This window comes from Paenibacillus sp. sgz302148 (assembly GCF_056120465.1).
In genome coordinates this window covers 1-57,671 of record NZ_JBVYOJ010000024.1, presented here as the reverse complement: position 1 = coordinate 57,671, position 57,671 = coordinate 1, and the positions used below count along the sequence as shown (strand labels likewise).

Annotated in this window: 48 protein-coding genes, 3 pseudogenes and 1 other annotated feature (1 of these 52 running past the window's edge); of the genes and pseudogenes, 5 read left to right on the top strand and 46 right to left on the bottom strand. The window is 46.7% G+C overall.

Features of this window, described 5'->3' with window-relative positions; genetic code table 11:
- Positions 1 to 295, top strand: the 3' portion of a protein-coding gene (locus tag AC0LWM_RS27700; protein WP_474678269.1) for a DoxX family protein. It extends 77 nt beyond the left edge of the window; the window shows 295 of its 372 coding nt (coding positions 78–372); its start codon lies off the left edge, out of view; its stop codon occupies positions 293 to 295.
- 224 nt (positions 296 to 519) lie between these two features.
- Here AC0LWM_RS27700 and AC0LWM_RS27695 read toward each other — a convergent pair whose 3' ends face one another.
- The 5 genes from AC0LWM_RS27695 to AC0LWM_RS27675 all read right to left on the bottom strand — a co-directional run bounded on the left by AC0LWM_RS27695 (position 520) and on the right by AC0LWM_RS27675 (position 5,727).
- A complete protein-coding gene (locus tag AC0LWM_RS27695; RefSeq protein ID WP_474678268.1) occupies positions 520 to 1,335 on the bottom strand; it encodes a DUF5666 domain-containing protein in 816 nt (271 codons plus the stop codon).
- Positions 1,332 to 1,814 (bottom strand): RNA polymerase sigma factor, encoded by a 483-nt coding sequence (locus tag AC0LWM_RS27690; protein ID WP_474678267.1) that lies wholly within the window; start codon positions 1,812 to 1,814, stop codon positions 1,332 to 1,334. The genes AC0LWM_RS27695 and AC0LWM_RS27690 overlap by 4 nt, the downstream gene beginning before the upstream one ends.
- Positions 1,815 to 1,997: 183 nt before the next feature.
- Complete coding sequence (locus AC0LWM_RS27685) at positions 1,998 to 2,147, bottom strand: hypothetical protein (protein WP_474678299.1); 150 nt, start codon at positions 2,145 to 2,147, stop codon at positions 1,998 to 2,000.
- 311 nt (positions 2,148 to 2,458) lie between these two features.
- Positions 2,459 to 5,437 carry an NPCBM/NEW2 domain-containing protein gene (locus tag AC0LWM_RS27680; protein ID WP_474678266.1) on the bottom strand — a complete coding sequence of 993 codons (2,979 nt, stop codon included), beginning with the start codon at positions 5,435 to 5,437 and terminating at the stop codon, positions 2,459 to 2,461.
- A 125-nt stretch (positions 5,438 to 5,562) separates the two neighbouring features.
- Positions 5,563 to 5,727 (bottom strand): hypothetical protein, encoded by a 165-nt coding sequence (locus AC0LWM_RS27675; protein WP_474678265.1) that lies wholly within the window; start codon positions 5,725 to 5,727, stop codon positions 5,563 to 5,565.
- A gap of 274 nt (positions 5,728 to 6,001) precedes the next feature.
- On the opposite strand from AC0LWM_RS27675, the gene AC0LWM_RS27670 reads away from it, so the two are divergent.
- On the top strand, positions 6,002 to 6,211 hold the full coding sequence (locus tag AC0LWM_RS27670; RefSeq protein WP_474678264.1) for a hypothetical protein: 210 nt from the start codon (positions 6,002 to 6,004) through the stop codon (positions 6,209 to 6,211).
- A 327-nt stretch (positions 6,212 to 6,538) separates the two neighbouring features.
- Here AC0LWM_RS27670 and AC0LWM_RS27665 read toward each other — a convergent pair whose 3' ends face one another.
- From AC0LWM_RS27665 to AC0LWM_RS27650, 4 genes and pseudogenes are all read right to left on the bottom strand, one after another.
- Positions 6,539 to 6,937 (bottom strand): VOC family protein, encoded by a 399-nt coding sequence (locus tag AC0LWM_RS27665; protein WP_474678263.1) that lies wholly within the window; start codon positions 6,935 to 6,937, stop codon positions 6,539 to 6,541.
- 682 nt (positions 6,938 to 7,619) lie between these two features.
- Positions 7,620 to 8,648: an NADH:flavin oxidoreductase/NADH oxidase gene (locus AC0LWM_RS27660; RefSeq protein WP_474678298.1), complete on the bottom strand. Its 1,029-nt coding sequence runs from the start codon at positions 8,646 to 8,648 to the stop codon at positions 7,620 to 7,622.
- A 79-nt stretch (positions 8,649 to 8,727) separates the two neighbouring features.
- On the bottom strand, positions 8,728 to 9,165 hold the full coding sequence (locus AC0LWM_RS27655) for a MarR family winged helix-turn-helix transcriptional regulator (protein ID WP_474678262.1): 438 nt from the start codon (positions 9,163 to 9,165) through the stop codon (positions 8,728 to 8,730).
- Between the two features lie 259 nt (positions 9,166 to 9,424).
- Positions 9,425 to 9,811: pseudogene (locus AC0LWM_RS27650) on the bottom strand (sigma factor); the annotation flags it as partial.
- 197 nt (positions 9,812 to 10,008) lie between these two features.
- Between AC0LWM_RS27650 and AC0LWM_RS27645 the strand changes: the two are divergent.
- Positions 10,009 to 10,650, top strand: a complete 642-nt coding sequence (locus tag AC0LWM_RS27645; protein ID WP_474678261.1) for an NAD(P)H-dependent oxidoreductase — start codon at positions 10,009 to 10,011, stop codon at positions 10,648 to 10,650.
- Between the two features lie 172 nt (positions 10,651 to 10,822).
- On the opposite strand, the gene AC0LWM_RS27640 is transcribed toward AC0LWM_RS27645, so the two are convergent.
- From AC0LWM_RS27640 to AC0LWM_RS27625, 4 genes are all read right to left on the bottom strand, one after another.
- Positions 10,823 to 12,115, bottom strand: a complete 1,293-nt coding sequence (locus tag AC0LWM_RS27640; RefSeq protein ID WP_474678260.1) for a VOC family protein — start codon at positions 12,113 to 12,115, stop codon at positions 10,823 to 10,825.
- A 443-nt stretch (positions 12,116 to 12,558) separates the two neighbouring features.
- Positions 12,559 to 13,614 (bottom strand): serine hydrolase domain-containing protein, encoded by a 1,056-nt coding sequence (locus AC0LWM_RS27635; protein ID WP_474678259.1) that lies wholly within the window; start codon positions 13,612 to 13,614, stop codon positions 12,559 to 12,561.
- 550 nt (positions 13,615 to 14,164) lie between these two features.
- Positions 14,165 to 15,757, bottom strand: coding sequence for a hypothetical protein (locus tag AC0LWM_RS27630; protein ID WP_474678258.1), 1,593 nt, complete (start codon positions 15,755 to 15,757; stop codon positions 14,165 to 14,167).
- On the bottom strand, positions 15,714 to 16,301 hold the full coding sequence (locus AC0LWM_RS27625; protein WP_474678257.1) for a sigma-70 family RNA polymerase sigma factor: 588 nt from the start codon (positions 16,299 to 16,301) through the stop codon (positions 15,714 to 15,716). Before AC0LWM_RS27625 ends, AC0LWM_RS27630 begins: the two co-directional genes overlap by 44 nt.
- Positions 16,302 to 17,597: 1,296 nt before the next feature.
- Here AC0LWM_RS27625 and AC0LWM_RS27620 point away from each other — a divergent pair.
- On the top strand, positions 17,598 to 18,518 hold the full coding sequence (locus tag AC0LWM_RS27620) for an aminoglycoside phosphotransferase family protein (protein ID WP_474678256.1): 921 nt from the start codon (positions 17,598 to 17,600) through the stop codon (positions 18,516 to 18,518).
- A gap of 46 nt (positions 18,519 to 18,564) precedes the next feature.
- On the opposite strand, the gene AC0LWM_RS27615 is transcribed toward AC0LWM_RS27620, so the two are convergent.
- The 23 genes from AC0LWM_RS27615 to AC0LWM_RS27505 form a co-directional block, all read right to left on the bottom strand.
- Complete coding sequence (locus AC0LWM_RS27615; RefSeq protein ID WP_474678255.1) at positions 18,565 to 18,879, bottom strand: hypothetical protein; 315 nt, start codon at positions 18,877 to 18,879, stop codon at positions 18,565 to 18,567.
- 134 nt (positions 18,880 to 19,013) lie between these two features.
- On the bottom strand, positions 19,014 to 19,478 hold the full coding sequence (locus AC0LWM_RS27610) for a hypothetical protein (protein ID WP_474678254.1): 465 nt from the start codon (positions 19,476 to 19,478) through the stop codon (positions 19,014 to 19,016).
- Between the two features lie 287 nt (positions 19,479 to 19,765).
- A complete protein-coding gene (locus AC0LWM_RS27605; RefSeq protein WP_474678253.1) occupies positions 19,766 to 22,045 on the bottom strand; it encodes a glycoside hydrolase family 3 C-terminal domain-containing protein in 2,280 nt (759 codons plus the stop codon).
- A 24-nt stretch (positions 22,046 to 22,069) separates the two neighbouring features.
- Entirely contained in the window at positions 22,070 to 22,957 is an 888-nt protein-coding gene (locus AC0LWM_RS27600; RefSeq protein ID WP_474678252.1) for a carbohydrate ABC transporter permease, read from the bottom strand.
- A 24-nt stretch (positions 22,958 to 22,981) separates the two neighbouring features.
- A complete protein-coding gene (locus tag AC0LWM_RS27595; protein ID WP_474678251.1) occupies positions 22,982 to 23,914 on the bottom strand; it encodes an ABC transporter permease in 933 nt (310 codons plus the stop codon).
- A 1-nt stretch (position 23,915) separates the two neighbouring features.
- Complete coding sequence (locus AC0LWM_RS27590) at positions 23,916 to 26,570, bottom strand: glycosylhydrolase-like jelly roll fold domain-containing protein (protein WP_474678250.1); 2,655 nt, start codon at positions 26,568 to 26,570, stop codon at positions 23,916 to 23,918.
- Entirely contained in the window at positions 26,567 to 28,105 is a 1,539-nt protein-coding gene (locus AC0LWM_RS27585; RefSeq protein WP_474678249.1) for an ABC transporter substrate-binding protein, read from the bottom strand. Before AC0LWM_RS27585 ends, AC0LWM_RS27590 begins: the two co-directional genes overlap by 4 nt.
- Positions 28,106 to 28,190: 85 nt before the next feature.
- The gene (locus tag AC0LWM_RS27580) at positions 28,191 to 29,816 is read right to left on the bottom strand and encodes a response regulator transcription factor (RefSeq protein ID WP_474678248.1); all 1,626 of its coding nucleotides are present in this window, start codon (positions 29,814 to 29,816) and stop codon (positions 28,191 to 28,193) included.
- A complete protein-coding gene (locus tag AC0LWM_RS27575) occupies positions 29,791 to 31,581 on the bottom strand; it encodes a sensor histidine kinase (RefSeq protein ID WP_474678247.1) in 1,791 nt (596 codons plus the stop codon). The genes AC0LWM_RS27580 and AC0LWM_RS27575 overlap by 26 nt, the downstream gene beginning before the upstream one ends.
- Complete coding sequence (locus AC0LWM_RS27570; RefSeq protein ID WP_474678246.1) at positions 31,578 to 32,204, bottom strand: TetR/AcrR family transcriptional regulator; 627 nt, start codon at positions 32,202 to 32,204, stop codon at positions 31,578 to 31,580. The genes AC0LWM_RS27575 and AC0LWM_RS27570 overlap by 4 nt, the downstream gene beginning before the upstream one ends.
- A gap of 18 nt (positions 32,205 to 32,222) precedes the next feature.
- The gene (locus AC0LWM_RS27565; protein ID WP_474678245.1) at positions 32,223 to 33,425 is read right to left on the bottom strand and encodes a pectin acetylesterase-family hydrolase; all 1,203 of its coding nucleotides are present in this window, start codon (positions 33,423 to 33,425) and stop codon (positions 32,223 to 32,225) included.
- A complete protein-coding gene (locus AC0LWM_RS27560; RefSeq protein ID WP_474678244.1) occupies positions 33,412 to 34,359 on the bottom strand; it encodes an alpha/beta hydrolase in 948 nt (315 codons plus the stop codon). The genes AC0LWM_RS27565 and AC0LWM_RS27560 overlap by 14 nt, the downstream gene beginning before the upstream one ends.
- A gap of 156 nt (positions 34,360 to 34,515) precedes the next feature.
- Positions 34,516 to 35,445: a GNAT family N-acetyltransferase gene (locus AC0LWM_RS27555; RefSeq protein WP_474678243.1), complete on the bottom strand. Its 930-nt coding sequence runs from the start codon at positions 35,443 to 35,445 to the stop codon at positions 34,516 to 34,518.
- Between the two features lie 59 nt (positions 35,446 to 35,504).
- On the bottom strand, positions 35,505 to 36,107 hold the full coding sequence (locus tag AC0LWM_RS27550) for a class I SAM-dependent methyltransferase (RefSeq protein ID WP_474678242.1): 603 nt from the start codon (positions 36,105 to 36,107) through the stop codon (positions 35,505 to 35,507).
- Between the two features lie 245 nt (positions 36,108 to 36,352).
- Positions 36,353 to 37,759 carry a VOC family protein gene (locus tag AC0LWM_RS27545; RefSeq protein WP_474678241.1) on the bottom strand — a complete coding sequence of 469 codons (1,407 nt, stop codon included), beginning with the start codon at positions 37,757 to 37,759 and terminating at the stop codon, positions 36,353 to 36,355.
- Between the two features lie 27 nt (positions 37,760 to 37,786).
- Complete coding sequence (locus tag AC0LWM_RS27540) at positions 37,787 to 38,437, bottom strand: VOC family protein (RefSeq protein ID WP_474678240.1); 651 nt, start codon at positions 38,435 to 38,437, stop codon at positions 37,787 to 37,789.
- Positions 38,438 to 38,480: 43 nt separating this feature from the next.
- On the bottom strand, positions 38,481 to 39,578 hold the full coding sequence (locus tag AC0LWM_RS27535; RefSeq protein WP_474678239.1) for a VOC family protein: 1,098 nt from the start codon (positions 39,576 to 39,578) through the stop codon (positions 38,481 to 38,483).
- 103 nt (positions 39,579 to 39,681) lie between these two features.
- A complete protein-coding gene (gene lysS / locus AC0LWM_RS27530) occupies positions 39,682 to 41,142 on the bottom strand; it encodes a lysine--tRNA ligase (RefSeq protein WP_474678238.1) in 1,461 nt (486 codons plus the stop codon).
- Between the two features lie 67 nt (positions 41,143 to 41,209).
- Positions 41,210 to 41,480 (bottom strand) — a binding site (T-box leader).
- Between the two features lie 43 nt (positions 41,481 to 41,523).
- Entirely contained in the window at positions 41,524 to 41,967 is a 444-nt protein-coding gene (locus AC0LWM_RS27525; RefSeq protein WP_474678237.1) for a cell wall hydrolase, read from the bottom strand.
- 64 nt (positions 41,968 to 42,031) lie between these two features.
- Positions 42,032 to 42,976, bottom strand: a complete 945-nt coding sequence (locus AC0LWM_RS27520; RefSeq protein ID WP_474678236.1) for a phosphotransferase family protein — start codon at positions 42,974 to 42,976, stop codon at positions 42,032 to 42,034.
- Between the two features lie 268 nt (positions 42,977 to 43,244).
- Positions 43,245 to 44,210: a GNAT family N-acetyltransferase gene (locus tag AC0LWM_RS27515; protein ID WP_474678235.1), complete on the bottom strand. Its 966-nt coding sequence runs from the start codon at positions 44,208 to 44,210 to the stop codon at positions 43,245 to 43,247.
- A 578-nt stretch (positions 44,211 to 44,788) separates the two neighbouring features.
- Complete coding sequence (locus AC0LWM_RS27510) at positions 44,789 to 45,181, bottom strand: VOC family protein (protein WP_474678234.1); 393 nt, start codon at positions 45,179 to 45,181, stop codon at positions 44,789 to 44,791.
- A 14-nt stretch (positions 45,182 to 45,195) separates the two neighbouring features.
- Entirely contained in the window at positions 45,196 to 45,621 is a 426-nt protein-coding gene (locus AC0LWM_RS27505) for a VOC family protein (RefSeq protein ID WP_474678233.1), read from the bottom strand.
- Between the two features lie 378 nt (positions 45,622 to 45,999).
- Here AC0LWM_RS27505 and AC0LWM_RS27500 point away from each other — a divergent pair.
- Positions 46,000 to 46,626, top strand: a pseudogene (locus AC0LWM_RS27500) (transposase); the annotation flags it as partial.
- A gap of 462 nt (positions 46,627 to 47,088) precedes the next feature.
- On the opposite strand, the gene AC0LWM_RS27495 reads toward AC0LWM_RS27500, so the two are convergent.
- The 10 genes and pseudogenes from AC0LWM_RS27495 to AC0LWM_RS27450 form a co-directional block, all read right to left on the bottom strand.
- Positions 47,089 to 47,844, bottom strand: coding sequence for a basic secretory protein-like protein (locus tag AC0LWM_RS27495; protein ID WP_474678232.1), 756 nt, complete (start codon positions 47,842 to 47,844; stop codon positions 47,089 to 47,091).
- Positions 47,845 to 48,183: 339 nt separating this feature from the next.
- Positions 48,184 to 49,068 (bottom strand): carbohydrate ABC transporter permease, encoded by an 885-nt coding sequence (locus tag AC0LWM_RS27490; protein WP_474678231.1) that lies wholly within the window; start codon positions 49,066 to 49,068, stop codon positions 48,184 to 48,186.
- Between the two features lie 21 nt (positions 49,069 to 49,089).
- Positions 49,090 to 49,989: an ABC transporter permease gene (locus AC0LWM_RS27485; RefSeq protein WP_474678230.1), complete on the bottom strand. Its 900-nt coding sequence runs from the start codon at positions 49,987 to 49,989 to the stop codon at positions 49,090 to 49,092.
- 77 nt (positions 49,990 to 50,066) lie between these two features.
- Positions 50,067 to 51,767: an extracellular solute-binding protein gene (locus tag AC0LWM_RS27480; protein WP_474678229.1), complete on the bottom strand. Its 1,701-nt coding sequence runs from the start codon at positions 51,765 to 51,767 to the stop codon at positions 50,067 to 50,069.
- Positions 51,768 to 51,877: 110 nt separating this feature from the next.
- Positions 51,878 to 53,512, bottom strand: a complete 1,635-nt coding sequence (locus AC0LWM_RS27475) for a response regulator transcription factor (protein ID WP_474678228.1) — start codon at positions 53,510 to 53,512, stop codon at positions 51,878 to 51,880.
- The gene (locus AC0LWM_RS27470) at positions 53,490 to 55,253 is read right to left on the bottom strand and encodes a sensor histidine kinase (protein ID WP_474678227.1); all 1,764 of its coding nucleotides are present in this window, start codon (positions 55,251 to 55,253) and stop codon (positions 53,490 to 53,492) included. Before AC0LWM_RS27470 ends, AC0LWM_RS27475 begins: the two co-directional genes overlap by 23 nt.
- A gap of 343 nt (positions 55,254 to 55,596) precedes the next feature.
- Positions 55,597 to 55,674 (bottom strand): annotated as a pseudogene (locus AC0LWM_RS27465) (hypothetical protein); the annotation flags it as partial.
- 171 nt (positions 55,675 to 55,845) lie between these two features.
- The gene (locus AC0LWM_RS27460) at positions 55,846 to 56,016 is read right to left on the bottom strand and encodes a GNAT family N-acetyltransferase (RefSeq protein ID WP_474678226.1); all 171 of its coding nucleotides are present in this window, start codon (positions 56,014 to 56,016) and stop codon (positions 55,846 to 55,848) included.
- 420 nt (positions 56,017 to 56,436) lie between these two features.
- Positions 56,437 to 56,886 carry a VOC family protein gene (locus AC0LWM_RS27455; protein WP_474678225.1) on the bottom strand — a complete coding sequence of 150 codons (450 nt, stop codon included), beginning with the start codon at positions 56,884 to 56,886 and terminating at the stop codon, positions 56,437 to 56,439.
- Positions 56,887 to 56,965: 79 nt separating this feature from the next.
- Entirely contained in the window at positions 56,966 to 57,523 is a 558-nt protein-coding gene (locus tag AC0LWM_RS27450) for a nucleoside/nucleotide kinase family protein (protein ID WP_474678224.1), read from the bottom strand.
- Between the last annotated feature and the right edge of the window lie 148 nt (positions 57,524 to 57,671).

The following is a 57,671-nucleotide window of genomic DNA, read 5'->3' as shown; positions in this document are numbered from 1 at the left end:
GGGTGTGCAGGTGATGGTAGAAGTCTTCAACAAGCTCGGTTATCCTGTATGGTTTCGTATCGTAATTGGGGTCTTGGAAATTTCCGGATCGATTACGATGCTTATTCGGTCTTCTTCGCGTTACGGCGCGATATTATTGGCGTTGATTATGATCGGTGCAATGATATCATCGCTTGTGAAAGGGGCAGCTGAAGATGCGATCGTTCCAGTTATTATGTTTTTTCTACTCGTATGGATCGCAGTAGTCAGGGGACCTGCTCCAATGCGGTCAGATAAGCATCGGGCTCTCGATTAAAGCGTCTGCTCTAGTCCTTCGTACAAACGAGAATCCCACTCCGCTTTACGGGTAGAGCCGACTTAAACGTATGTCGGCTCTACCCCAATGCGTTCTACCAGAAAACCGGACTCCTTTATGGAAAGAGGAGTCCGGTTTTTCGATGTTATATTTATCGCTTAGCGTACGATTATTCCGTTTTGTGAGGTGACCCCTCCCTCAAAGGAGAGAGCGCCCTGATTAGCTTATTGCTGCGGTACCATGTTGTTGTAGATGTTCGTCGCGTTGACCTTGCCCTTGCTGACGTCATCGGTCGTGAAGCCGGATACGATATTGCCGACCTTGAACTCCTTCTGCAGCAGCTCCTCCGAGGGCGCGGCGGCCGTCGGTCCGTCGATGCCCATCTTCGTCTCCGGCGTCACTGTGACCCACAGATCGCCGACCTTGAAGCTCTTGCCGTCTGCGCTCACTTCGGAGATGACGCCGTCGATGTTGACGGCAGCCTTGCCTTTAATCGCGGGTTTCGATTCGCTGTCTTTCTCCGGCGCGATAAGGTTGTAGATCACGTCGGCCGTCACCTTGCCGGTGCTGACGTCCTGGGAGGTGTAGCCGGACACGATGTCGCCGGCTTGGAAGTTCTTCTGCAGGAGCTCTTCGGAAGGCTTCGCCGCCGTCGGCTCGCCGCTGCCCAGCTTTGTTTGATCCGTGACGTCTACCCATAGATCGCCTACCTTGAAGCTCTTGCCGTCCGCGCTCACCTCGGAGATGACGCCGCTGATATTGACCGCCGCCTTGCCCATGATCGGTGGCTTCGCCGTTGCGGTAGCCGGAGGCTGGGACGAAGGCTTCGTCGCCGGAGAGTTATGATTCAACGCGAGAATGCCCGCACCAAGCACCGCGCACGCCGCGATGCCGGCCGTCCACCCCATTACTTTTCTCTTCTTCGCCAATTCCATGTTCATCCGCTCCTTATGATTCATCAATTTCTTATAGGTTGCTTCTTGGAAATCCTCGCTGGTCTTCAAATGGGACATCGCGGACTTATAAACAGACTTCTTCATCCTCCCATGCCTCCAATCTTCTCCTTAAGGTGCGTGCGCCCTCTCGCAAGCCATGTCCCAACCGTGGCGGGTTTGGCCTCAAGGATCGTCGCGATCTCCTGGATGGAATAGCCTTCGTAATAATGCAGATGGATCGGAATCCGATATTTCTTGTCCAAGGCTAGCACGGCCTGCAGAACGTCGCTTTCTTCCTTGGGGAGGTAGCTCAGGTCTTCGGGAACCGGGTTGCGGCTTCGGAACCACCCGGCCTTCAGCATATTTTTGCTTTTATTTATGGTCGTTCGAATTAGCCATGCTTTTTCGTGTTCGCCGTTTTCGAATACGGGGTGCTTCTGCAAATAAGCGAGGAAGACATCCTGCGCTACTTCTTCCGCGTCCGCCGTGTTCTTCAAGTAAGCGAAGGCGATCTTGATCAAGCTTTGCGAGTAACGATCCAAGGCCCGTCGCACAGATTCATTGAGCTCAAATGAATTGTACACCTCAGCACCTCCTTTCACTTTCAATACAATCGGGCGCTCGATTATTTTTCATTGGGTTCGAATATTTTTTTAGAAAATAAACTCTGCTTGACTCTAGACGAGTCGAGACCCGTAAAGGAATGCAGCCTTCCAGCAGTAAAAAAATCCCGCCTCTTAAAGAGACGGGATGCCCGCGGGTTCACGCTATTCCGATTCCGATCGCTCTGGCCAAGTCCGGGTGCTAACCCTCCTGCTCAACCAGCATTCAGGACGTAATGGGCAAAAAACATCAACGACACCATCACAATTATCATCTATCTCGTTTCCACAAATTTCAGGTTGAGGGACGTTCAATGATTTCAAATCAAAGTATATCCCATCCTATTCCGATAAAGGCGTTCTGTCGGGAATGAGATCATGTTCTTGTCACCTGACAGTTACAATCAATCGTTTGAAAAGTTTCAATCCCCTAAAAAAAGTCGACCATTCTGGCCGACTTTTTCTAGGGGATAATATACGCTCGCTTACCAGGTTTCCCTGCCAAATCTAGGGAACTGAACTGTCTTTCTTGTTCTCTTTGCAATCGAATGTTGCGGACACTTTGGTTATTTCGCTTTCTTTTCTTTCACATGCCACGCGAACTCAACGATTTGAATCAAGTATAGTCACTTGTTGTTAGCAATAAATTGGGCGTCCGCCCAATCGGCGTGATCATTGGCAATTCCATCGCCGGCATCGGTAACGACTAACTTTAATTGTTTCCTTCCACTAACATCAACATCAATAAACTTGGCCGGAGTGTTTCTTCTCATCGTCCCGCTGTCAAACAATTTTTCACCATCGGCCCATACTTGAAAGCCTACGGATCCGACATCGTTCATGTTTTTTTCCTGGTCAAGGCCTACGTAGCATTGAAAACGATCATACCCTTTCCCGGCAATGTCGTAAATAATTTCTGAATGAGCATGCGTTCCAATTCCTTTATCATAAGTGACAACGCCCGAATCACTATATAATTTAATCGGGTTCCCTTCGACACTGGCATCTCGATGAATCGTTCCCCAGCCAGTCGTCGCATAAATCCACGGAAGGTCGCTTAAATACAATTGAGGAGTGATGTTAAAATGAAACTTATACGTTTTCGTCACGGATCCATCTGCCGAGGTGACGGTAATCACGGTAGTACCCGGAAGTTGTTCAGCCGGTGAAATATCTACCTTGACATCGTTATTGGCCGGAATGACTTCCACCGTGGGTACATCCGATATCGTGCCTTCCAAAAATGTCATGTAGTAATCTTTTGTTACCTGATCAAAACTTGAGAAGGATTCCCCGTTGATCTTGATGTCATCTACTAACACCTCTTTCAACAGCTTAGCTCCAGCCCAATCAGCATGAGTCGCACTATTGCCGACGCCAGCGTCCATTACTTCCAACATAAGAACATCGACATCGGAAACATCAACATTGAAATGCTGGACATCCGCGTTATCTTTTATTACACCGCTATCATAGAGCTTATTCCCGTCTCCCCACACTCTAAAGACGACAGAGGCCCCCTGAGTTTCACCGTCTAGTCCAATATCAGAGATAAACCTTGAAAAGTTTTTACCGATATAAAATGAAACTTTAGAGTAAGCATGGACACCCAATCCTTTTTCATACCCTTTACCGTTCAGAGTGATCATATTGCCATCTCCTTGAACGTTCCCGCCGACACTTGTATCCCTTTCAGCCGGACCCCAGCCGTTTGAAACGTTGCCGAAAAATTGCATGTCGCTGAGAAATGCATCTTCCGTCGGAGGGGCCGACGGGACTTGCACGGAAAATCCTGAGAGTACATGCCCCTGAATTCCCCCACCAGAACCGAACATGGCGTCCGCTGCAAGTTGAGTCCAGCCAGCCCCAGCGTCTTGAGGCGCCGTCACCTTCCAACTCACCTTAACGGAATTGTTTTTCCCTTCCGGTGGAATGGTTTTAAATTTGGTGTCCGAGCCGGGGATTACTGTCCATCCTTCCGGTACATTTAGATTGAGATCCAGGTTATGGACAGCCACTCTTCCATTATTGGTCATCGTTGTTACGATCGTTTTGGTTTCACCTGGGGCAATTAAAGAAGGACCGTCAAACGATATACTAACAGCGGCAGGCACCTCGTTCGGTGTTCCCGGTGCAACACGATAGGTGACCGCCTGAAATGGTTCAACATCGGAGACGATTTTGCTGGCATAACTCATTTTTTGGCCAGTCCAATATTCTTCAGCCAAATAAACCGAAGCATGTTTGAAACCTAATTTTTCCGGTTCAGCACTGATTGTTGTCGCTGCAGCAGTCCGGTTGACCAATGTAATCATTTTGCTTCCGTCAGACAACGATTTTACCCAAATTTCTTTGCCATCATTGTCGATAATACGCTTAAATCCGTCAGTTGAAACCTCATTTCCCGTTCCCGGACTGATGCGATACATCATAATCCCGTGAGACGGAACGGAAGCACTGATTTTATCTGTGGTCGTTGTCGTTTCATGTGCCCAGAGATCCCGAACCGTATAGGTTTTCTTGTCGACAGAGGCTGGTATTCCCAATTGACTAAGACTTATCTCTATATTTGATGCATGATCGTTTGAGTTGAAGAACAACACGGCTTTGTCCCCATTGGCCATCGGTTTCAACAATACTAAATTACCGTCGTTTTGCTGCTTGATGGGGCGTCCCTGTATTCCGATTGGATCCTGATTCACCGCAATCACTTCACGATTGGCGTAAATATCTAAAATTTCTTGGGGGGCATTCAGTAAATCGGTACCCGCGAGCAATGGCGAAGCCATGATGGACCAAAGACCAAATTCGGCACGATATTCTGTTAGACTCATGCCCCCGTTACCGATTTCCAACATATCGGCATCATTCCAATAGCCCGGACCGGCATACGGATACAGTTCAACATTCTTAAGGAAAACGACTAACATTCTTAGATACGAATCACTAATATCACCGTTTGTCCGCCACTGATGGCCCACATGCTTGCCCCATTCCCACGGATTATCGCTTCCTCCAACGCTCATACTGAAAACAATGTCCCGTCCTGTATCCGCAAGCGCATCGCGCATCTTCTCATAGCGTTCCTGTATCGGTCGACCCTGAGGGTCGCCACAATTATCATACTTTAAATAGTCGATTCCCCACTCGGCAAAACTTTGGGCATCTTGCTTTTCATAATTGAGACTCCCCGGGTACCATGCACAAGTCGTGGTACCTGCGCTTGCATAAATGCCAACTTTCAGACCGAGAGAATGAACATAATCGGCGACTTCCTTTATCCCGTTTGGAAACTTTTCCGGATCGGGAATCAAATTGCCGTTTTCATCGCGATGATCAAGCATCCAACAATCATCCATGTTGACGTATTGATAGCCCGCTTCTTTCATCCCGGAATCAACAATCTTTTTAGCCGTTTTCTTCACGAGATCGGCATTAACGTTACAATGAAAGGCGTTCCAACCATTCCATCCCATCGGAGGCGTTTCCGCAAGCCCATTGTCAAGCGCATAGGCTTGCGAATAATTGAACCCTAACAAACCAATGACCAGCGTAAACAAAAACGAAAGCGTTACCAACGACTTTTGAAACCAAGGGTTGTTCATTGAACATATCATCCTTTCTTTTATTTAATTCTTGCGTCAGGGCAGGAACAAGGTTCAACTAGATTTTAGAGTACGTTCAATGAACCTCGATGATCGTGGGAGAATACCGCGAGCGAGTTGATTATCTATGTAGGATGAAAATCTACATCAACTACAAATAAATAAATCGGTTGTCCCTCAACATCAACTGTTAATTGTAGTTCTGCGTTGTAACTTGGAATCATATCATGTGTTGCTTTTGGCTTATGAATGTGTTCGTCCATTAAGCCAAGTCCAAAAGGCTTTGACATAAGTTAACACCCCCTTCCGTTACCTTTAGAGCGTGCATGCTCATAGAGTCCGTCAATATCGGAAGTTCGAAAGCATACTACTGGCGATCTGAAGCTCGAAGGTCCATTATCCGATGCTATGACACATATCGCCAGCTTGCGCTGATAAGAAGAATGGCTGTTTTATAGCAAATATTTAAACTCAGGATAATGCACTTTGATTTACGATATTGTAAGAACGCTTTGCAGGCGGGCTCCTTTTTGCTCCAATGAGAACTAAGAAAGGATGACTGGAGTGAGAATAAAATATAGAGTGGCATCTATGCTTGATGAAGAGGAATTGTTTGAATTAGCTGCAAAACTTGCGACAAGTTTTAAACTTAATAAAGGGAATTTTTCGAGAACTTATCAGGAAATCTTGAGTAATACAAATGCAGATTTACATATTGTAGAAACGTCATGTGAAAATGAAAAGCGTGCTAATGATTTTTTTCTTTTGTATTAGTATAATCTTCTTCAGAAAAAATTACTTTTGTTTTTGTACAAAGATTATGACAAATTGTCCATTTATATTAAATCCACTTTACGGGAGTCTGCGCCCAGAATTTTCTTAAGCTTCCACAAAAATAATGCTGTCCCTCTCGCCGTTCAAGTCACGATAGAGCAATTCAGGTCAATCGTAAGTTGTTATGGATGAATGCGCTCCATTATCTTGCCTTTTAAACAACGAATTGGAGCAGGTCGCCGCGGCTCCTGCTCCAATCATAATTATTACACTATCGTTGTCCGTTACCTTAACGAATTTGCCGTTTACATTCGGGTGTATCCGACTTCAGTTTTTGGTAACATATCCTTCCCATGCATGAAATCGGTTCCCTTCAAGATCATAAAACTCAAACGTTCGTCCGCAAGAGGAGTTTTCTCCCATAATCTCTCCAACTTGGACACCGGCGTTGTTCAAAATGTTAAAAAAACCTTCAAAATCCTCAACTTCAAGTGTAATGACATTATGAGGGTTCTCCTTGTAGTCTTCTCCCGGATACCAGTAACTGCCCGGCTTTTCCCCTTCTGGTGAAAAGAGAGTGATTACTTGATGGGGTGTCAGCCGCAAAGCCGCGATACCTGTGATTGAACCTATGAGTTCACACCCCAAGTACGTTTCATACCATTTCACGGCTTTTTCGAGATCCACGATAGGGATTCCGAGATCCAATCCTTTTACACGATTCATCCTGTTAACCTACCTTTCGCAAATTAGATAGACAATACCATAATAAGAACGTGAATCCTTCGATTTACTTTCATGATATAGATGCCATTGAAGAATGCAAACCTGACTTCTTGTAAAATAAAAGTAATAAATAAGTTAAATAAAACTATTCCGGCCGGATTCACATTGGCAAGTTGGCTGATCCTCCGCGTCCCCCTTCTGCCATCAGCCTAAGGAGCAAGAGTTCATGTTCCCTGCTATCAATTCATTTAACAGTAAGCCTGGGTGTTGATGAAGCCCCGTTATATTAATCGTTGCCCCAACCTCTAATTTACTCTATTTTGAAATATATGTATATGTCTCATCATTTCTGATATTTTATGGTGTGCGTCCTGCTTTATATCTGAATCCTTCATGATAAAGATGGAATTTATATAATAAAATAGGTCTTGTTTTCAAGAAGGTAAGACATGGATTGCATTTCACCGAAAGAAGCGGCGTTTACAGTCCTTTTTCTCAAACCTCGAATTTCTTCATAACAGGAATGCTGTACGTTAGCGGAACAAAGCGCGACGCTCGCGCTCTAATCGACACGCGACCTGCGACGGCGATTTTCGCAAAAACCACCCGTTTGACGCGCAGTAAGAAGACGATTACGCTATCGCCATCGGGAGCGTCAGACAGGTGGTTATTTTGTTTCAAACTATTTACGAGGGAAGCCTACAACATATTGCCTCGGTACCGCGTTCTCCAGCCCAAGCTGTATGGAAGCTTCTAAAGCCCAATACGGATTGCGCAGCATGCCCCTGCCGACCGCAACTAGATCGGCTTCTTCATTGACGACAACGTCATTCGCATCTGACGGCGCATCAAGTCGTCCAACAGCGATGACGGGAACGGTTAACGCTTCTTTCACACGCTGAGCAAGCGGTACCTGGTACTTCGGATGCTGTCCGATCGGGCCGGTAGCGGTAACTCCTTCGCCGCCCGAACTGACATGGAACATGTCTACTCCCGCATCACGATATGCTTTGGCCATTTGAATGGCTTCCTCTATGCCATATCCGCCCTCGACGTATTCCTTGGCAGAAATACGCATGATAAGCGGCATGCCTTCCGGCATCTCGCTCTTCACTGCCGCAATGACTTCCCGACCGAAGCGGGTTAAATCATTTCCATATTCGTCCGTCCGTCGGTTGGTAAGCGGCGAATGGAATTGATGAATCAAGTAGCCATGCGCGCCATGCAGCTCGATGGTATCGAAACCGGCTTGGACAGCACGGCGCGCGGACGCCCGGAATTTCTCCACCATCTGCTTCACTTCATCCGTAGTCAACGCACGAGGTACTTTATATTGCTCGCTGAAACGAATCGCAGAAGGCGCGACAGGCACTTCGGCATCCTCCGCTTTGCGGCCTGCATGAGCGATTTGAATGCCTACTTTCGCGCCATGAGTGTGGGCAGACTGCACGATGCGGCGCAGCGGTTCGATCTGTTCGTCAGCCCATAAGCCTAAACAATAGTCGGAAATTCTGCCATCCGGCTCAACGTTAGTCATCTCTACAATAAGCAGGCCGGCACCGCCAACCGCACGGCTTACATAGTGGGTATAGTGCCAATCTGTCGCGACCCCGTCCTTCGCCATTGCGGAATATTGGCACATAGGGGGCATGACGACACGGTTTTTAAGCTCCAAATTTTTCAACTGAAAATCGGTAAAAAGATGAGTCATCATTTACAACCTCCACTCGGTCCTATCTCAAAATTAATGTATGCACATGCATGTATCTTAATCCGATAGAGCTCCCTTGTCAAGCGTCTCGGAACTTCTCGTTAAGACACTTCAGGAAATCGTGCACGCGCTCTTCCAGCAGCTCATTGTGGAGCAAATCTTGAACGGTCTGTAGCGCTCGTTCCACCTTATCCTGACCGTATTCCGTCAGGCTAGTATACACTCCTCTACGGTCGGCTTCACAATTGTATCTTCTCATCGCCCCGCAGCCTTTGGCTTCAAATCGGCTTACAAGTCTAGACAACGCGCTTTGGCTCAATCCAACCATGCTCTCCAACTCCTGAAGTCTAAGTTTTTTCTCGGGAGCCGCATATAAGAAGTACAGCATATAAAACTCCTTTAGCGACAGCGCATGGTTCTCGGTTAATGCGGCTTCCAGCCTGCCTGCGATGGTGTGGTGCAATTGTGTTAAATGAAGCCAGCTTGCCAATAGATCATCGTTATGTTGATTAGCCATTCCCTATCACCTGCATTGTTCATTGTTCTTTTGTATCGTATTATAACATTTTGATTAGGAAAAGTTCCATGACGATTCAAGCGGCTAAAGTTTAATATATTCTTCATCAGTTACGGGTTCTAACCAATCTGTTTGACCTGGTGGTATGCGTCACCGATAAAGTATTGTTCACCTTTTTGACCCAACGGAAAGACCTTGCTATTGCTTAAGTGTTCGTTCTTCATTTAAAGAGGCACACCAGTGTTGACGTGCCCCAAAGCAGCACGAACGTGATGCGTTCTGTAGGATTCAGATTGTCGAGCACGACAAGTAATGCGAGACCGACAGATTCCGCCAGCAACGCTTCTAGTTCGGGGTCGCTTTTATCCTCGTGGCTTACGAGCGTCTCGGGCAAGTGCGCTTCCATCGAATCCTCGCGTCTTGATTTTCGTGACCGCAACATATCGAGGCACACCCTCGAGACTACCTTTGTCAACCATCCTCCAATATTCACGACACTGCTCGTATCCGATCGGCTTAGACGCAGCCAAGACTCTTGTACCGCATCCTCCGCCTCGCTCAATGATCCAAGCATGCGGTAAGCTACTGCTTGCAAGTGATTCCGGTGCGCTTCGAATTGCTCAGCCAACCGTACCTGTTCGTCCATCCTTCAAATTCCTTCATAAATAAAATGTCCTCTATAAATACTGACGAATGAAATCGGGCCGATGTGACAAAACGCCGAGCGTTCGTTTGTTTTTTATTAATCCGGCAGACCAGTCACATTCCTGTGTGTTCGACCCGTCACTGTAGTAAGGGCCAATCATCGGCTACTCGATACGAAAAATGGAGGAGTGTTTCATTATGGCAACTTTATTATACATCACAGCAAATCCGAACGATCATGAAAGATCTTATAGCCTGGCAGTAGGAATAGAATTCGTACAGGCTTACCGCTCCGCAAATCCGTATGATGAAGTGGTTCATCTCGATCTGTTTAAAATGGACATTCCGCAACTTGACGAAGATGTATTTTGCGGTTGGGGAAAACTGGGGGCAGGTACTGCTTTTGAAGATTTGACATACGAAGAGAAGGCAAAGGTAAGCCGTCTCGGCGAACTGGTAGATCAGTTTGTTGCCGCAGATAAATATGTGTTTGTGAATCCGGTATGGAATTATTCGTATCCGCCCATTATGAAAGCTTACATTGATTCCATCTGCGTAGCGGGTAAAACGTTTCGATATGTTCCGGATAAAGGACGGGTCGGCTTACTGGGCGATAAAAAAGCGGTTCACATTCAAGCAAGCGGAAGCGTATTGTCTCCGGGTTCGGCCGATGGAGAGCTTGAAATGGGGCATCGCCACCTGGATGCCATTATGGAGTTTTTTGGCGTCCCCAGCTTTCAAGGCATCTTTGTTGAAGGGATGGCCGCGGCTCCCGACCAAGCGCTACTGATAAAAGAAAAAGCGATCCGGCAGGCGCGCGAGATCGCCATGAGCTTCTGACGGCTCCGCGAAAAAACCTGCTATGCTTAGGGATAGCCTCACCAAATCGGAATAGCTAAACGTGCGTTACCGGCTAACGCAAGTGCGAAGACCGCCACTCCGGCGGTCTTTACGCTTTTATTGGCATCGGGAAGCCGCAATGAACGAGCAATATAGGTTTCGACTGTGAAGATTAACACGCCCAAATATTTAAACGATTACCGTCGGGATCATACAGGTGCATTGCCTGCCAACCGTTTCCTGTAATAGCGGAGTGACGAATATTATGCTCTTGAAGATACTGATGTTCATCCACTATGTCCTTACAATTAAAGTAGGGGCTAGCCGTGCCGTTTCGTGGTTGATTATCAGTTAGGGTGGTTGTATGCTCTAGCAGCAGGCTGCCTTCCAAGAGAGCGTAGCATTGTCCCGGATCAATTTCTTCCGTCTGCAATCCAAGGTGTGTTCGGTACCAATCGATTGCAGAGTGCAAATCCGTAACACCTACTCTCCAACGATCGTACCCAATGACTCTGCATTCCCGCGGCTCGTTTTGTATATCGGAAGTTGCGATCAACATGTAGCGGGTTCCCTCAATGGCTTCTACGAAAAAGCTTTCGCGCCCGTCAACGCTTGGTGAAATTTCGCTTACAGCTATTCCGTTTTCAACAAAATAATTGTAGGCATTACGTATATCCGATGTTGTAAATCGAAAATAAACTTCTGTTTGCGGTCTATTCCAATCGGCAAAGAAGTGTTTAAGTGGTTCATTGGATACAAAAGATTTTAAATGGACAAGCCCACCACCCGGGAACTCAAGAGAAGTCATTTTTTCCGATAACGATTCCGGATCCTGGTTACCTGTGTAGGTATCCCATTTTTTAATTAATCCAAAATGATTGCAATACCAATCTACAGCGGCTTCGTGATTTTCATATTGAATATAGATAAATCCACCGTCCCAACGATAACGAGGCGGGGCATCGATTGGAATCCCCTTATCCGTGATAACCCCAGATACCTCAACGGATGAGAGGGTAACGACCGATCCCCATGCTGGACCGATGCCGATGTGACCCGCTAAGTCTCCATAGTCCCCTTCGACTGCGTATCGTTCTTCATCATTGACAGAAATCGACATACGCTTCCTATCAACTACCCAGGTAATAACTACCCACTCCTCTGCTGGAATCCTGCCGATTTGAGGAATTCCGTAGTCTTCTCCGCTTTGCGGATCCGACAATCGAAGTTCGTCCGGATTGTTGGACCAACTTAAAATAAATCCTCCACGGGCAAATCGAAATCTCAGTTCGTTAGAGTTCGTTTTTGCTCTCACCGTTAGTTTGAACGGTACTTTGTACATATCAGGAGTAACAACAAATCCGCCATCGGTGCGATCGGTCATTTGTAAACCCTCAGTGACGATCTTCACTTGGCAAGAAACTGCTTTCATTTCATTCAAGTTTACTGTTTGTGCGATGTTCAATCTCATCACCTCTTTTTTAGTATTAAGAATACAAGCTGTGTATGGCACTACTTCTTCTTATACATCGCAAGAAGTTCCTCGGACATTTGAAGTAACTTTCCCCACCATGCATACATCGGTTTTAGATTACCGACAAAAAGACTATCCTCTTCAAATATGAACTTCTTCAAATGTTCCTTCATTTGAATGACTGTCTCGCTTGATTCAACTATCCAAGAGGATTCTGCGATTTGAATCGAGCTTGGGTACTCCATTATTGCATTTTTGCCATTTCGGTTCACCCTCCACACACAGTGGTAATATTGATTATTCGTGGTTCAAATAACAAATCCTGCAATTAATTCTTGGTGAGTTGCGCATAACTGCTCGTTAGATGAACAAAGAGTGGGGCAATTGCCGCGGCAAGCTGCTCCACTCTCGTTCCCGTTAGTTAATATCATGGTTCATTTAAGCATTAGATCAAGTATAGGAAAGGATACACTACCCAGCGAGACGAAGTCACAATTGGTCATCACAGAAATAGCAATTTTTTCATCGGGAAGCAGGAACAGATTGCTCAGAAAGCCGGTATCCCACCCTGAATGTGAGATGATACGTGAACCCTTATATTCTCCCAGAAACCAGCCCAGACCAATCTGCCCAGTTTCTTGCCCGTAGCCGGTTTTTGCATGAGGCTTCCACATTTCATCATAGCTGCTGGACTGCAACAATTCATAGCCATTCCCTGCAATTCCTTGGTTTAGATGGCTCAGCAGATATTGGCACATATCTTTAACATTGGTATATAGTGTGGAACTGGGTGCGTGTGCCCTGTTATAAGGAAAAACATCACTGATATAGCCGCCAGTCCCATCGGAAGTCCTTAGTACATGAGGTGCGGCAAGATGAGGTTCGACCTCCAGTTTCAAAAATGAACTGGATTGCATTCCTATCGGCTCAAGAATATAGCTTTTCATATACAGCTCGAAGCTCATTCCGCTAACTTTTGCGATCAAGTCTCCCAAAATCTCGTAGCCTATATTGCTGTATGCAAATTTAATACCAGGCTCACTTAGAAGCTTGTGACGATGGATACTTTTTACGTATCTTTCAAGACTTTGCTCGTCGTATTCGGGTCGGTCCCATGCATAATCTTCCTCATCTGGCATGCCAGAAGTATGGTTCAAGAGCTGCCTAATCGTGATATATTGATACCGCTCGTCCTCCATCTTAAAGTAAGAAAGATATTTTATGATCGGTGAGTCCAGATCTACTTTTCCACGCTCAACCAATTGCATAATGGCTGTAACAACGAATGTTTTTGAGACGGAGGCTTGGTGAAACAAAGTGCTACTAACAACAGGATCACCCGTCGATAAATTTGCTGTTCCATATTCTCCAGTAAAGAAAATATGATTGTCTTTCACTATTCCGACGGCTAGTGCCGGAAACTGTCCATTTTCAACAAAATCGGTTAACATTGCGTGCAACGGACTCTCAGTTTTCTGATATTTGTACATTTTGTCCTCCCAATTATCAGACATCAGCATTCCACACTTAACCATACCATTTCCTAGGTTCACATAAAATGGATAAATTAATTTAAACTAAATCAAACCCAAACAGTAACTTTTGCTGACGTAAAGACATGCCGCGCTGCGGCTTAGCACCGAACTCTATTTCGCAATCTACCCGTTTGATAAGCGAGGCTGTCGAGAATACACTCAACTTTGTGTTGCAGTTTATTAAGCTCTTGTCTCCGTTAGTGAATTCGATTACATCTTTTTCTTCCATCCTCGAATTTTAATGTAGTAATACGTTGGGACTACTGCACCAACTAACACTAAAACTGAAAAAAGATATTTCATATGTCATCCCTCACTCTTTTCCGGATTTGAATGATATACGCAAGTTATAGGTATTAGTTTCCATGCGTATTAGGTTGGTTCACGGTCTTACAGAATTATCCTCCCCATTTTACTGAAGAACCCTGTTCGTTGAAAAAAAAAAGTGGAGCAGCTACCACCGCGGCAAGCTACTCCATCTGGTTATTATAATTTGACGGAATACTTAGTTCTTCGGAAATAGAAAGGACCAGCCGGATTCTTTGTAATATTTATCTACAACAGTTCGAATTAATGTCACCTTGGCAGGCAACGTGTCCACACCGTCGAAGATCAAATACGAGGGGGAGTACGTTGAATCTGGACCGAAGGAACCATAAAATTGGCCCGGATATTCATTCCCATTCTGATCCTTTAATACATACTGATCATTCATAAACATATTGGCTAAAGTTGCCTTAATGCCGATCAGCAAAGACATTTTAGCTAATTTCTTCGAGTAATTGGGGTTATGGCCTATTTCCATACTTAGTATATGAATTTGATCGCCTTGACTGTGAAAGACGGCAGCCTCCTTCTTTAGTGAGACAGAATCAAGGACAATCTGATCCTGGCTCTTCTCTGGAATGGAAAATCCGTCAAATACAAACCGTATCGTATCCTTTCCGTATGGCAGTTGGTCAAAATAATAGTAATAGTGAACCGCATCTTTGTCGACCTTTTGTAACACAGCCAGGGGTCCTCGATACGGAAGAATCTCTTTGCTGCCGTTGCCTCGGTAAAGCACCCTTCCTTGAGAGTCTTCTAGATGGAACATGAGCGATTGCTGCTGGGCCATCGACTCCGGGTAACGAAGTCTCGCCGCATCATTTAACTTAGTAACCAGCTCGAGACGGACGGAGCTTGGCGTACGGACGATCTGTTTGGCAGTAATCTGAAGTCCTACCGATGTGTTTGTCTGCTCGTTCATCGGGCCGACAAACGTTCGGTTCTGAGAAGCTTTAATATTGAGAGGAAACCGAAAACTCCAATCACCTTGGACGAAAGGAACTCGGTCTCCGTCTCCCAAACGAGGAATAGTTCCTTCAACGATGATCTGCTCATTTGGAATATCTCCGGTAATAAAGAAATGCATAACATCAAATCTCTCATGCTCACTCGAATCATACGATAGCATCCCGATTTTTCCTACTTCATGGCCTTTTTCATTCAATACTTTGATATTGTTCGGATCGAACATGGATTTTAGCCCCTGCTTATGCCCTTTAGAATCGGTAATGAGAACTGGAATAACTACGCGGTTGGAATCTGCAACGGCTTCACTAATAATCAATGTATAGCCTTTGTCTTCTACGCGGATCCCTGGATGCTGGACTAATCCCCATTCCTTCGCCTGCAGAACTCCTGAATCTGGCCATACGGACCCAGACTTAAAGAACATGGAGCGTATAAAATCTGCAACGGACGGTTGTACAAAAACCGCTAGTGAACCTATTACCAAGAGAAGTAGAACCGCTGCGCGCAAGAAAAAAATATTATGTATACTATGGCGGCCTTTACGCCTTCGCCTTACAAGAACTACCTTGTTGTTCGAAGGGGGCTCTATGTCTATATGCTCAAGTGAAGACATGACCTGATCTGTAAAATTATCGGGTAGCGCCTCGTTAAACCGCATAGTCCTCCATATGGCTCTCTCTTCAAGGCATACATCAAACAGTTCCCGGCAGACTGCGCAGTCTTCCAAGTGTTCTTTATGCTTCTTATCCGATTCATAGTCAATAATAAGTTCTTCGATCTGGACACGGTCTAAACATTTCATGGGGAAACCCCTCCTTGTTTCCAAGTTTTTTGTAAATGGATTTCTTGGCTCTATGGAGACAATTTTTAACCCGCATCGTAGACATCTCGGTAATATCCGCAATTTCTTCATAGCTCAGTTCCTGGACATAACGCAGAAGAAGGACCAACCGATAATCCATAGGAATCAGTTCCAGCAGCGAGCGGAGCTCATGATTGGTTTCTTTGCGAAGGTAAAGCGATTCTGGCGTCTCTCTTTCCTGTCCTTCCGGCTGTTCGTGAGAGAGAAGCACGCTTTTCCTCTTTACATGGTCCTTGAAGGTGTGTACAGCAATTACGTAGAGCCAGGAAGCAAAGGATCTGTCCCGGTTGTGGGAAGCAAGCTTACGGTATGCCTTGATAAATGTTTCCTGCGTGAGATCCTGGGCATCTTGATGAATGGCTCCCATGCCGCGGAGAATGCCGTAGATGTTGTCTTTGTATTTGTCTACCAGCATGGCGAAGGCCTCTTTACGGCCGAGAAGGACTTCCTCCACCAGATCTTGGTCTTGCCTTGGCGTAGTCATACTCACGCCCCTTCCTGCATTTTTTAATGTGATATGTATAAGACGAGGGGTTCTTCAAGTTCTTCTCACTAATGGTTTACTAAAAAATCAGCAGCAGCCAAGGACAAGAAAATAAAGTCCTAGACTACCGCTGTTTTATTAAGCTAACGTTCCCAGTCACTTCAACGGAAAGCGGTGCCCCTACCCCACTGTAGACAGTATCTGTAGCAAAGTTCCGCAGTCTCAGTTCGATCCGTGGCTTCTTAGTCACTCATCAAATGTCCGGAATAAGAACGGTTCTCCGTTCATATATGCTCTTAATATGGACTGAGCATACGACTGCTCTTCGATCAGACCTTCCGTCTCCAACTCGTTAGAACACCATATGGTACAGGATTGAATTCCAATTAACATCATAGTTTTGTAAAGCATATAGCGCTGCATGTTTCGTTTGCTTAAGCGTAAGTCGGCGATTGATATCTGTTTCCATCTTAAAACCACTGTTCATGTCGTTCCCCTTACTATCACTGGTTTTTCGTGGCGAGCTGCACTACTGTCTTTATCGGTCCGTTAACTCGATTCGTCATCCCATTAATTAATCTCAGCAGATAATTTTACAGCATCGATTCGATTTCCAGCTGGATCAAAATGTATGAATCGCAAATATCCATCGGGGTCCGTGTGAAATTCAAGTTGTTCGTCAATGTGCGCGGTAATACATAGTCAGTTGATCTAAAGCCTCGGTCAAGAGATCTGCTTGCGATGGAGCTATATTTCCTTCCGCAGTACTGTATATTCCCGCATACTTTTCAAGTAAATTTGGCGCTATATCTAACGGCTGTATAGCTCCGGGCTGGGCCCTCTTCTCCCATCACGATCTTGGCTAAACATTGGCTGATTATGTCTACGNTACTTTTCAAGTAAATTTGGCGCTATATCTAACGGCTGTATAGCTCCGGGCTGGGCCCTCTTCTCCCATCACGATCTTGGCTAAACATTGGCTGATTATGTCTACGGGCGTGAGGTTGATATTGCTCAGCACGATAATAGCGATTTCCTCATCGATATAACGATTAAACTCCACATAAAACCCATTCATCGTTCCATTATGCCAGACACGTTTTCTTGGCTTGTCATTAATGGATTGCTCCGTTACAACCCAGCCATAACTCCCGACAGGTGAGCTCATGCTTCCGAATAGTTGATCGCGCACCCTAAGTTTTTTATAAGCGTTTTATCTTTTGATATGGCCAAGGTAAATTGTTATGATTTATGTACGATTACGAACCATCTACTTTTGAAGAAGGGGAAAACGAAATGATTGAAATTACTACTGAGGCGGTACGTCAATTAATCAACAGCCAATTTCCCGAGTGGAAGGACTTAGAGATCGTACCCGTAGAAAAAAGTGGACACGATAACCGAACCTATCGGCTGGGAGCCGAGATGACGGTTCGTCTACCGAGTCATGAACGTTACGCCTCGGCGGTTGAGAAAGAACTGACCTGGCTCCCTATTTTCAAGCCTCTTCTGTCCTTGCCCATTCCGGTACCCGTTGCACATGGCGAACCAACGAACGAATATCCCCTTCCATGGTCCGTCAACCGTTGGATTGAAGGCGATACCGTCACGCATGCCAACGTACTCGATTTAAACGGGTTTGCCAAAGACCTTGCGAACTTTCTGAATGAACTAGAAGCAATCGATGCAAGCCACGGCATACCATCAGGTATACAAAACTTTCATCGCGGGGGAAACTTGGCGGTTTACGATCAAGATACAAGGTCCGTCATTGACAAGCTATCCGGCCAATATGATCAAAAGCTCTTAACGGAAATATGGGAGCTTGCCCTTGCAACGAGATATCAATCGGCGCCGTTATGGCTACATGGTGACGTGGCAGTAGGCAATCTGCTTGTGCAAAATGGGCGACTGTGCGGAGTCATTGATTTCGGAACGATGGGCGTTGGTGATCCCTCAAGCGATCTTGTGATGGCATGGAATTTTTTTGATGATGTAAGTCGCGATATATTCCTGAGCAGCATGAACTTTGACCAGGATACTGTTAATCGCGCACGCGGTTGGGCTTTGTGGAAAGCACTCATCACCTACACTTGGAATGAACCAAGTTCGGAAGCCTCGAATTGGGGAAAGCATGTAATCGATGTCATTATTCGAGATTACAAATCGCTAGCGACAGGACAACCCGTTCAGCAAATGAAAAAGGAGCCGCAGTAGCAAGCTCCTCAACTATCGTTTCTAAATAAGAATTAGAACAACCTCTTTACACTGCTTCCGGGAATTCCTCCAACAGCCCTTTGGCTTGTTCCATATGCTTTTCATGCACCTTCAGCTTGATCACCGTTCCCGCCCCGTTCGGAAATACATCGGCGGGTTGCACAATGCCTGCTTCTACAACGCCACTTGAATCAGTTACCAGCTTACATTTCACGTTGTTCGACTTCAGATGCTCATATTTCACCTGCAGCAGTTCAGCGTTCGGACCTGTGGCCGTCAGCAAAGTTTTCCACCTTTTGCTTCTCACAGCCAGCCAAACACCCAGCAGAACGACAACCAACAGAATAATACTCAATTCCATGTAAAACACCACCTTAGGCAATGATTTGCATTCAGGATTCGATGTCTCTTTTTATTGAATCTTATTCGGGTTACGGTATAATTTTCGGCAACCGTTGCTTGACATATACCAGGCACTTTTCAAAAAGTAAACGCTTACTGAATGGGGTCGGGAATTTGATTGGCTTCACGCAACTCTTGATTTGTTTTCATAGCCGCCATCTCTTTACCTAGCTTTATCATTTCCTCCATATTCGGTGCCATGCCGCCAGTTTGACGTGGCTGAAATGTATCGTTTTGATGTTGTTTTTCCCACTCGTCGTTTAGATAAGCGTTGACTTCATTTAATTTGCATTCCGCTGCCCCAATAACCTCGGGAGGAATCGAACCCTTATCTTCAAAAAATGCATCGGCAACCTTGACGGAGCAAGTGAAGGTATCGTGGTCTTGAACTGGAATCATTAAACGGTACGACCTTCTTGTAGAAGTGTCGTCAAATCTGGCACGATACACAAAATGTTGGTTAAAGCTAATCTTGCGGAACCCTTGGAACATCATCACATTTTGAATCGCAGAAAAGGGCAACTTGATTACAGACGTCGTATTGGATTGAATCTTCATCTTATTACCTCCTTTAGGATTCTATTTTGTGCCTGGTGTTTACCAGTTTAAAGTAAATTGTTTATCATCTCAACCTACATATACCCGTTTGAAAGGCCGTAATTCTTGAAAAAGAGATTAATTTTCTGAATATTCTATCTTTTATTCAAAATTCCTTTCGGATGCTGGCAATAATTGCTCTAAAAAGGGAGCGAGGCATAGGGAATGAACTGGAACTCCCCTGTCTCGCTCTCTTTAAGGCTTTCGCAGAACAAGCGAATGGACAGCGAATAATTCATCTGCGTCCGCTAACTGTTCTCCCGCGCCCCTATCGTATTCGCATGGTGCAAAAGCCCCTCCAGCATTTCGTCGGTGAACGCCCCTTTGCTGAAAGCGACTAGCGATCGAAGCGGCATTTCTCGGATAAATACGGCCATCATCTCCGAACTGATCTCGTCTTGGGAATCGGACAGTCCTTGCGTAAATTGGCGAATGATAGGCTCAACCCGAGGATCGGCGATCAAATCCGACAAAGACGACTGGCGGTCGTATTGCCTTACGATCGAAGTTGTCGAACGGAGGGTAACCGTCCCTTCCAGCAAAATATGCCGAGAGGACTGGCCGACCAGAATATCGAACTCGCCCGTTTCCGCGTACCAATCTTTAAGCTCCGGATCATAATAAGCGAACGCCCTCTTATCCAACGTAAAGACGACTTCTTGGGCTTCCCCGGCATGAAGCTCGACTTTCGCGAATGCCTTCAGTTCCTTCTCCGGCCGAACCAATCGGCTCACCTTGTCCTTTACATACAATTGAACCGTTTCCTTGCCTGTTCGATCGCCGGTATTCCGAACCCTAAGACGCACGGTGAGCGTTTCTTGATCGCTGATATCTTTTTTATCGAGAACCAAATCGCTGTATTCGAACGACGTATAGCTTAAGCCGAAGCCGAACGGATAAAGCGGCTCGATATTGCGGCTATCATAATAGCGGTAGCCGATGAAGAGCCCTTCGCGATATTCGCAGCGATCGCCCTCGCCCGGAAAAGCGAGGTAAGCCGGCGTGCTTGGCAGATCGACCGGGAACGTTTCCGCAAGCTTGCCGCACGGATTCGCATCTCCGAACAGAATGTCCGCAAGCGCGCCTCCAAAGGCTTGGCCGCCCAAGTAAGCTTCAACGATTCCGCCCGCATGCTTCGCCCAAGGCATCTCCACGGGGGAGCCATTGCACAAAACGACAATGACCCGCTCCTGAACTTGCGCTACGGCGCGGATAATCTCGACTTGGTTAAATGGAATCCGCAGATTCTGCCGATCATACGCCTCCGATTCGCAGCGCTCGGGGAGCCCGACGATAACGATAGCCGCTTCGGCTTCCGCCGCTGCCGCTTTCGCCTCCTCTTCCCACGCCTTGTTGATTGCCTCGCTGTCCAGATCGTAGCCTTGCGCGTAGACAAGCTCTGTGCCTTCCCCCAGCTTGGCGGCAATTGCGGCTTCAACATCGTCCACTTGCGTCGGCTTCATATGCGAGCTTCCACCGCCTTGAATTTTCGGCGAACGGACCATTGCTCCTATAAGCGCGATCTTCCGCTGAGCCTTGGACAACGGAAGCAGGCCCGCCTCGTTCTTAAGGAGCACCATGCTTTCCGCTGCGGCCTTCCGGGCAAGATGATGATGGCGCTCATAATCGCAATCGATCGGCTGCCCGGAACGCTTCGCAGAGAGAACGGCTAAATGCAGCACCCGTTCGACGGCACGGTCCAGCGCTTCTTCGGTCAATGCCCCGCTTTGCACCGCCTGGATAATGTTTGCAGGACCGTAACCTACGCTCGAAGGCATCTCCAAATCAAGCCCGGTCCGAATTCCTTCCGGCAGCACGTTCACCGCTCCCCAATCGGAGACGACCGCGCCTTCAAACCCCCATTCCTGCTTCAGAATTTGATTCAACAAATGCGGATGCTCCGAGCAATAAGCTCCATTGACCCGATTGTAGGCGCTCATGATCGTCCACGGCTGACTGCCCTTGACGGCAATCTCGAAGGCGTTCAAGTATAACTCCCGCAGCGCTCTCTCTTCGACGATAGCATCGGTCGTCATCCGCCGCTCTTCCCTATTGTTGCAAGCATAATGCTTCAACGAGGTGCCGACGTTCTGGCTCTGAACGCCGTTAATGTAAGCTTTGGCCATCTCCCCCGACAAGTAGGGGTCCTCCGAGAAATATTCGAAGTTCCTCCCGTTCAGCGGAGAGCGCTTCAGGTTCACGCCAGGCCCGAGCAAAATATCCACTCCCGCCGCATGGCACTCCTTCCCGAGCGCAACGCCGATCTCCGTCAGCAGTTCCCGGTCCCAGGAGGACGCCATCGCGGACGCCGATGGAAAGCAGGTGGCCGGAGCGCTGCCACTCACATTGAAGATGACTTCAAATTCGTCAAGCTTCCTTAACCCGTGGGGGCCGTCCATCATGACGATGGACGGGATGCCCAGTCTTTCCAGCGCGTTCGTTCTCCAATAATCTTTGCCCGAGCACAAGCTCGCCTTCTCCTCCAAGGTCATGAGGGAAAGCCATTCCTTTACTTTTGCAAGCTTCATCCGTCTGTTCCTCCTCGCTTCGGCCTATCCTTTTACCGCGCCGATCGTTATGCCTTTAATGAGATATTTTTGAAAGAAAGGATACATGGCGATAATCGGCAGAACGCCGACTACGGCGATCGCCATCTTCACGGTCGTGCTGGGCAAATTCGCCCCGGCCTCGCCGAATTGCGCGCTGAACTTGCTTTCCGACAGAAACTGAATGTCCGTCAGCATTCGATTCAGAATGTTCTGAATACTGAATAGCTTGGAATCCGTCACGTAGATCATGCCGTTAAACCAGTCGTTCCAGTAGATGATCGTCTGAATCAGGCCTACGGTGGCCACGATCGGCATCGACAGCGGCAAAATGATTCTCCAGAAAATTTTGAATTCTCCGGCTCCGTCGATTTGCGCCGATTCGATTAAGGCCGGAGGGATCGTCGTCATGAAAAAGGTCCGCATCAGCAGCACGTTAAAGCCGTTCATCAGCAATCCGGGCACGATAAGCGCCAGAATCGTATTTTTAATATCGAATAATTGCACATAGATCAAATAAGTCGGGGTCAACCCGCCATTGAACAGCAAGGTGAAAAAAACGAAAAATGCAATTCCCCCGCGCCATGGAACGCCTTGTCTGGACATCGGGTAAGCGAGCATCGCGGTCATGAGCAAACTCGCCGCCGTGCCGACAATCGTTACAAACACCGTTACGCCGTATGCTCGCACGAGTTGATCGGAATGATTCCATAAGTAACGGTAAGCATCCAACCCCAGTTGATCGGGAAAAAAGGTGTAGCCCTGCCGCAGGATCGAGCTTTCATCCGATACGGATGAGACGACGAGCAGCAGGAAGGGCAGCACGCAGGCCGCCGCTAGGGCAAGCATCGGAAGATGAAGCCAAATCTGCTTTCCCCTGTTGATCGTATTCATGCTTTTCCACTCCAGTCCCAGACCTTAGAACAAGGCGCTGTCCTTGTTGAATTTGCGCACCGCGTAGTTCGATAGAAGCACCAACACGAAGCCGACGATGGACTGGTACAGCCCTGCGGCGGAAGACATCCCGATATCTCCGAGATTCATAAGCGCCCGGTACACGTAGGTGTCGATGACCTGAGTCGTATCGTTAAGCGCTCCCGAGCCTAGCGGAACTTGATAGAACAGGCCGAAATCCGAATAGAAAATTTTGCCGATCGCGAGCAAGGTCATCATAATGATGATCGGGGACAGCAGAGGCAGCGTAATGCCGCGGATTTGCTGCCATTTGGAAGCACCGTCCAGCTTGGCCGCCTCGTAATATTCCGGATCGATCCCGATAATCGCCGCCAAGTAAATGACGCACAGGAAGCCGGCCCCCTTCCACATGCTGATGATCGTCAGGATGAACGGCCAATACTGTGATTCGCTGTACCATGAAATCTCCTCGATCCCGAGAAACGGAAGCACGGTCTTGTTGATGAAGCCGGTATCCATGCTCAGCAAAGAGTAGGCCAAATAGCTGACGATAACCATCGAGATGAGATGAGGCAGCAACAGCACGCTCTGATAAAATCTCGACATGAATCGGCTGCGAATTTCATTAAGCGCAATCGCGATGCCGACGGCAAAGACCGTATTCAGAATTATAAAAGAAAAATTATAAAGGATCGTGTTTCTTGTGATGATGTAGGCATCCTGCGTCTTGAACAAATATTCAAAGTTTCGAAGGCCGACCCAATCGCTGCCGAGCAGTCCCTTCGCAAAATTGTAATCCTTGAAGGCGATTAGCAGCCCGAACATCGGCAAGTAGTTGTTGATTAGCAAATAGGCCAAGCCCGGTGCCATCATGAGCAGCAGAACGCCGTATTTGCGTATGCCGCTCTTCCGGCGGAGCCGATAGGTTTGTTCCATATTACTCCCCGCTTCCCACGCTTATCGTTGACCTAAGGAGATTAACTGGGCCGAGCAGACCGGAGGGCTCCTGCTGAACAAACTTGGAAAACCAATCCTGCTGATCCTTGGCGAGCGTATTCGTTACCTCGACAGTTAACTCGTTCGCCCCCTGCTGCCATAACTCCGAAATATCCCACACATAAGGAGCACACAACCGGACTCCGGCTTCCCGTCCGTTTACCCAAACCTGCGCGGTCTCGTATACCCGGCCCAAATCAAGCCAGACCGAGCCGGCAGCTTCTTCGTCCTGCACCTGGCATTCGTACTTCATCGTGCCGGAAAATCTCGGCAGCAAATCGCGAGAGCTTATGTTCCGCAAGCTCGTCAATGTCCCCCACGGCTTGAACTCCGGGTAGTCCTGTGCCGAGGCCAACGAAACATGCCACTCCGCCGGCTCGATCAGACGGCTTGTCGATTCCGACGTTGGCGCCGCCTTCCCCGGACCCATCGGATAATGCGCCTCGTCGCCGGCCGGGATGCGCAGCAAGACGGCCGATTCATAAGCGCTGAGCGTGAGATCATGAGCATAATTCCGTCCTTCTCCGATCCGTTCCAACGTATTGCCGAAGGCGTCGTAGCGCAGCCATGCTCCCTCGCCCGGAAGAGTGACGCGAGTGTTCAACGTCTCTTCGGGATGCTCGTTGAACAACATCACGATTTCCAGACGGTCATGACGATACTGGTACGCTCGAAGATAAGGCTGTCTTTCGCTTGCCTCCATCTCGTACATGCCCCATTCTCGCAACGTATCGGCAAGCCGATGATGAGGTACAACCGCTACCTTGGCCTGGTCTTCCAATCTCTTCAACGGCTCCGCATAGGGCACGGCTTGACTTGCCCGTTTTGGCAGCGAGTCGACAAAGACGACCTGCAAGCCTGATTCTGCCAATTCGGACAGCTTCTCGATCAATTCAATCGGCAACGCTTCCGCGTAAGGAACGATTAAGCAGCGATACCGTTCTTCGTGAACGGCAAGCTCATTTCGAATAACGCTTGAACGGAGCAACATATCCGCCGGCAGAACGTCGCAATCGATTTGCCGCTGCATGAGCTGCTTGACGGGCTCTTGGAACAGCATGGATTGCCCGGACCATTCCGCTTCCGCGTGATACAATACCCCCGCAGTCGCCACGTGCTGTCCGCCGTTCAATAAATGGCAAAGCCGGTTTGTATAGGCATTGAGCAGCCCGTAATGTCTGAACTGCGGATTATATCCCCTCGCATAGAAATGCGGAGGACAGTCCCAATCGGGAAATTCCTTCTGGGAAAAAGCATGGGGAACGAAATGGTTGACGCCTCTGACCAGCATATGATCGGTCAGCCATTTCATCAGCTTCAAGCCTTCCGCCCAGCCGTAAGCTCCGAAAATCTCGCAAAACGTCCGCCCCTGCTTCCGAGGATCGATATGTCCGAGCGATGCCGCCAGCTTGGTCATTCCATAGTGGAAAAAGACGCTGTCCGTCTCGCCGCCCATCCAGGAAAAGGACATTTCATCGAAGCCGGGCACGATCTGCCACAGCACAACGTCAAGGCCCGACATATCTTGGCCCTCCAGCGCGCGGAAGAAGTGTCCGGCCCCGCAGCCAAGTCTGGCGTGGACGTTGTTGTCCTCCATCAGGTGACCGATGTAGGCGACGCCGCGCTCTTGGCACCAACGTCCGATTCGGCCGCTAAAATGTTCCGCATACAGCTTGCTGACGACATTCATATAGGCATAACGGAGGGCAAACGTATGCGGGCCGCCTTCGTGCCACAGCAAGGGGAGATGCCCGCGAAGATTCGGACCGTATTCCGCCTCGAGCAGATCAAGGAGATCGTCTCTCCACGGCAAAGCCATCTTGGCGTCGCCCAGCCCCGATGCGTAATCATAGGAAGATTTGCTGTTGTAGAAGCCCGGCTCGTCGGAGAAAAAGCCCGCGAACGCTGCGCCGAAATCATCCTTATAGCGTGCATAATAAGCTTCATAAATCGTATCGATCAAAATTTGCGTCGATTCCGGAACGATAGGGTTCAAATAATCTTTCCTGCGCTCGTCCCCCCCTTCGCGAGTGACGACGAACAAACAAATCGTCCAAAAGCCTTCAGGCACGGGCCAATACAGCACGCCATCCTGTACGGAGGCTTCAAGGTCGATAGGAAGGAATTCGCCGTCCAGCCTTCCCGTGGCCGGATCGCGTCTGGCGGCAGCGGCACCAATAGGCCTAGCTCCATCCAGAAAGGACCAAGGGCGCAGCAGGAAGGAGGCTTCGGGATCCGGGCCTCTCGCATCGATTCGCCGCTCCGATAGAAACTGCCGCTGATGCTCCGGCGGCGCTTCCTTCACCTTGCCTGCGGCATGGCCGGTCGGAAAGTGATCGTCGTCGAACACCCAAATCTGCATGCCGTGAGTCCGTGCCTCGTCCATAATGATGTCCATGTCTCTCCACCACGCCGGACCCAGCATGTCGGGATGGGGCCTGGACTCGACGCATACCGCTCTTATCCCCGCTTCCCTGATGCGCGCAAGCTCCTCGCGGATGACAGCTTCCTCTTCTCCGCGCTGCCAGAGGAACGGGAGAATATAGTTCCGTTCCTCGCCGCTGAGCAATTCCTGCAATTGGCTATTGCCGCTCATCGTTCGCCCCCGCCTTTAGCCCATGCATCCAATTGGCGCTGCTTCTCCGCAATAACTTTATCCAGACCGGCGGATTTCAGCTTTTGATTAAATTCAGGAAGCACTTTATCCGGGTCGACGGAGCCGGTCTCGAGCACGAGGTAGTATTGCGCGATGACGTTGGAGACTGCGGCGATTTCCGTTTTCACGGACTCGGTGTCCATTGTAAAGCCCATCGCTTTCGACTTGACCGCTTGTTCGTTGAACTCCTTCATTTTTTGCCAAATATTAGGGTCTTCCCCCTCAAACACATAAGCGAGAAATTGATTGCCGAACAGCCAGCTCATATTCAAGTTATAGCCGTTCGTCAGCATCGTTACGCCTTCCGGGTACTTGATCACATGGTCGGACACTTTGACATAATGCTTGCCTTCAATGCCCCAGTCCAGCAAATTGACGAGCTCCGCGTCTCCGTACATCAAGTCCAGAAACTTCATCGATGCTTCCGGATCGTCCGCATTCCTCGGAATGCCCCACATAATGTTCAACACATGATCCGTCATCGATACCGGAGCCGATAGCTCTGCGCTCACCATCTCCTTGCCGATCGAGCGGGATTCCTGCGCATCAAAGCCAGGCTTCAGCTTCGAGAGGTAGCCGAAGGCTCGATCCGCCTTCATTAATTCGAGCTGGCTCGCCTTGTTCGTAGAAGCATCCTTCAGCAAGTAACCCGCCTCATACCAGCTTCTCATCCGTTTCAAAAGCGCGGCATACTCCGGCGACTCATAGCTGTTGACAAGCTGCAAGCCGTTGTCGTAGCCAGGGAGAACGCCCATTCCGTTGCCTAACCCGTCGTTCCAGCCATAGCTCGTTAGGAAAGAAAACCCCGCACCGCTTGGAATTAATGGCGTTATCCCCGGTTCTTTGTCTTTAATGATCTTAAGCGCGGCTTCTACGTCGTCCAACGATTTGATTTTGCTTGCATCGATGCCGTGCTTGTCTGCAAGGTCTTTACGCATCGTGAAACCGTTGGCCGTCGCCAAATCTCTTACCGGCGTTATGCCGTAGATTTGGCCGCCCACCTTGCTTGCGTTCAAATATACGGGATCAAGCGCCTTGCGAATATGGCTCCCATGCTTGTCGAGCAGTTCGTCGAGCGGAAGCAATTGTCCTCGGGATACTTGGGAGCTAAACCCGAACGGCGAGCCGACAACGATGAGATCCAGCTTCTCGTTGCTCGTCATCATCAGATTGACCTGCTGGGCGTATGCTCCGTAATTGATCGGCATCAAATTGACGGACACATTGATTTTGGCTGTTGTGATTTTGTTGATTTCAGCTTCTACCGCCTTCAGATCGGGCGGCGTTCCCGTTACGCTCAGAAAGGCGACGTTCAGCTCGCTGGTTTTCTGCGGCTTACCGCCGCCTGAAGGAGCTTCCGTCCCGGAAGTGTTCCCCGGCTTCGCCGATTCGGCTGAGCCTCCATTGGAACCGCATGCCGACAACAACAGCAATACGATTACTAAACTTGCGGACAACCATACCTTCTTGCTCATAGTATTTTCCCCCTGGCCTCGTCATTTGGCTTTCACTTGCCATTGTATCCGGAGACCGCCGCTTTCTTCTGCTTCAGTTTCGACTTTAGCCTGACGTGATTTCGACTTTGTCACTCGCGCCTCCGCGCTCGCTTTGCCGATATTCTACCGGGGTCAAACCCGTCTGCTGCTTGAACAGTTTGGCGAAATGGGAGAAGTTCGCATAACCGCTGGCCATCGATACGGCGCTTACTGGAAGCTCCGAATGGGTGAGCAACTGCTTGGCCAGCTTTATTCTTTCGCGCATAATAAACTCCGGAATCGTGCAGCCGAGCTCCTTCTTGAATAAGCGCGTCAAATAATCCGGATGCAAATAAACGTGGCTGGCCGCCGCCTCCCTGGACAGGTTCTGATCCAGATTGGACAATATGTAACGGGTTGCGCGTTCGACCACATCTCCCGTGGAAGACGCCCCCGCATACCCCGCCGCTTTCGCAATGATATGCGCAAGCCAGCGATCCAGATCCGCCAAGGATCGCGATGCCGCTTCCGATAACCGCAAGCTGTCCCCGTCGCAAAACATAAGATGCGCTTGGACTCCTTGCTGCTGCAGCACCGCGTGCGTCATTTGCAGGAAATTCTCTTTGAATGCGAGCAAATATCGGCTGTCGATGTCCGACCGATTCCTCAGCTTGCCAATAAACGCTGCCGCTTCCTCCAGCAGCCTCTCCTTAACGCCCTGCCGGAGCAATGCCGCCCACCCGCTCATATCGGGCAAAGCAATTGAAGCATCGACGGAACGATTCTCCGCGGCAAGGCCGACATAACCGACTCCGTTCACGTTGTTCCGATCCAATCTCTGCAATCTGTGCAGCATCGATAAAACCTCGTGTCCGGGTATGGCGTGCCCCCCGTAACAAGTTAACTCGCAATAGAGGTTTGTTTTGCAAAATTCGACCAATCGACGGCACATGATGGCGAGTTCGCTCTCTCCTATGCGCTGATCCGGGGAAACAGACATCATGAGCAGCCAAGCCTCGCTGCCAACCGACACGAATACGCTCCCCGGCCTAAGCCTTCCGATCAGTTCTTTGCCTGCATTTTTCAGCGCGTATTCCAACAGCTTCCTGTCTCTAACCCGAAAATCCTGATGCCAATGTCGAACGACCATCAAAATCGGGAGCACTTCGGCATCCCTGCAAAATGAAATTTGCCGGGCGGCCGCTTCGCGAAGAAAATCTTCACGATTCGCCGGAATCGCCTCGCTCAGCAGATCCATCCAAAATCGCTCAAGGTTCAAGATCTGCTGATGCGACCACCACAACTTATTTCGTTGCGCCTCCATTCGCTCTTGCTCCCGATTCGCAATTTGCGCCGCTTTATGGATCGCCGTTTCCAGTTCCTCCTTGGACAGCGGCTTGAGCAAATAATCGGAGCAGCCAAGACGTACGGCTTCCTGCGCGAACCGAAAATCGGCGTGACAGGTCATCAGAACCGGCACCGTCCCCAGCTTGTTCTGCCTCATCCACTCCAGCAGCTCCAGCCCGGTCCTCTGCGGCATTTCAATATCGCAAAGAAGCACATGAATGTCATGTGCCTGAAAAGCCTGCTCTGCGGCAGAAGAACTATAAGCGACATAAACGTTGGCAACGTCCAGCCCCGCCCAATCCACCATACGCTTAACCGCTTCCACAAAATGAATCTCGTCATCGACGATTAACACGTTCAGCATCGTTGTCGTCCTCTCCCTTGGGGAACGGCTTCATCGGCAGACGAATCTCAACCCTTGCTCCTCCTGAATCCCGGTCCCGGTTGGCTAACTTCAATTCGGCATGTCCTTCATACAGCAGCTCCAGCCTGCGCCGCGCATTCCATAAGCCATGCCTGCTTCCGTCCTTGCGCTCCAAGCTCCTCCCCTCTGCCAGGCTTTCCAGCACCTCTTGAGGGAAACCGCTCCCTGTATCTTCCACAACGAGAAGCAAGCGGGGCTCGCTTCCGTCCGATTCCAGCTTTCCTCTAAGGGTAAGACGGAACGGCTCTTCCAATGAAAAGGCGTGCTTAACGGCATTCTCCACGAACGTTTGAATCACGAGCGAGGGAACGGCCAGCTCTAACAAATATGACGGAACCTCGATCTCGCTGCTCAGTTGGCCTGGAAACCGCAGCTCTTGAATTCGAATGTAATTCCGCGTATGCATAAGCTCATCTCCAAGGGAGACGAATGAAGCGCCGCTGCGAAATATGTACCGGAAATAGTCCGCCAGACAGCGGGACATTTCCTGAATCAGCTTAAAATCGCCAACGGTAGCAAGGCTGTGCATAATGTTCAGGGAGTTCAAATAAAAGTGGGGGTTGATCGTCGTTTGAAGCTGTCTCAGCTCCGCTTGTTGCTTGCTTAATTGTTCCTCGTAAACATGGATTTTAAGCTCTCTAATCTGGGAGAGCATGTAGTTTAAGTGGTCGTTCACAACGCGAAACTCTTCCGGCGAGGAGCTGGATTCGGGAATTCCTTGCATATGGCCTTCCCCGATTCGCTTCATCGCGGCGAGAAGCCTTCGAATCGGCAGCAAAATCGTACGGCGAAGCAGCAGCAAGCTCAGCGGCAGCAGCACGATCGAGCCGACCGAAACAACGATGTTCCATTCCCGGAGATTAAACAGGCCCTTTAAGATTTTTTGTTCCGGTATAAGCGCTACGAGGCGGAAGTCCCCCTGCTTCGATAACGCCCCCACGGTTAAATAACGCTCTGGCTTCCCGGATAAGCTGTAGCCTCCCTCGGCGAAGCTAAGATCGATTTCATTCTCGCGAATGAATGCGGTATGCATCATCGGCTTTCCTTCTGTCGTGGCGAACAAGGAGAGGCCGCTTTCCCCCAAGTCGATCAGCTTAAGCGGAACAAGCAGGCTGTCCGCCTTCACCCAAGCGCCGACGTAGGTGTTTCGTTCGGCTTGAAGCAGACGCACAATATAGTAGCTGCCATCGATCTCGCGAACGATCCAATTTCTTGCCTCATGCGGAGATTTCATGGAAGATAAGCTTAGCAATCGGACGATTTCTTCTCCTACCGCAACTCGCTCGGAGTAAGTCGGCCGCAAGCTAAACGATTCAATAAGACTGTTGTCGATCGCCGAATAAATAAAAATTTCGTCCATCGTTCCGTAGCGGGTGATTTCGTTCGTAAGCTGCTTAGAGAGCTGCACCTTTAACAGAGCCGCCTGCTCCTCGGACTGCCGCTTATCCAACAACGGCAAATTCGGGTCGGAAACGATCATGCCGATGAGGAAGCTGTCGATCTCTTCCAAAATGCCGTCGATTTGATTCATATAAAGCGAAATGTAGGTTTGATTGCTCTCGGCTACCTGCGTTCGGACGACTTGCGCGGCGTAATATTGGTTGAAATTAAGCAGGGCGATCAGCGGCACGAGAATCGCGGCTACGCCTGCCACCAGTTTGAAGCGAATCGTGTGCCTTAACCCGCGACGGCGGCTCCCAATCATTGCCCATCCCACAAGCGGAGCAGAAATTCCTTATAACGAATGTTCTGCTCGATTTCCTCCGCTTTCGTCGCATCTTGATTCTGGCGAGAAATTAACACGGACTTCTGCAAATAAATGAAGTAAAGATGCGTCACCATCCGCGTGCGCTCGATCCAAACGAGCTTTTGCCCCGTTTCCTCCGTTTGCAAATCCAGCGAAAACGCGCTTATGGATAGATGGGTTTCCTCGTTGATCAGTTCCTTGAATGCCGGCAGCTCCGCCGGATTTTTGCCCATGCTGGCAAAATATACGCTGAAGAGCGAATCGTAATACAGCAAATCCGGGTGGTGCTCTCTCAGAAACAAATATTTATTCAGAATGGCCTCTATCGAAGCGCGAGGCGATTGGAAGTCGAATTCGAGAAGCAGTCTCCCGAACATTTTTTTGAGATTGTCCACGTACACCTCGGTCGCGAGCTGCTCCTTGTCTTTGAAGTGATGGTACAACGTCCGTCTGGACGTACCCGAACGGGCAGCGACGAGAACGAGGTCCGCGCCTTCGATCCCCTTCTCGCAAAACGTTGTAAGCGCAGCCTCCTTGATCATTTCCCTCGTAAGCTGAAGCTGCTTCTCTCTAAGCTTCATTGTGCGATCCCCCCTGTTCTAGACTTGCATGTTAGCTTTCTCTGCATCCGCCGGTTCGGCTTCCTTGAATTGAAGAAAGCGGGAGCCCAGCGAGACGCGCTTGTTCTTGTGTATGATCCCGTCGAGCCACGTTATTAATTTCGTGCCTTCTTCCTTCGCCTCATAGAAGGCTTTCATCGGCAGCAGAGTATGCGGAGTCGTATGCGTTGTCGAATCGTATTCATGGTCGGTGAGAAAATAATAAAAATTAGGCAATTGTTCGTCAAGCCGACGGGTGGACGCCCGGAATTGACGACTCCATTCCTCCAAGCTTTGCCTATCGATCTCGTCCCCTTTGCCGTTCAGCCTATTCTGAAAAGAAGTCAGCACTTTATCGTAGACGGTGCAGGCATGAAGCAGAACCGAATGAGCAGGCATGGCCGTGCCGTTATGGCGGAATGCGGCTCCAATCATATCCGCTTCAATCGGATAAGAGAACGTCCGCTGAAATTCGGCCTTCCAATTGTTGTCCACAATGGTCGGCCACTGATCCGTAGCGAGAAAAGAACTGTCCGAGAGATGATAGATTTCGGCACCGGCGTAATGATTCGCGATTTCGCTCGCCCAGAAGGCGGAACCGAAGCCCCCGGCGCTGGAGCCTGCAATGAGCAGCTTATCCGGCGTTTCGAAATTCCGGTAAATCCACTGTAACGCTTCCTCTACGTTATTTCTACCGTTATGCCTGACCGTTCGGGATTTTGAGCCGTTGTCGCTCTCATAACGGGCTGTCGTATGGCCGACATGAAAATCGCCGGTCGCATAAGGAATAAACACGACGTTCCATGCCGCGAACGGATTATCTGGACGTTGGTCGAAAATTCCCCGATGCATGCTAAGGATATAAAAAGGAATTCGCGCGAAGTAATAGCCGAATTGTCCATGCTTGAGATAAGAGCGCAGCGACAAAGGGATATGCGCCGTCTCGCCATCCCAGCAGGCACCGCCTCCGCAAAAATAAACCATCAAATTGCGGCTTGTGCCTTTGCGGGTGTACAAAAAATAGTTCGAGCCGTCGGTTGCCGTTGTTTTTGGGCCCAGCTTCACTTTATTCCACTTGCCTGGCTTCGTTTGCTCAAAGCTGGTTTTGCTGCTCGGTCTCTTGAGAACTTTGCGGTAAAAGTACACGATGGAAAGCAAAACGGCGACAATGGAATAAAAAAGAACGCGCTTAATCGTTTTCATTGGTCGATTCCCTCTCCTTAAGATTTTGGGTGCGGACTTGCTTCCAGCCTTTATTGCGATGGATCTCGGGGCTCTTACCCGCAAAGGCGGCAGCGGCTTGCCCGTCCTCTGCCAACCGATAACGCAGCCACGCGGTCAGATAGCCTCTATGCATGCCTCCGTTCCCCATGCTTTCCAGGTGGTCTGCACATTTCGTCATCGCCATGGCTGCCGCTTGCCCCGGACGAACCGCATGATAGGCTTTCGAATTGGAAGCTGTCGGAGAAATCATGAAATCATGCGTACCGGCCATGAAAAACAAGTCGGCAGACTGGCTCTCGATTTCATACACATCCTTCGCATCGCACCATTTCAGAGCCGGCAGAGCAATCGTAACAACCGTCTGAAGCGGCTTCTCCAAATACTTGCCCGCATTCAGAACCCCGGTCGCGCCTTGAGATTGACCAACCGCGCCAATCTGATCCGTCCGGATCTTGCCGTAGAACAGACTTGATGGATTGTCATTCTCACGCAACACATAAAGGGCGGTGTCCGCAATCTCCTTGCCGGTTCCCGTATTGCGGCAATAATTGCCGACAACCGCAAACCCCCAAGTGGCCAGATGAGCCAGCAAATCTCCATAATTCTCCGGCTGAGCATCCGAGCCGTTGCCCCATATGACAACCGGACAGGCATCCATCCGATCTTCCGGGTAATCGATCCGATATAGCGGGCGTCCCTGTTCGTCATGAATGACAACGCTGGCGCTTCGGTAAGGCCCCGATTCGCGATACAACCGCTCCAGCGGCTCCGGTCGATAGCGGTATAACCGCTCGCGTAATTTAAGTACATACATAAGTAGCACAAATATAGGCATGACCACCCACTTTATCCATGGGCGTGCTGCCGGCTGTTCCGAGGTCGTCATACGGTTCTGCAATCCTTTCTCATTCATTTTATGTTACACCTAGTTCATTTATTGCACACCGTGTGTAATTAATTATAATTTTGTAAGCCCCTTTCTGTCAACGCTATATTGGAGCGATTGGGGTTCTAAAACGAATCGTTCCCCATTAACACAACAAGGCTGCCGTATGGCAGCCTTGTTGTGTTAGCTGGTGCTGTCAGGAGAACCCTTGCACCATACAAACATATTTCCGAGTTCTTGAAAGCCGACCCTTGTGTAAACGCGCATTGCGTCATCTGGTTCAGGATCAAGCGTCCACATTCCTCCGTGATTGATGTAGAGTTTGCTGACACCGGCTTCTTTCAAGCGGCGCATGCACTCGTACAACAGGTTAGTCGCCAACCCGCGTCTTCGATGTGTCGGAGCCGTTCCGAATGGCTCGATAATCGCAATGTTGTTCGCGCTGTCAAGCCAAATATTTGCAAAGCCGACGACTTGATTCGCCTCGTCCACTATAACCAAGTCCAAATCCTTACGGTATGTTGGGCAGGACATCAAACGGCGGTAAATCTCCATATCCGGCGCAGTCAACCCGGCTGAACCGGTCATGATAATGACCTTTTGCTCTAAATCAGCAGTCTCAATCGGACGAACCTTGAACCCCTCTGGAAAACGAGGCTCTTGGTTTGCAGTTTCCAAATCCATTACCCCGGAATACATGTACCATGTATGCTGCTCGTATCCTCTGGCCTTCAATGTATCTACTCGGCGCTGATCCTCGATATAACCCCAAATATAAACTTCTTTTCCGCTCCGATCTTCAAGCGACGGACCGTAATAGTGTTTTTCCGCCCAGGCGAATATTTCATCTTCCAGGTGAACGTATTCAGGCCCTGTAAAGCAATAAAGAATTCGATAATGCCCTGGCCAAATAGCGCCGACTGTAGTCCCGTTTTCGAGTTCGCAAACCATCAGATTTCGAAGGAACTTTTCACCGCCGAAGGCGCGGTTGTAATCGAAATCCCCTAGACTTGGGTAAAACCGGCGGTTCGGGTCGGTAAACTTATGAGTGATCACGCCGCGGAGCGCAATGTAATCTCTTTCATCCCTGTATGGCCGAAAATAAACCGTCATTGCTTTTTATACTCCTCTTCTCACAGTTGCCGCGGCATACTGCTCCTCTCGTGTTACCGTTAGAAAGATCTTTTCTTATTGATCGCTTCTATGACCAGAAAAATGCCCTTGTAATATTGGTGTAATGATGTGACTTTAAAACCAGCCATGTTTACTAATTGAAGCGTATTGCGGTTTAAATGACACCCATCGCATATTCGCTTCCAAAAAGGCGTGAGCCATTCCTGCAGTTGACCAAGAATACGATGCTCAATTTTCACATGCTCAAACAATAGAATTTGTCCGTCGGGTTTACAGACACGACGGATCTCTTCCAGAGCTTTAGTTGGATTAGGGATAGTACAAAGGACCAATGTACATACTACAGTATCAAAAAAATCATCTGGAAGGGGAAGCTCTTCCGCTCCCGCAAGTATGATTTCAATTGGTACTTGAGCATTATGGGCTCTTGGTAAAGATAATTCCCTCATGCGTGGCTCAGGTTCAACGGCGGTTACTTTTTTGGCATGTTCATAATAGGGAAAGTTAAACCCTGTACCCGATCCAATTTCTAAAACTTCTCCTACCGCTTTTTCAATCAGTTTTTTTCGAATTTTACCGAATTTTCTTCGTTCAAGAGGGCTCATCAAAATATCATAGACTTTTGGAAACCAATTTCCCATAATATCCATCCTCGAATTGAGTAATTTACCACTGTCCACGCAAGTTTTTAATTCTCGGATCCTTCATAGCGCCCCCCCAAATGTGTACGATTTTCTCATAATCATAGCATTAATGGGGTCAATGTTTGGGTAATTTTCTAGTATTGATAATATATCCTTATTCAATTGCATGCGTCCGAATCAGTAAAGGGTAATACCCCGGTACCTCATAACAAGAGCCGACTACAATGCAGTCGGCTCTTGTCTTATTCTATTAGTTCTATTGCATGCTCCGGATGTTCTTGATTAAACTGTTCCACAGCCAATTTAAGCTCCCTAACCGCATCTGGATCAATCTTGCTCAAATACCAAGGTACGGATGCCTCATCATAAATAATTTGAACTTGTCGAAAAATTTCATGGCGGCCTTCTAATGCTTTTGTAAAATACGTATCAATTTCAAACATAAAAAAAGGAATCTGCAGCACAATTCGGTCTTTCCAATTCGGGCTATTCTTAAAATAGGGCCTCCCGTATATTTTTAAGATTCCCTCAGCGCGTTCGCTGGGGGGAATAAATACTTCTCTACCATCAACTACGTGCTCCATAGCGGCGGGCTCAATAGGGTCGGTCGGACACCAATCACGCGTTATGATTTCAAATGGATGCTGAGGGTGTTCCAAACTAAATCGATGCAGGGTTGATAAAAGAGATTCCAACCCTTCAGGATCAAGTTTTTGTAATACGTTATACCCCGGAATCACGATGCGCCGATGGTTCAAATCTCTTGTCACCCTCGACAAAAACGTATCAATATCTTCTCCTTCTATTTTATATTGTTGTTTCCAATCACCACTGTCACAATTGAAATCCTTACCTACCATCGTCTGATGTTCCCAAATATCCAGCATATTGCCGTCTGGATCATATAGCTGGAACTGTCGCCCGCATCCGCCTCTGTCACTTATAATCTCAACCTTCTGTCCCTGCTCCTTCATTCGTTTATGCATCTCACCAAGATCATCTACAGCAACATTGATAATTGAATATAAAGTAGAAGGCCTGTCACCCATGACTACATTTTTATGAAAGTTTGACGTCTGTCCTGGAATTAGCGATCTATAGAAGCAAATTTCTTCTCCATTCCTCGTCACCGGCCATCCTGAATCATTCAATTCCAAACCGAGAAGCTCCGAATACCATTTGCGTGTTGCTTCCGGATCGCTTGCCGGGAAAAATAGCGCAGATGCTTTGAATAATGCCGGAACATCGTCACGTAACGGCTGGGGTTCAGTATCCGCATGCTGCCGTACCTGAAACTTATTCCCTTGCGGATCGGTAAATACAAACGTGATTCCCTCATGATCCGAATGCATCGGCTCCAAGGGGACGCCTGCATTGGACAAACGTTCATACAATGCTTCAATACAATCCGTTTCAAATCGTACAGCAAACATTTCATAAGGTTTACCCGGATTGTATCCATCCGTCATGAAATTACAAGTAGTCCCTTTTTCTTTCGTTTGTTCCCAAAATATACTACACTCTCGTGTCCCAGGTGAATTGAAATGCTCTATATACCAGTTTGCCAATGCTGGCGGATCATCCGCTGGAAGATAAAGACATAGAAAATTGTTGAATGCAGATGTGGTGGTTTTCAATATTTTACTCATACAAATCATCCTCTACTTTTCTATTTACTAAAGACCAATGATAGATATTGATTCTGGATGTTTTGAGTTGAATTCTTGTAAAGTATCGATAACCTCCTGTAGACCCTCTGGATCCTCTTCCCTCAATTTTTTTGCATCGAGGAAGTTGATTTTTTTTGATGAGCCGCGAGAATTTGAAGATACTTTCGACAAGAATGCACTTATACTTCCTTCAAAATAACAGTTACCAAAGACAAGTTTATCCTGTTGTCTTGTAACCACGGTTTGCATTTCCCATGCAACATGTTTGTTCCCTTCTGGATCATAAAAATAAAACTCCAGCCCGCAGCCTCCGTTGTCTCGAATCTCTTCAACCTCGGCCCCACTCTGTTTCAAAGAGCTACGCAACTTTTCAATGTCTTCAACCTGGAACATTAAAATTGGCATGTAAAAATTGGGGTCTTCGCCAACTTTGTATTTCATTCTGGTTTCATCTTTAGTTTCACAGAACATGAGGTCTGTCCCATTTTCAAGAGTAAGCCACGGCCCATCGTTTCCGTATAATTGAAATTGATCGCGATACCAATCCATTGTCCTATCTGGATCGGCGCACGGAATATAAATACAAGACGCCGATTTCAACAATTTTTTGGGTGTAGTCGTGATTGAATTCTCAATTAACTCTTTAACTTGTTCCATAGTGGTTACAACTCCTTCGAATGTGTTTGTTTCTTTTCAATAATTAGCTTAACTTAATAAATTCCTTGTCTTTCCGGTACATCATATGAAATGCTTTTTCCGGGTATTGCTGGCCAAACTCCCTTAATGTATTGAGCAGTTGCTCCAAACCTTCAGGATCTGTCTCCAATATTTCTTCATAGTTAAAAATATTAAATGTTTTAATCGTACGATGAACATCACTTCTGATGATCTCCAAAAATTCATCAATATGCACATTAAAGGCAAAATTAGAGAATCTAAATCTCTCCTTCCAATCTGCACTGTCTAGATGCTCCTTTATCTGTTCACAGACGGTCTGGAACTCCCATATCTCAAGCTTATTACCGTCCGGACCAGCGAGCAGAAAATATCTGCCACACCCTCCTCTGTCGAAAATGTATGGTTGAACATCCTGGTTCGTATCGACCATCCTCTTGTGAAGCTCCTCCAGACCGAAACGTATGGCCATATTCACGATAGAAACATTAGTGATCAGATCCGACGTTCCTGATGCCGGCCCAACAAAATTAATAGTTTTACCTTTTTCAAACGGACGAAGGAAATAAAACTCGACCCCAGATTCTGTCACTGGCTGACCGGATTCCCCGATTTTTACGCCGAGCACATCGGCATACCATCGCTTTGCGGCCTCCGGATCGCTGGCCGGGAAAAAGAAAGCAGAGACTCTGATCAGCGGACGAATTCCAGCACGAAGGGGTTGAGGCGTTGTTTTGGGATCCTGCCAGACCTGAAACTTGTTTCCTTGGGGGTCATAAAAACAAAACGCCGGTCCGTCATCATTATTCCGCAATGGTTCCAGGCGAACCTCGCCAGACTGAACCAATTGATTGTAAAGTTCTTCGATACAATCCGTTTCAAAACGGATACTAAACATTTCATACCTCTGTCCCGGCAACCACTCCTCCGTGAAAAAATTAATATTACTTCCTTTCACCGGTGTTTCCCCATAGAAAAATTTGTAATGGCGGGAATGCCCCTCCTGAGAAAAATGCTTTTCGTACCAATCATATACTCTGCTTACGTTATCTGCGGGTAAATATAGACATCCGATATGTTCCAAAATGGAAACTGATGCGCTGGCAGAAATAGATTGACTCATTGTCATGATCCTCCTAACTTTTTTAGCTTTCATTCAATAATGATGCCAGATGACGACTAGACCTGACATGAATAAAAAAAATTTAATTCTTTCCATCATTTTATTAAACTTTTTTAGTCAATGGGAATAAAACACAATCCTTAATCGTATCACTGTCGGTTAGTACCATTAACAGGCGTTCGATACCAAATCCCCAACCAGCAATAGGGGGCATTCCGTATTCCATTGCTGTAAGATAATCTTCATCCATCTCCATAGCTTCTAAATCCCCATTGCTCTTAAGTTTGGCTTGTGCCTCTAGCCTTCTTCTTTGTTCAAGTGGGTCAACCAACTCTGAATAGGCGTTAATAATTTCCGCACCATTCACCACAAGTTGAAAACGGTCTGTAAGTATTGGATTTTTATCATTTGCTCTAGCTAATGGAGATAAGTCAATGGGGTGTTCGACTAAAAAAGTCGGTTTTACTAATTGAGGTCGACACATCTTCTTATAAAGAAGATCAATAAAATTACCTCTGCCTAAGGATTCAATATCCATATGGTCTATTTCAATATTTCTTCCCTTCGTTTCTTGGATTAAATCTTTAACATCAGGAGAATGGTCTATGTCAATCCCTGTGTCTCTTAAGATTAGATCTCTAAAGGAAATAGTTTCCCATTCCAATGAGAAATCGATCATCTGGTCTTTTAACATAATGGTTGTTGTATTAAAGGTTTGCTCAAGAATATATAGGACCATATCACGCATTAGTTGCATGGTATCAACGTAGTTCCAATATGCAGCATAGCCTTCAACCATCGTAAATTCTTGAAGATGCTGAGGACTGATCCCTTCATTTCTGAAGCACTTTGCGAATTCGAATATTTTTGTAAAACCGCCTACGATTAATCTTTTCAAATAAGTTTCCGGGGCAATGCGCAAGTTCAATTCAGTGTCTAACGAGTTATGATAGGTCTTGAAAGGCTTCGCAATTGCACCTGAAGATGTATGATGTAAAACTGGTGTTTCTACTTCTAAAAAATGTTGATCTTCGAAAAATCTTCTAATCGCACGAACCATTTTCGTTCTGGCTAATAAACGTATCTGGGTTTCCTTAGTCATAATTAGATCTAAGTAACGTTGCCTATACCGGGTTTCAATGGAACTTAACCCGTGCCATTTCTCAGGTAAAGTACGTAATGCCTTTCCTAGGAATACGTAGCTTCTTATTCGCAAAGTTTTCTCATTCGTCTTCGTTGTGTACGTATGTCCTTCAACACCAATAAAATCACCAATATCCATGAATTTAAGAAATTGATTAAAAGATACCTCACCAACCTCCTCCTTATTCAAAAGAAGCTGCAAACTTCCCTCGATGTCAGAAATGGTCATGAAAATAAATTTACTGAATTTCCTAATCCCCATTATTCTTCCCGCTACTCGCACACCAGTAATTCCGTCTTCAAGTTGTGAGGCTTCAGAAAGTTCATAATTCGTAGAAAATTTTTCGGGATTTACAGGGATTCCTAGAGATCTTAACATCTCTAATTTCTCTAATCGAAGGGTCGTTTGTTCATTACTCATTCATTTCACTCCTATTTATATAATGTCAACAAAATAACAAAAAACTCCCGCCTTCAAGATTATGAATCTTGAGGACGAGAGTTGTAAGCTTCGTGGTACCACCTCATTTTATTGATATGTTGCCATATCAATCTCTTCGGGTACGGCAATTTCTAAAGAAGTTGATTATACCCTATCTCTATAACGGGAGATCCCGTCGCAGCATCACTAAGAATCAATCCTAGATCCGTGCGAAACTCCGAGCCTTTTTTCATTAAGATCATTATTACTCCATTCCACCATACAGGAGCTCTCTGTGAATAATAAATCAAAATTACTTTTCTCTTCATCGTTTTTTGTTATTACACGATAATTTATACCAACAAATGGTTTTTGTCAACTTTAAAACGTATTATATACATTTTCACATTCTTCCGCGGTCGGTTCATAAAAACAGTGCTTCTTCCATCGTCCCGCAAGCGGCTGATTATACCAAGTTGGCGGACAGGGTCCGGGATTTTCGAACGTTCCTGGACGGAAATACCATAGGGAGAATTTGCCTGGCCAACTCCGCTCCCCATTCACAGCCCGTCGCGCAAGACGGCGTTCCCTATCTCTTGCGTTTTGATAGTACAAACCATGTAGCAGCGCTTCGAACGCATGCGGCTGGTTGATCATTTGGGGAATTGTCCGGATTCCTTTAAAATCGGAGCAATTCGCTCTTATTCGGTTAATGCCAACATTTCCAACAAGGAGCATGCCCTGTTCGCCTTCGGTCTCAGCTTCAGCTCGAAGCAACCTTGCCAACATATCGATATCCTGTTTCCTGGCTTTTACGACTGCCATTGGCTCACCTCTTTACATTTCTAGACTCATCATATTGTGGGTGAAGCGGATGTGTTACTCTGGCCTACAGTTGAATATTAAAGGCTGCTTGCCTGAGCAGCTGGACTAGGTGTGATTTCATGAAGTCATAGCTCGGCTTGTCGTCTTTCTTGGCGTAAAATCGCAGCCCGTCCAGCCCCTTGAACAACTGATAGCACAACAGCCTTTTCTCAAAATGGGGGATCTCCTTCCCCTCCCGTTCCCAAAACTCCCGGAGCCGCTGCGGAAACCCGATTTGCGGAACCCATAAATGCAGCACGGCCGCGTCGAACATAAAATCGCCGTACATCGCCATTTCCCAATCCACGATCGCCGTTATTCGACCTGTGTCCGAAAGCATGTTCCCGAGATGGAAATCTCCGTGAACAAGATACCGTTCCTTGGGCGCATACTGCGCAAGGTCGATCATCGCAGCATACGTTTGATCGAACACGTCTTTTTCCAGAAAGCTGCTTTCAAATAGCGACGTCCATCCTTCGTAAAATCCTTCCTGCTCTTCCTTAAAAGTAGACACGAGCCAATCGATCCAAGAATCGGACGAAGCTTCTCCGGAAGGTTTAATCCAGCCATAGCCGTTCGTATGATCGACGCGAACTTGGTTCATAGCGGAGAACTGTTTGATCAAATCGGGTATGACGCGAACGATCTCCTCTTTGGGCTGCATAATTACGGGGACACCTGCCGCTTGTTCCGTTATTGTATACGGCAATCCGTCGCATGTACCAACCCTAACGATTCGCGGAATTGGCATCACCGACGAGTAACGGTCAGATATCAGCTTTACTTTGTCGACCGTTTCACTTCCGTTTTTAAAATGAATGACAAACGACTGTGAGCCCTGCCGGTAGCGGAACACTTTGCTCAGCTCTCCCATTTCGATCGGGGTGATATCGGCTATGGTCTCCGATTCTATTGTTTGCAAATATTGTTTGGCACGTTCGATTGTCATTTCCGGCTTAAACGATTTCATTGGGTCATCCCTTCCATTGACTGCAATAGATTCGATAGTACTCGCAGTATTCATATGATTTGCTTGCAACGTTTATTAAAGTATACCCTACTGTCGGTATCATCAGTTCGTTCAAAATCATTTATAGTCGTAAAATCATAGGCTGGGAGATTGGAACAACGAACTGGAGCAGGTCGCCGCGGCGCCTGCTCCAATCATCATGATTTCACTATCGTCCCCGTTAGCGGAACATAAACCAGGGATTAGTTTGGATGAAGAATCCCATTTCCTATGGTGATTTCAACATATTAATCTCTGAGGTAGGTAACACGCATACTTCAACTTCTACATCAGCAGGCATGAAACCTAAATTATAATAGACCGATTCGGCATAAGTTCCTTGTAACAAACCAAGTCTCATTATCGGATATTGCCCGTGCAGTACAGTCAACGCTCTTTTTAACATATTGGAAGATATCCCTCTTTTTCTGTATGAGGGGTGGACTCCGAAGTTAAATAATCCAGGGTAAAATGTCCGTCGTTGGTCTTCCATAAACAACAAACATACTCCGACTAACTTATTCGTAACCTTGTCATAAACCAGAGTCGATGCATTTAGCATCGTATCAGTAAAAATAGAATGCTGCCGGTCAAAAATAAAGCTTTCTCTCGAGGTATGATTTCTTCTTGCTGCGTTAACCCCCCCTTTATAACTCTCAAACAACGCTTCCGCTATATCTAATTCATTTGCCAATCTTCCGTTCTCGAGGTAGGGTGTTTCAATTCTCAAATCGTCATCCCATTCGATTTCGATGACTTCAGTTGGTCGTTGCATCCAGCGGGAGTGCTCGGCTCCTACCCAAAAGCCCGCTCGGGCAAATAAATCAACTTGAGGTGGAAGTACATCAAAAACGAGTATATCTTTAGATCCGTCAGAGAAATCGACAAGAAGTTGCTTCAGCAACTTCACTAATTTTAATTCGTCATTGAATGGAGGAATAAAAAATAAATTGCTCATAGTATTTTCCGAGACAATGACCCCGCCAACTTTCGACTCACCTCTAAAAATCCAAAATAATTGATCGCTGTCATGTACTTCGTAGCCGTACTCTTTAAAAAAACCATTATAGGCTTGATTATAATAAACACTGTAATAAATATTCCAATCCTTAGCTTCAGCTTTAAGTAGTGAGAATTGATCTGACAATGTATAATTTGTCGCATCTTTCGACCATGTTCGGATCATTGAGTTCATACAATTCCTCCATTTTAATTAAATTGAATGTGCAATAAAATAAAGTGCCTACTCTTTTTCCCCTATTACAAGGCCAAGCGAAATCCAACGGCCATTATCTTGGGTAATAAACAGTTGTTCTGCAATACCTATTCTTGCGCCATGTTTCGCGACTCGAATCACAGGGCGGTCTTTTCCAATCATTTCAAACGATCCAATACTGATCACGGCATCGAATGTATCGGAAGCAATATAAATACCCTGAGTAATTAAACTTGAAAATTTGCCTTGTGATGGATTTACAATGACTTTTCATAGCGCCATCCCCCCTCGTGTATTCCATAAATAAATTGTACTATTTAGCTTACTATCCAACATATGGTGTAAATTGTTATATTCAATAATTCTGCTCGTTAGCTGAGCGAGGCTTATTTGGGTCATAAAAAATAAAAAAACTCATCCCAAAAAGGGATGAGTTTTAACCCGTGTTAGTTCCATGAAAAGTTTCATGACTCTTAGCAACGTATCAAACAATACTTGTTCCATTAACGGTGGACATCCGATAAAACCTACGCATCTCACTGCTTCCTTTTTTGAACCTAGCATTCTACTGCCCAGAACCGATTCCCGCTAGGATCAAAGAAATTGAAGCATCTCCCCGCCCCAGCATCAAAGATTTCATTTACAACGACTCCACTATCAAGAAGTCTGTTACGAAACTGCTCGATTCGATCTCCGACCACGAATTGCAGCGAATAGTATGGATTTTTGCGGAAGTTGCCTTCCCCGGCATACCAAATACTGTCGCTATCTGGATCCTGGTCTGCTACAATAAGGATTTCTTGTTGATTTGGAAGCTTTAATAATACCGGGCCTAACCACCATACAATTTCGCAATCGAGATACTTTACGTACCACTCGACGGATTTCTTTACATCGGAAACAGGAATTGCAATGTCGAGTCTACTTACCAAAATATCGGATTTTTCCAAACATATCGTCTCCTCTAGGACGTTAGTTCAATCCCTGTCCAACCCGATGTTCCTGTCCAAACATTAATACAGTTACCGTCAGGGTCATAGAAATAAAACCACTTCCAATTCATATCTTCATTATTCACTTCTAAATCAGTTACACGAATATGATTATTCTTTAATTGACTATATAATTCTTCAATTTCCGCTACTATAAAACATAAATCGGTGCATAAAATTTGTATTTTTCTATCTTTCTCGTTTTGATTATTTCTTAGAAAAATAATTTGACCAGGGGACACCTGCATCGTTGCGAAATACGGATTTCTTGCTAAAAGTTTCATACCTAGGTGTTTACAATACCATTCAATAGCAATATCTAGATCAGATACTGTAATTCCCGATACAGTCGTATTAATTGTGAAATTATTATTCAATTTATTTCCTCCAAAATACATTTATTTTCCACCCCACTCACGTCCCGTTAGTTTAACTTAAAAGAGGCACGTTTTGTTTCAGTTCTTGTTCCATTTACTCAACAACTCCTTTTATTAACTTAGTTTTGGTGACTTACATTTATTTTGATGCCATATAGTGTCGTAAACCTGACTTACTGAAGAATTTAATTTATTTATAATTTCAATTCTACAGTCACATATCCTGTCCGTTCTTATTATGAGGTCACCAGAACTTACTGGTCGACCTCCTCTTTGTGTGGTCATAAGATTGAGGTTGCCGGGGATCTAACGTTTCTGCCCGTGGGACTCGGATCCAAGAGCTATTCCGTTCAACCGCCCCTACTTGTTAAACCACCGGTGATTTCACATCAGGCCAAAAAAACTAACTTACGTAATGAAAACGGATATTGCTGACGCGTACAAACTAGGGGAATTGTTTTACAAGGAAGAATTGGAGCCTTATAAAAAACGCAGCCAATATCTGATGAGTTTGCACTATCTGACACGGCAGCATGAGGCTTTAACGGATATGTATGTGAAAGCGAAGTTGCAATTTCAGACGGTTCTTGATCAGGTCTTTCCGGAATACCATGGCGTGTTTGGAGATCTGTATTCGAAAGTTTCGCTTCGTTTTCTGGCTCTTCACCCTACGTCTCAATCGGTGTTAGCCAAGCCCCTGAAACACGGTGACGATCCAGTGCCTTGCCGGGCTCTCTAATTCCATTTGGGAGCTTGAACGCTCTAAGAAACTAATGGCTGACGCGTTGACCAGTCGATAGATCTCTGGCTGAAGAATTACAGGAGTATGGTTTGATCCAATCGATACCTAGCATTGGCACCAAAATTGCTGCAACAATTCTGGATGAAGTCGGGGAAATCGATCGATTTGATCGTGCAAAGAAGCTAGGTGCATTTGCCGGTGTCGATCCAAGCGTGTTCTCTTTCGGCAAAACGACCCGAAACACGATTACCAAACGGGGTTCCAGGAGACTCCGAACGGCAATCCGTATGTTGTGGTCTGCGGCTCACGAAATTAGAAGCTCCGAGCCTACTATAAGGATTTATCGCAGCATATTAGGCGATTGCAATCCATAAACTATGACTTAATTCCATGAATTTGTCCAAGCTAAGATTCAATTGGTTGGTTATTTATGGAATTGAAAAGCAATCCATACGGAGGGGCCTAGCGATGCAGATAGGTTATGAGTTGATGCGAAATGCCAAACCGGTCACGATCGGGGAACTAGAAGAAGCGCGTTGGCTCAACTGCAATCGAAACAGCCACCACAACAACCGAAACAAGAAGGTAATCTTTTTAACGAAGTCCATACGACAAGAGAACCAGCGTTCTTGTGAGATAATACACAGAAAATTATGCAGACGCAACTGCAGCACACTAGAGTTTGTTTGTGCTGCAGTTGCTTAAAGATTATTTTTATATCTGATTACTGACAGGTTCTTTCTTTACTATGCTTTAATTTTATATTTGGTTTTCACATAAGGATTGTTAATATATTCCGCCCACAAATCCTCAATGGATTTACCGGTTATTTCCTTAAAAACACTAATATCGTACGTGTTCTGTTGCATTTGTTTATTTAATATATCGACAACATGATTATTCTTATTTTGTTTGATCCATAAGAAAAAGCGCGCAGTTACACCATAACCGCTATTATAACGATCAGTTGCTTTGATTTCGTCAGCAAATTTCCAATCTGACTGGTGAGGTCCGTATTCATATCTAACATAGTCTGCAATGCCTTCTGTAATCCACCATGTCTCATCGTCATACCTTGGATACCCTTGTACAATGTGTGTTAATTCATGTGTTAATACCCCTAAGTCCCATGGATGCTTAAGTATCCATTTGGGACTTATAACAATGATTCCATTCTCTGAGTCTGCATATGCTACTCCATCATAAGTAGGGTCAATTTTTAAAATCACTTTTTTAGTTGCAGTTTTTGGGTCAGCGGCATACTTTGTTACTAATTTTGGATACACATCAAAATATACTTCTACAAAATCACTAATAATAGGATTGATTGCCGGATCATCCACCCCATTAATCACTTCAAGGGTATATCCACGTTTTTCATATTGTCCTACAGATTCAACAACATGAGAATTAATAGCGCTTTCATATGCCAAAACACTAGGGGCATTTATGGTACTTAAAAGTATACCTGCACAGACTACACTACTTAACAGCTTTTTCATTGGAAGATCCTCCTCTAAATCTATTTTTTTTATACAGATTTGATAGATAGGATATTCTAGATGACTCTACTTTTAAGCGACATTAAAAAAAAGTATATCCCCCCTTCCCTGCTATGTTGAAATTCCCATGCCCCATCGATCATTTGTTTTAGCAATTGATCGCTGTCGTCAGTTCTAAACCAACTTCCCCCCTCATCGTAAAGTGATTGTGAAGTTCCGTTCACCTATATTATAGGAGGAGGGTTCGCGCGCTATCTACTGACGGCTCTATACTTGGCGTGACCGATGTTTACTTTGGCAGCTTGCGACAAGTCGGCTTCCTCTACTGCCCCTTCTCTATTATTCCTTCACGCTTCCCATGACAAGGCCGGTCATGAAATATCTTTGCAAAAACGGATAAACGGCCATAATCGGCAACGCGCCGATAAAAATTTGCGCCGCCCGCGTAGTTCGATCCGAGATTTCCGCCAATGTCTTCACATCCTCGGCACGTATATTGGCGAAATCATGCTGAATGATGGCTGTTTGCAAATATGTGGCAAGCGGGTAATGGCTGGGCGAATTGACGAGCATGAGCCCGTCGAACCAGGAATTCCAATGTCCGACGATCGAGAATAGCGAGACCGTCGCAATGGCGGGCATAGATAACGGGAGATATATTTTCCAGAGCGTCGTCCAATGGCTTCCTCCATCGATGAAGCACGATTCCTCCAGTTCTTTGGGCAGTCCCCGGAAAAAATTGAGCAGTAAAATGACATTGAATACGGATACCGCCCCCGGTATGACAAGCGCCCAAATCGTATCGATTAAGTGCGTGTATTTGATCGTCAAATACCAGGGGATTAACCCGCCGCTGAATAAGATTGTAATGACAAAATACCAGGCATAAACCGTTCGCATCCGGAAATCTTTCACTTCTTTGGATAGTGCGTAACCGAGCGTTACGGTCAAAAACATGCTTATGCCGGTCCCCAGTATGACTCTCTCTATGGAGATCAGAAACGACCCCAGAAAGTCTTTTTTCTTCAAAATAAACGCGTACGATTTCAGCGTGAAATCAACCGGCCATAATTTAACCAGCCCGGCCGCTGCAGCGCTGCTCGAGCTGAACGAAACGGCAATGACCTGGATGACAGGCAAGATGCACAGCAGCGAGAGCGCAATCAAAAGTATATTATTGCCAATATCGAATAGGCTCCTCGAAACGGAGGCGCGTCGAATCATTGGGTTAACCTCCTGTTCCAGCTAGAAAATTCGATAGTTTGCAAACCGGTACGCCAGCCAATAAGAGATCGAAATCAGGATGAAAGAAACGGACGATTTCAGTAACCCTATCGCGGTTGCCGGGCCATATTGGCCATCCGAGACACCGATGCGGTAGATCAATGTATCCAGAATATCCCCGCTCTCGTAAACTTGCGGACTGTATAAATTAAACACTTGGTCGAAACCTGCATTCAATACATTACCTAAGCTGAGCGTAGCCATCAGGATGATGATCGGGACCATTCCCGGCAGCGTAATATACAATGTTTGCTTCCAGCGGTTGGCGCCGTCTATGATGGCCGCTTCATATAAAGACGGGTTGATGCTTGTCAGCGCGGCCAAGTATACGATCGTACCGAACCCGAAATCTTTCCATGTATCCGTCAGAACGAGAGTTATGGGAAACCAGCGGTTGTCGCCGAGGAAGTAAATAGGTTCCACTCCCAGCCATCCGAGAGCTTGATTGACGATACCGTCCTGGAGTGAGAGGACATCGATCAGAATGCCGGCAAGGATAACCCACGACAGAAAATAAGGGAAATAAATCAAAGTTTGGATGCTGCGTTTAACGACCGTTTTACGAATTTCATTCAACAGCAGTGCAATGAGGATCGGCACGATATTGCCCATTATGATTTTCATTGTGGCGATATAAACCGTATTCCATATGATGCGGAACGTATTCGGCATTTCAAAAACATAGTTCAAATTCGTAAGCCCTGTCCATTCCGAGCCCAAAAATCCCCGGGTTGGCCTGAAATCCTGAAACGCAATGATGTTACCGTACATCGGGATATAACAGTAGATCAGCACGATAATCAGGCTGGGAAATACTAAAATATGCAAAGGCAGCTCGCGGCGCCATTTCGCGGTTTTCATCTACCATCTCACCGTCCGGTCGTATAATGAAGAAAGGGAAAGAAGTTGAACGCATCTTTCCCCTTTTTTGGAGCGTTTTACTTTTTGGCGTTTGAAGCCCACTCGTTGACTTCTTTTGTAATTTGATCGCCGCCGGATTTTTTCCAATTTTCCACGAATTTATCGAATTCGTCTAATGATGCGCCTACGATAATTTTCGTGATCATTTCTTTCTCCAGGTTCATCAGCGTCGACCATTTCAGTGTCATCGTCTCTGTCTGCAGACTTGAGCGGTATTCATTCGTATACAATAGATTATTTTGTTTGTAGTAATTCAGGACGGCGAAAGAGGAGTCAGTCGGACCCGCTTGCCGAACGGTCGACCATTTCGTCTGATCACCGTTCTTGAACGCTTGATAGGCGTCATAGTCCGCTTTTTGCTCACCATTCATTCCGGATGGATCGCTCAATTCGACCGCTTTTTTCAAAGCCTCATAACGCCCGGGAACATCCTTATTCGGAGGGAAGCCATATACGAACGGCCACTTGAACGCTTCCAGGCGATCCTTCGTCACGCCCCAAGTGTTCCAATCGCCCGTTTCCCCGAAAAACTTCTCGAAATTCGCATTAAACATTTTGACGATCACTTCGGGATGCTTATAATCTTCTCTTGCCACATAGTAGGTACCGATCGGGAAACCAACAGCCGGTTGAGCCGGTTTATCGTCAATCGAAGGAATCGGATACGCCTTCCAATCCATATTCGGATTTAGCTTGCGCGCATCATCGAACGGATAGTATGGATTGGAGTTGGCCCCGAACGTAATGCCCAGTTTATTTTGTCCGAGCAACTCCGCTACCTTGGCGGCGTCCTTCGCTCCAAATTCCTTGTCAATCAACCCGGATTTATACAGCTCCTGCAGCTTCGCAAGGGCCGGCTTCATTTCCTTCTGGATGCCCCCATATACGAGCTGGCCTGCAGCATCCTTAATCCACATGCCATTCGGATATGCATGATACCCATTAAAGAAACTAAGCAAATCGGCGAAGCCGTCATAGATGTTTTTGTTCGCGGCCAACCCGACAACGCCTTTGCCGCCATCGCCATTCGGATCCTTGGTGGCGAACGCTTCCATAATCGTGAACAAATCCTGCATCGTCTTCGGTTCGGGCAAATTCAGCTTCTTCATCCAATCCGAACGAATCCACAGTACGTTGGCGTTGGTGATATTTCCGTTAAACCCCGGGATCGCCAGCAGTTTGCCATTGATCGTAGCAGAGTTCATCGCCATGCCGCCATCCTGGTTGGCCACGTCCTTCATATAAGGGGAGGCGTATTTATCGAACGCTTCCGTGAGATCGGCTAACTTTCCGTCATCCGCCAGCTGTTTGAACTGCTTGGAGTTCACAGCCACAATATCCGGCAGCTCACCGGATGCGATCATGAGATTCAGCTTCTTGTGATAGGCGCTTTCGCTCCCGCCTGAATTATCTGCGACCCAATCATAAATCAAATTGATGCCGTACTCGTCCTTGTACGTCCTGGTCCAGAGATTATTGCCGATATCCTCTCCCTGCGGGAATTTGTAACTTCCGTTAATTCCGCGTACGGCGTGGACCTCGATGGGAGGGTCATACTTCCCGAGCGGACCCGCAGCATTTGCTTCTGTCGGAGTGCTATTGCCGCCGGACGGAGACGCACTGCCCGCAGGCGAATTGTCTGAATTGAAGCAAGCTGCACCCAGCAATGCGACACTCATGAAGCAAGCGACTGTAAATGCGTGCTTTCGTTTGTTCAAAACCGACTTCCCCCTTATCATATCGTGATTGTGTAGTTTGTTCCTCTATATTATAGGAGGAAGATTTAGCCGCTATCTACTGACGCCTCTCTACTTGTCGTGCCCGATGTTTACTTTTGCAGCTCGCGATATTCCTGCGGGGTCAAGTTCGTCATCGATTTGAAGAAGCGATAGAATGACCGCTCGGACAGGAAACCGACCCGCTCGGAAATTTCGTTCATTCGAATTCCGGGGTTTCTTAGAAGCTCTTTGGATTTCTGCAACCTAGCTTGCTTGATCGTCTCTGTAAGAGACTCCCCTGTATGATGCTTATACAGTCTCGACAAATACGATGGATTGAGCGACACCATATCGCTTAGACACGTCAATGAAAGGTCATCATGCAAATGCTCGCATATATAGCTCTTGATCTTCGTGATAACGTCGTTCTCGGAGCTTGCCTGCCCCTCAGATCGATGAGTAAACATGAACTCCGCCAATTCCCGCAAATATGCAAAAGCCGTATTCCAATTGTTATGGGCTTGCATCTTCGTCAGCTTATCCAGGTCCATTTGCTCGGCTGCCATGCGGCGAACAGAACTGTAATTCAGGATGGAGATGTAGATGGTGACCAGCATATAGTACCATTCCGTTCGTGCTAATTCTGTTTGCTCGTCTTGGGCGGCGAGCAAGCTAGTCAACGCATCGAAGGAAGTGAAGTAAGTTTCACGCCGTCCGGCTTCCAGATCATTTTTTAAGTCGAGCCACAAATGGGTCTGTAAGGGGCTTTTTGCAGGCCCGAGTCGACTAAGATCACTCTCATAAGCTTGGTCGGTCAATAATAGCTCTTCACCCAAACCGAGCCCATAACCGAATAAGCGTTTTATCGTTATGAAGCGGGCAGGCAATTCCGCCCATTCGCAACTTTGGCTGGCCGCAATAAGCGAAAGTTTGATCTTGAGCAATTGCCTGCAAGTCTGTTGGATTTGCTCCATTGTACCTTGGACGAACCGATAAGTATGCTCCCAGCAATGCTCGGTATCCAAATTCGGCTGGATCAACCAAACCATGCGGAATCGTTCGTAATCCGTAAAAGCTACACGGGTCGAGACACCCAGTAATTCCTCCGAAATATTTTGCACCGCATACATGATCAAAGCCCGATCGAATGCGTTCAAGCTCTCTCGCCATTCATCAATACGGCCTGCAACCAAAAGTACCGGATTCGAGGGTTGAAGGGAAATGGACAGCTGGACGAACTGCGAGTCCATGTTGCCGAGCGCATAAGATTCTCCTTGGAGAATATCGCGGATATATTCTTTTTGTATGTAAGGCAGCGCACGTTGCAGCAAACTTGTTGTTTTCTGAAGCGTACTATGCATTTCCATCTCTTCATCCAGCTGCGCAATTGCTTTCCTGACGGATCCGATAATGATTTCGTCGGTCTCCGTTTTAAGAACGTAATCGAATGATCCGTTTCTCATCGCTTCGTGGATGTAGGTGAATTCGTTATAACCGGTCAGGTAAATCACCTTGCACCGGGGCCAATACGCGATGATACGCTGCTGCAACTGGAGCCCGGTTAATCCAGGCATCTGGATATCGGACAGCACAATGTCAATCTTCGTCCGCTCGAGCCATTCGATCGCCTCCAGCACGTCATAGGCGCGATATACCTCCAGTTCCATGTCGGTCTGCTCTTGAAATAAATCGGCTATCCCGTCTACAATCATTTCTTCGTCGTCAACGATCAACAATCGATACATTCGGTTCCTCCTTCATCGGAATGCAAATCTCGGTTCGCAACCCGCCAAGGGAACTACGCTTGACAAGCACGCCGGCATCGGTCCCGAACATCAGTTGCAGACGCCGATGCACATTGATCAAGCCGGTCGTTTCCATTTGCTCATCCTGCGTATTCAATTTGGCATAAAGCGTACTCAATTGCTCGTCCGTCAATTCTTCACCGTTGTCTTCAACCGCGATGCAGACCAGTCCCTCTTCCACTGCAAAGGAAACTTGGACGATGCCGTCCTTAATCTTATTCAACAGGCCGTATTGGAGGGCATTCTCCAGAAGAGGCTGAATGATGAGCCTGGGTACGTGCAGATAAGCATACTGGCCCGGATCGCCGATATAATCGATTCGCAGCCTCCTTCGAAAACGGGCCGACTGGATATCCGTATACGTACGGGCGTGCAGCCACTCCGCTTCCAGCGTTACCGCGTCATCCGCATTTCTAGTGATATATTGAAAATAATTTCCAAGATGCTCAACAAAACGAATGGCGTTTTGGTTATCATCCGCCGCTATCATGCGCTTCAGAACAAAAAAGCTATTGTATAAAAAGTGCGGATTGATTTGCGATTGCAGTTGCTTCAGTTCAGCGCGTTGACTGTGAATCTTCTGCTTGTACACTTCCTGGATGAGGGTATTCAATCTGCTGATCATGGCATTGAATTGCCGGTACAAGTAACCGAATTCGAAAGCCGTCTTATAGGGGATCGAGATGTCCATATCCCCCTTCTCCACGCGGCGAAATGCAGATACAAGCAAACGCAGAGGCTTATGGATCATCCGATAAATCCAATACGAGAATAAGATGATGATAGCGACCGATAACACGGACAGTGCAATCATCATCACGAAATAATGGCTAAGCGGATTAAGAATTTGTTCCTCCGGTACGTAAACTAGCAGTGTTGCATCCAGCAGTTCGGATGGCTCATACGTAACGAGGTAGAACCGATTGTCGATCTTGAAGCGACCGCTGCCTGCCTTTTGATCGTCAGACTGGTTTTCCCACAACGTCTTTAGCCTTTGAAGCACGGATTCCGGCTCTTGGGTGGAAGCGATATGCCAATCTTGATTTCTAGCGAATAGTACTGCCCCACCTTCCGCTGTATTCGGTATTTGCTTAAGCGCGTCTCTCAGCCTTTGTAACGAGATTTCCACTTTAATGATCGAAGTCGGCGCTTGCGCGGCGCTAATACCTAAGGGGAACAGGCTGCCCATGAAGAGGCGGTCGCCCACCATGGTAAAAGGAGATAACGTTTTATACTGCACAGAGCGAATCTTGCTAATTTCTTCAGCCGGGATGGCCGTCTCGTCGTAACCGCTGCCATGAATCGTAATTCCCATCGATGGAATGTACAGCTTCGTACTCGCAATATAGTGGCTGGAGTTATTTAAGAGGAAGAGCTTGCTCTCCAATCGATTCAGCATGATAAAACGTTCATAGGTGGGGATATTCGGATACAAAACGCTTAGTGCTGACAAATCCGCATCATTGATAAACTCCCGCATGGATTTGGTCACCCGGCCCAATTCGGCTTCATACGAGGATAGATAGAAATGGACACGGGATTGCATCGAATTCATAATTTCCTCGCGGACACTTGCCGTACCGGACAAACTGATGTAGAGACTCAATGTATACATGGGGATGATGGACAGTAAGAAGGCCATAACCAGATTGAGATAAATAGACGATTGCCATAGACGCACTTTATTGCACCTCCAATAATCCGCGCAGGAAATAAGCAACGAACGGGAAATCCGCACAATGCGTTATCCAAATATGATAAAGCTAAGCAAGATATCCATCAACTGACGATTTTTGATTTCCATGATGACGAATTTTTACTTACGTCCACTCGATCGCTTCTTTCTCGCGACTTTTCTTCGAAAAGCATAACTCCTACAATGATCCTTGGTCTCCGTAAACGGGCCGCCCACAACCTTCGGCTTTCTGCCCGGCTAAGGATACGAAATCCGAATGTCGCTGAAGCTAGGCTGTAGCCCATCCGCAGGCAAGCAGCCTGTCGAGTTAACATCACTCGCGATAGCGCTAATCCGTATCCCACTTTGAAACTGCTTGAGGAGTACCATTCAACATGCGAGCCAACTCCTCCTGAGTCAATCCGTTTCTTTTTCTTCTCCTTTAGCCAACTTCTACAGCATCAATGGGAGAAGTTTAAACGCTAGATTTATCGAGCTAATCTGCCCTTAAAAACAGAAAGGCAGCCGAACGTGCTGGCTGCCGCGGTGTACCTAAACTAACGTTTATCGTTAGCTTAATACATTACAAAATTTGTAATTAGACCATTTCTTTCCCATTAGCCTTCCGTAAAGGAACTTGCAGGAATGAACCTTCATGGATGAGGCCAATGCTCAACAAATGGCTTTGGGCAGCCTTATTATCGGGTTCGATCTCAATTACAACTCGTGTCAATTTGACCGTTTCGAACATAAATGCCAGCATCACCATTATCACTTCCTTGCCGATCTCCACTACATCTAAGGATCTGTTCATGTTGAGAAAGTGATAGTCGCCGGTTTTGTTTCAATGAAGCAATGCCCATTAGATGCTCGAGTGCTGCATGAAAATCTGGGTGTTCCTTGATGCCCCGATAGTGGTAGTCCACAAAATTATGTTTCGGTAGGTACTTAATATCATTTTTGCTAACGGGGGCGTTATGTATCTTGGCTAAAAGTGATCCAAAATGAGTGAATGTATTGAAATCGAATTTAGATAGAGGATTTCCCTCATAACTAGTTAACAGCACCTGATGGTCCGCCTTGTATACTCCCAGGCAACCGATTTTGGCACCGGTAAACCTAGTTCGGTCATACTTATTACCATAATTGCATTGAACTATGCTGCCTGTTACTTCATTCAACAATTGATTTACTGTTGCTGACTCAAAACAAATTTATTCCCATCAGGATCAAATATGGCGAATTCTACTCCACATAAACCACGATCTTTTAGTTCTTCGTCTGCAAAACGCACATTATTCTCTTTCAGGCGTTCGAAAATCGTTACGATATCTTTTACAAAAAAACAAACTGCCGGTTGATGAAAGCCATCTTTATTAAGAAATCCCATCGTTTTTGTTTCACTAGTTTGAATCAAAAATAAGTTAGGACCGTTTATTGTGCGCAGCGAGACGACATCTTTACCTGGGATAAGCGGTCTTGAGTACCCGGCAATAACAAGCCCAAAGTTTTTAATATACCAGTGTGCTGATTCATATGGATCTTTAACAGGAATGTAGATGCAACCGATTGTCTCTAAGCAAGGTTCAATTTGAGGATAATTCTCAACTAATTTTTGTTCACTTTGATTTTCATTCATACAACAATACCTCCTTTGTGCCTTACGCCGCGGCGTCGGCTCATCATAATTTTCACTATACCCGTTAGCGAAATAAGCTTTATTGTAATGCGGTGGTAATTTCATTAGCCAGGAACTCGATTTCCTTTGTTCCATCTACAATAAGATTACAATCTCTCTTTACATTTCCATTCACAATTGCATATGAATTCCTACTGACGAGAAGGTATTGATCAACGAATTCAATAATACTTCTTACCAAAGCTGATACTTCAACATTTTCTGGGACAGTAAGTGCGGCTCTTTTGATTGTTCGAGCAAAAGCAATCTCCGGTGGAATGTCAATACAAACTACAAAGTCAATAAGCTCAGCCATCGCTGTTCGCCCACGGCCAAAAGGTTCCTCAACAATAATCCAATCATAATGGCTCTGATTACGTAAAGTTTTCAAGTCCTCTACCATTATTGGAGTTTCAAATTCATCTGGATTGCAACCGGTATTTACCCACTTGGTTAAATCTTCAGGGAATCTTGTGGTTTCTTTGTAGTCATCAAAATGAAGCGAACATGAATTCGGAAGCAGAGTAACAATGGCTTTAACTAGGCTACTTTTACCTGAGCCTGATGGCCCACTAATTGAAACAACTTTAACACCCATCTTTCAGACCTTCTTCCGGTTTAATAAAGAGTAGAGCAGCTGCCGCGTGATATGCTCCCCTTACGGTAGACAGGTGAAATAATAAAACCTGCTACGGTAAGGGGAGCTTTTTCATGCAAAAACGATCCTATTCGGCTTCTGAGAAACT

What these genes read in the sequence shown, in the direction of transcription:
- AC0LWM_RS27695 (WP_474678268.1), bottom strand. Translation starts at nt 1,335, where the DNA reads ATGAAGAAGTCTGTTTATAAGTCCGCGATGTCCCATTTGAAGACCAGC.
- AC0LWM_RS27680 (WP_474678266.1), bottom strand. Translation starts at nt 5,437, where the DNA reads ATGAACAACCCTTGGTTTCAAAAGTCGTTGGTAACGCTTTCGTTTTTG.
- AC0LWM_RS27675 (WP_474678265.1), bottom strand. Translation starts at nt 5,727, where the DNA reads ATGTCAAAGCCTTTTGGACTTGGCTTAATGGACGAACACATTCATAAG.
- AC0LWM_RS27665 (WP_474678263.1), bottom strand. Translation starts at nt 6,937, where the DNA reads ATGAATCGTGTAAAAGGATTGGATCTCGGAATCCCTATCGTGGATCTC.
- AC0LWM_RS27660 (WP_474678298.1), bottom strand. Translation starts at nt 8,648, where the DNA reads ATGACTCATCTTTTTACCGATTTTCAGTTGAAAAATTTGGAGCTTAAA.
- AC0LWM_RS27655 (WP_474678262.1), bottom strand. Translation starts at nt 9,165, where the DNA reads ATGGCTAATCAACATAACGATGATCTATTGGCAAGCTGGCTTCATTTA.
- AC0LWM_RS27645 (WP_474678261.1), top strand. Translation starts at nt 10,009, where the DNA reads ATGGCAACTTTATTATACATCACAGCAAATCCGAACGATCATGAAAGA.
- AC0LWM_RS27635 (WP_474678259.1), bottom strand. Translation starts at nt 13,614, where the DNA reads ATGTACAAATATCAGAAAACTGAGAGTCCGTTGCACGCAATGTTAACC.
- AC0LWM_RS27630 (WP_474678258.1), bottom strand. Translation starts at nt 15,757, where the DNA reads ATGAAATGTTTAGACCGTGTCCAGATCGAAGAACTTATTATTGACTAT.
- AC0LWM_RS27625 (WP_474678257.1), bottom strand. Translation starts at nt 16,301, where the DNA reads ATGACTACGCCAAGGCAAGACCAAGATCTGGTGGAGGAAGTCCTTCTC.
- AC0LWM_RS27620 (WP_474678256.1), top strand. Translation starts at nt 17,598, where the DNA reads ATGATTGAAATTACTACTGAGGCGGTACGTCAATTAATCAACAGCCAA.
- AC0LWM_RS27615 (WP_474678255.1), bottom strand. Translation starts at nt 18,879, where the DNA reads ATGGAATTGAGTATTATTCTGTTGGTTGTCGTTCTGCTGGGTGTTTGG.
- AC0LWM_RS27610 (WP_474678254.1), bottom strand. Translation starts at nt 19,478, where the DNA reads ATGAAGATTCAATCCAATACGACGTCTGTAATCAAGTTGCCCTTTTCT.
- AC0LWM_RS27605 (WP_474678253.1), bottom strand. Translation starts at nt 22,045, where the DNA reads ATGAAGCTTGCAAAAGTAAAGGAATGGCTTTCCCTCATGACCTTGGAG.
- AC0LWM_RS27600 (WP_474678252.1), bottom strand. Translation starts at nt 22,957, where the DNA reads ATGAATACGATCAACAGGGGAAAGCAGATTTGGCTTCATCTTCCGATG.
- AC0LWM_RS27595 (WP_474678251.1), bottom strand. Translation starts at nt 23,914, where the DNA reads ATGGAACAAACCTATCGGCTCCGCCGGAAGAGCGGCATACGCAAATAC.
- AC0LWM_RS27590 (WP_474678250.1), bottom strand. Translation starts at nt 26,570, where the DNA reads ATGAGCGGCAATAGCCAATTGCAGGAATTGCTCAGCGGCGAGGAACGG.
- AC0LWM_RS27585 (WP_474678249.1), bottom strand. Translation starts at nt 28,105, where the DNA reads ATGAGCAAGAAGGTATGGTTGTCCGCAAGTTTAGTAATCGTATTGCTG.
- AC0LWM_RS27580 (WP_474678248.1), bottom strand. Translation starts at nt 29,816, where the DNA reads ATGCTGAACGTGTTAATCGTCGATGACGAGATTCATTTTGTGGAAGCG.
- AC0LWM_RS27575 (WP_474678247.1), bottom strand. Translation starts at nt 31,581, where the DNA reads ATGATTGGGAGCCGCCGTCGCGGGTTAAGGCACACGATTCGCTTCAAA.
- AC0LWM_RS27570 (WP_474678246.1), bottom strand. Translation starts at nt 32,204, where the DNA reads ATGAAGCTTAGAGAGAAGCAGCTTCAGCTTACGAGGGAAATGATCAAG.
- AC0LWM_RS27565 (WP_474678245.1), bottom strand. Translation starts at nt 33,425, where the DNA reads ATGAAAACGATTAAGCGCGTTCTTTTTTATTCCATTGTCGCCGTTTTG.
- AC0LWM_RS27560 (WP_474678244.1), bottom strand. Translation starts at nt 34,359, where the DNA reads ATGAATGAGAAAGGATTGCAGAACCGTATGACGACCTCGGAACAGCCG.
- AC0LWM_RS27555 (WP_474678243.1), bottom strand. Translation starts at nt 35,445, where the DNA reads ATGACGGTTTATTTTCGGCCATACAGGGATGAAAGAGATTACATTGCG.
- AC0LWM_RS27550 (WP_474678242.1), bottom strand. Translation starts at nt 36,107, where the DNA reads ATGGGAAATTGGTTTCCAAAAGTCTATGATATTTTGATGAGCCCTCTT.
- AC0LWM_RS27545 (WP_474678241.1), bottom strand. Translation starts at nt 37,759, where the DNA reads ATGAGTAAAATATTGAAAACCACCACATCTGCATTCAACAATTTTCTA.
- AC0LWM_RS27540 (WP_474678240.1), bottom strand. Translation starts at nt 38,437, where the DNA reads ATGGAACAAGTTAAAGAGTTAATTGAGAATTCAATCACGACTACACCC.
- AC0LWM_RS27535 (WP_474678239.1), bottom strand. Translation starts at nt 39,578, where the DNA reads ATGAGTCAATCTATTTCTGCCAGCGCATCAGTTTCCATTTTGGAACAT.
- lysS (WP_474678238.1), bottom strand. Translation starts at nt 41,142, where the DNA reads ATGAGTAATGAACAAACGACCCTTCGATTAGAGAAATTAGAGATGTTA.
- AC0LWM_RS27525 (WP_474678237.1), bottom strand. Translation starts at nt 41,967, where the DNA reads ATGGCAGTCGTAAAAGCCAGGAAACAGGATATCGATATGTTGGCAAGG.
- AC0LWM_RS27520 (WP_474678236.1), bottom strand. Translation starts at nt 42,976, where the DNA reads ATGAAATCGTTTAAGCCGGAAATGACAATCGAACGTGCCAAACAATAT.
- AC0LWM_RS27515 (WP_474678235.1), bottom strand. Translation starts at nt 44,210, where the DNA reads ATGAACTCAATGATCCGAACATGGTCGAAAGATGCGACAAATTATACA.
- AC0LWM_RS27505 (WP_474678233.1), bottom strand. Translation starts at nt 45,621, where the DNA reads ATGTATTTTGGAGGAAATAAATTGAATAATAATTTCACAATTAATACG.
- AC0LWM_RS27495 (WP_474678232.1), bottom strand. Translation starts at nt 47,844, where the DNA reads ATGAAAAAGCTGTTAAGTAGTGTAGTCTGTGCAGGTATACTTTTAAGT.
- AC0LWM_RS27490 (WP_474678231.1), bottom strand. Translation starts at nt 49,068, where the DNA reads ATGATTCGACGCGCCTCCGTTTCGAGGAGCCTATTCGATATTGGCAAT.
- AC0LWM_RS27485 (WP_474678230.1), bottom strand. Translation starts at nt 49,989, where the DNA reads ATGAAAACCGCGAAATGGCGCCGCGAGCTGCCTTTGCATATTTTAGTA.
- AC0LWM_RS27475 (WP_474678228.1), bottom strand. Translation starts at nt 53,512, where the DNA reads ATGTATCGATTGTTGATCGTTGACGACGAAGAAATGATTGTAGACGGG.
- AC0LWM_RS27460 (WP_474678226.1), bottom strand. Translation starts at nt 56,016, where the DNA reads ATGGTGATGCTGGCATTTATGTTCGAAACGGTCAAATTGACACGAGTT.
- AC0LWM_RS27455 (WP_474678225.1), bottom strand. Translation starts at nt 56,886, where the DNA reads ATGAATGAAAATCAAAGTGAACAAAAATTAGTTGAGAATTATCCTCAA.
- AC0LWM_RS27450 (WP_474678224.1), bottom strand. Translation starts at nt 57,523, where the DNA reads ATGGGTGTTAAAGTTGTTTCAATTAGTGGGCCATCAGGCTCAGGTAAA.